The sequence below is a fragment of the Paenibacillus kobensis NBRC 15729 genome (genome assembly GCF_004000825.1).
In the GTDB taxonomy this organism is placed as follows: Bacteria; Bacillota; Bacilli; order Paenibacillales; family Paenibacillaceae; genus Paenibacillus_T; species Paenibacillus_T kobensis.
Genome location: NZ_BILZ01000013.1, coordinates 1 through 56,705, shown reverse-complemented (window position 1 = coordinate 56,705; position 56,705 = coordinate 1). Strand labels below are relative to the sequence as shown.

Annotated in this window: 54 protein-coding genes and 1 pseudogene; 33 read left to right on the top strand and 22 right to left on the bottom strand. The window is 54.4% G+C overall.

Annotation, left to right across the window (positions count from 1 at the left end; translation table 11 throughout):
* Nucleotides 1-104: 104 nt before the first annotated feature.
* Nucleotides 105-1,505, top strand: coding sequence for an MATE family efflux transporter (locus tag PKO01S_RS10415; RefSeq protein ID WP_127531279.1), 1,401 nt, complete (start codon nt 105-107; stop codon nt 1,503-1,505).
* A 62-nt stretch (nt 1,506-1,567) separates the two neighbouring features.
* Here PKO01S_RS10415 and PKO01S_RS10410 read toward each other — a convergent pair whose 3' ends face one another.
* Nucleotides 1,568-2,128, bottom strand: a complete 561-nt coding sequence (locus PKO01S_RS10410; RefSeq protein ID WP_127531278.1) for a hypothetical protein — start codon at nt 2,126-2,128, stop codon at nt 1,568-1,570.
* Between the two features lie 217 nt (nt 2,129-2,345).
* Here PKO01S_RS10410 and PKO01S_RS10405 point away from each other — a divergent pair, with 217 nt between their 5' ends.
* The 5 genes from PKO01S_RS10405 (at nt 2,346) to PKO01S_RS10385 (ending at nt 7,217) form a co-directional block, all read left to right on the top strand.
* Nucleotides 2,346-3,923, top strand: coding sequence for a spore germination protein (locus PKO01S_RS10405; protein ID WP_127531277.1), 1,578 nt, complete (start codon nt 2,346-2,348; stop codon nt 3,921-3,923).
* The gene (locus PKO01S_RS10400) at nt 3,920-5,038 is read left to right on the top strand and encodes a GerAB/ArcD/ProY family transporter (RefSeq protein ID WP_127531276.1); all 1,119 of its coding nucleotides are present in this window, start codon (nt 3,920-3,922) and stop codon (nt 5,036-5,038) included. The genes PKO01S_RS10405 and PKO01S_RS10400 overlap by 4 nt, the downstream gene beginning before the upstream one ends.
* Nucleotides 5,022-6,281, top strand: a complete 1,260-nt coding sequence (locus tag PKO01S_RS10395) for a Ger(x)C family spore germination protein (protein ID WP_127531275.1) — start codon at nt 5,022-5,024, stop codon at nt 6,279-6,281. Before PKO01S_RS10400 ends, PKO01S_RS10395 begins: the two co-directional genes overlap by 17 nt.
* Before the next feature lie 5 nt (nt 6,282-6,286).
* Nucleotides 6,287-6,514: a hypothetical protein gene (locus tag PKO01S_RS10390; RefSeq protein WP_127531274.1), complete on the top strand. Its 228-nt coding sequence runs from the start codon at nt 6,287-6,289 to the stop codon at nt 6,512-6,514.
* A gap of 280 nt (nt 6,515-6,794) precedes the next feature.
* Complete coding sequence (locus PKO01S_RS10385) at nt 6,795-7,217, top strand: Lrp/AsnC family transcriptional regulator (protein WP_127531273.1); 423 nt, start codon at nt 6,795-6,797, stop codon at nt 7,215-7,217.
* Nucleotides 7,218-7,235: 18 nt separating this feature from the next.
* Here PKO01S_RS10385 and PKO01S_RS10380 read toward each other — a convergent pair whose 3' ends face one another.
* Nucleotides 7,236-7,964 (bottom strand): Gmad2 immunoglobulin-like domain-containing protein, encoded by a 729-nt coding sequence (locus PKO01S_RS10380; protein WP_127531272.1) that lies wholly within the window; start codon nt 7,962-7,964, stop codon nt 7,236-7,238.
* A 288-nt stretch (nt 7,965-8,252) separates the two neighbouring features.
* Between PKO01S_RS10380 and PKO01S_RS10375 the strand changes: the two genes are divergently transcribed.
* Nucleotides 8,253-10,790, top strand: coding sequence for a PAS domain S-box protein (locus tag PKO01S_RS10375; RefSeq protein ID WP_127531271.1), 2,538 nt, complete (start codon nt 8,253-8,255; stop codon nt 10,788-10,790).
* Nucleotides 10,791-10,812: 22 nt separating this feature from the next.
* On the opposite strand, the gene PKO01S_RS10370 is transcribed toward PKO01S_RS10375, so the two are convergent.
* Nucleotides 10,813-11,382 (bottom strand): GNAT family N-acetyltransferase, encoded by a 570-nt coding sequence (locus PKO01S_RS10370; RefSeq protein ID WP_127531270.1) that lies wholly within the window; start codon nt 11,380-11,382, stop codon nt 10,813-10,815.
* Between the two features lie 269 nt (nt 11,383-11,651).
* Between PKO01S_RS10370 and PKO01S_RS10365 the strand changes: the two genes are divergently transcribed.
* The 3 genes from PKO01S_RS10365 to PKO01S_RS10355 all read left to right on the top strand — a co-directional run bounded on the left by PKO01S_RS10365 (nt 11,652) and on the right by PKO01S_RS10355 (nt 13,474).
* Nucleotides 11,652-11,969: a PadR family transcriptional regulator gene (locus tag PKO01S_RS10365; protein WP_127531269.1), complete on the top strand. Its 318-nt coding sequence runs from the start codon at nt 11,652-11,654 to the stop codon at nt 11,967-11,969.
* A complete protein-coding gene (locus tag PKO01S_RS10360) occupies nt 11,966-12,532 on the top strand; it encodes an HAAS signaling domain-containing protein (protein ID WP_127531268.1) in 567 nt (188 codons plus the stop codon). The genes PKO01S_RS10365 and PKO01S_RS10360 overlap by 4 nt, the downstream gene beginning before the upstream one ends.
* Before the next feature lie 114 nt (nt 12,533-12,646).
* Entirely contained in the window at nt 12,647-13,474 is an 828-nt protein-coding gene (locus PKO01S_RS10355; protein WP_127531267.1) for a DUF4097 family beta strand repeat-containing protein, read from the top strand.
* A 102-nt stretch (nt 13,475-13,576) separates the two neighbouring features.
* On the opposite strand, the gene PKO01S_RS10350 is transcribed toward PKO01S_RS10355, so the two are convergent.
* Both PKO01S_RS10350 and PKO01S_RS10345 read right to left on the bottom strand, forming a co-directional pair.
* Nucleotides 13,577-14,665: a Glu/Leu/Phe/Val dehydrogenase dimerization domain-containing protein gene (locus tag PKO01S_RS10350; RefSeq protein ID WP_127531266.1), complete on the bottom strand. Its 1,089-nt coding sequence runs from the start codon at nt 14,663-14,665 to the stop codon at nt 13,577-13,579.
* A 199-nt stretch (nt 14,666-14,864) separates the two neighbouring features.
* A complete protein-coding gene (locus PKO01S_RS10345) occupies nt 14,865-16,655 on the bottom strand; it encodes an ABC transporter ATP-binding protein (RefSeq protein WP_127531265.1) in 1,791 nt (596 codons plus the stop codon).
* Nucleotides 16,656-17,040: 385 nt separating this feature from the next.
* Here PKO01S_RS10345 and PKO01S_RS10340 point away from each other — a divergent pair, with 385 nt between their 5' ends.
* Entirely contained in the window at nt 17,041-17,277 is a 237-nt protein-coding gene (locus tag PKO01S_RS10340; protein ID WP_127531264.1) for a hypothetical protein, read from the top strand.
* Between the two features lie 177 nt (nt 17,278-17,454).
* Nucleotides 17,455-19,464, top strand: a complete 2,010-nt coding sequence (locus tag PKO01S_RS10335) for an elongation factor G (RefSeq protein ID WP_127531263.1) — start codon at nt 17,455-17,457, stop codon at nt 19,462-19,464.
* 168 nt (nt 19,465-19,632) lie between these two features.
* On the opposite strand, the gene PKO01S_RS10330 is transcribed toward PKO01S_RS10335, so the two are convergent.
* From PKO01S_RS10330 to PKO01S_RS10290, 9 genes are all read right to left on the bottom strand, one after another.
* On the bottom strand, nt 19,633-19,785 hold the full coding sequence (locus PKO01S_RS10330) for a DUF1540 domain-containing protein (protein WP_127531262.1): 153 nt from the start codon (nt 19,783-19,785) through the stop codon (nt 19,633-19,635).
* Between the two features lie 207 nt (nt 19,786-19,992).
* The gene (locus tag PKO01S_RS10325; RefSeq protein WP_127531261.1) at nt 19,993-20,685 is read right to left on the bottom strand and encodes a hypothetical protein; all 693 of its coding nucleotides are present in this window, start codon (nt 20,683-20,685) and stop codon (nt 19,993-19,995) included.
* A 254-nt stretch (nt 20,686-20,939) separates the two neighbouring features.
* Entirely contained in the window at nt 20,940-22,112 is a 1,173-nt protein-coding gene (locus PKO01S_RS10320; RefSeq protein WP_127531260.1) for a response regulator transcription factor, read from the bottom strand.
* A 28-nt stretch (nt 22,113-22,140) separates the two neighbouring features.
* The gene (locus PKO01S_RS10315) at nt 22,141-24,108 is read right to left on the bottom strand and encodes a cache domain-containing sensor histidine kinase (RefSeq protein WP_174818562.1); all 1,968 of its coding nucleotides are present in this window, start codon (nt 24,106-24,108) and stop codon (nt 22,141-22,143) included.
* A gap of 163 nt (nt 24,109-24,271) precedes the next feature.
* Entirely contained in the window at nt 24,272-25,150 is an 879-nt protein-coding gene (locus tag PKO01S_RS10310) for a carbohydrate ABC transporter permease (protein ID WP_127531259.1), read from the bottom strand.
* A 39-nt stretch (nt 25,151-25,189) separates the two neighbouring features.
* Nucleotides 25,190-26,080: a carbohydrate ABC transporter permease gene (locus PKO01S_RS10305; RefSeq protein ID WP_127531258.1), complete on the bottom strand. Its 891-nt coding sequence runs from the start codon at nt 26,078-26,080 to the stop codon at nt 25,190-25,192.
* Nucleotides 26,081-26,222: 142 nt separating this feature from the next.
* Complete coding sequence (locus PKO01S_RS10300) at nt 26,223-27,557, bottom strand: extracellular solute-binding protein (RefSeq protein ID WP_127531257.1); 1,335 nt, start codon at nt 27,555-27,557, stop codon at nt 26,223-26,225.
* A 241-nt stretch (nt 27,558-27,798) separates the two neighbouring features.
* Nucleotides 27,799-29,115, bottom strand: coding sequence for a deoxyguanosinetriphosphate triphosphohydrolase family protein (locus tag PKO01S_RS10295; protein WP_127531256.1), 1,317 nt, complete (start codon nt 29,113-29,115; stop codon nt 27,799-27,801).
* A 177-nt stretch (nt 29,116-29,292) separates the two neighbouring features.
* A complete protein-coding gene (locus PKO01S_RS10290; RefSeq protein WP_127531255.1) occupies nt 29,293-30,243 on the bottom strand; it encodes an L-lactate dehydrogenase in 951 nt (316 codons plus the stop codon).
* A 264-nt stretch (nt 30,244-30,507) separates the two neighbouring features.
* On the opposite strand from PKO01S_RS10290, the gene PKO01S_RS10285 reads away from it, so the two are divergent.
* Both PKO01S_RS10285 and PKO01S_RS10280 read left to right on the top strand, forming a co-directional pair.
* Nucleotides 30,508-31,194, top strand: a complete 687-nt coding sequence (locus tag PKO01S_RS10285; RefSeq protein ID WP_127531254.1) for a response regulator transcription factor — start codon at nt 30,508-30,510, stop codon at nt 31,192-31,194.
* Complete coding sequence (locus PKO01S_RS10280) at nt 31,191-32,954, top strand: sensor histidine kinase (protein WP_127531253.1); 1,764 nt, start codon at nt 31,191-31,193, stop codon at nt 32,952-32,954. Before PKO01S_RS10285 ends, PKO01S_RS10280 begins: the two co-directional genes overlap by 4 nt.
* Before the next feature lie 109 nt (nt 32,955-33,063).
* Here PKO01S_RS10280 and PKO01S_RS10275 read toward each other — a convergent pair whose 3' ends face one another.
* A complete protein-coding gene (locus PKO01S_RS10275; RefSeq protein ID WP_127531252.1) occupies nt 33,064-33,213 on the bottom strand; it encodes an SGNH/GDSL hydrolase family protein in 150 nt (49 codons plus the stop codon).
* A gap of 246 nt (nt 33,214-33,459) precedes the next feature.
* On the opposite strand from PKO01S_RS10275, the gene uxaC reads away from it, so the two are divergent.
* The 6 genes from uxaC (at nt 33,460) to cyoD (ending at nt 39,640) form a co-directional block, all read left to right on the top strand.
* Complete coding sequence (gene uxaC / locus PKO01S_RS10270) at nt 33,460-34,863, top strand: glucuronate isomerase (protein WP_127531251.1); 1,404 nt, start codon at nt 33,460-33,462, stop codon at nt 34,861-34,863.
* Between the two features lie 186 nt (nt 34,864-35,049).
* On the top strand, nt 35,050-35,331 hold the full coding sequence (locus PKO01S_RS10265) for a hypothetical protein (protein WP_127531250.1): 282 nt from the start codon (nt 35,050-35,052) through the stop codon (nt 35,329-35,331).
* Between the two features lie 363 nt (nt 35,332-35,694).
* Nucleotides 35,695-36,576, top strand: a complete 882-nt coding sequence (gene cyoA, locus PKO01S_RS10260; RefSeq protein ID WP_127531249.1) for a ubiquinol oxidase subunit II — start codon at nt 35,695-35,697, stop codon at nt 36,574-36,576.
* A gap of 115 nt (nt 36,577-36,691) precedes the next feature.
* Nucleotides 36,692-38,665 carry a cbb3-type cytochrome c oxidase subunit I gene (locus tag PKO01S_RS10255; RefSeq protein WP_127531248.1) on the top strand — a complete coding sequence of 658 codons (1,974 nt, stop codon included), beginning with the start codon at nt 36,692-36,694 and terminating at the stop codon, nt 38,663-38,665.
* Complete coding sequence (gene cyoC, locus PKO01S_RS10250) at nt 38,665-39,282, top strand: cytochrome o ubiquinol oxidase subunit III (protein WP_127531247.1); 618 nt, start codon at nt 38,665-38,667, stop codon at nt 39,280-39,282. The genes PKO01S_RS10255 and cyoC overlap by 1 nt, the downstream gene beginning before the upstream one ends.
* A 1-nt stretch (nt 39,283) precedes the next feature.
* Nucleotides 39,284-39,640, top strand: coding sequence for a cytochrome o ubiquinol oxidase subunit IV (gene cyoD, locus PKO01S_RS10245; RefSeq protein ID WP_127531246.1), 357 nt, complete (start codon nt 39,284-39,286; stop codon nt 39,638-39,640).
* Between the two features lie 121 nt (nt 39,641-39,761).
* Here cyoD and PKO01S_RS10240 read toward each other — a convergent pair whose 3' ends face one another.
* Nucleotides 39,762-40,028, bottom strand: coding sequence for a helix-turn-helix transcriptional regulator (locus PKO01S_RS10240; protein WP_127531245.1), 267 nt, complete (start codon nt 40,026-40,028; stop codon nt 39,762-39,764).
* 179 nt (nt 40,029-40,207) lie between these two features.
* On the opposite strand from PKO01S_RS10240, the gene PKO01S_RS10235 reads away from it, so the two are divergent.
* On the top strand, nt 40,208-40,588 hold the full coding sequence (locus PKO01S_RS10235; protein ID WP_127531244.1) for a helix-turn-helix domain-containing protein: 381 nt from the start codon (nt 40,208-40,210) through the stop codon (nt 40,586-40,588).
* A gap of 62 nt (nt 40,589-40,650) precedes the next feature.
* Here the strand turns inward: PKO01S_RS10235 and PKO01S_RS10230 are convergent, their stop codons facing one another.
* Nucleotides 40,651-41,838 (bottom strand): PdaC/SigV domain-containing protein, encoded by a 1,188-nt coding sequence (locus PKO01S_RS10230; RefSeq protein WP_127531243.1) that lies wholly within the window; start codon nt 41,836-41,838, stop codon nt 40,651-40,653.
* A 213-nt stretch (nt 41,839-42,051) separates the two neighbouring features.
* On the opposite strand from PKO01S_RS10230, the gene hmpA reads away from it, so the two are divergent.
* Nucleotides 42,052-43,263, top strand: coding sequence for an NO-inducible flavohemoprotein (gene hmpA, locus PKO01S_RS10225; protein ID WP_127531242.1), 1,212 nt, complete (start codon nt 42,052-42,054; stop codon nt 43,261-43,263).
* Between the two features lie 26 nt (nt 43,264-43,289).
* Here hmpA and PKO01S_RS10220 read toward each other — a convergent pair whose 3' ends face one another.
* On the bottom strand, nt 43,290-43,784 hold the full coding sequence (locus tag PKO01S_RS10220; protein WP_127531241.1) for a Crp/Fnr family transcriptional regulator: 495 nt from the start codon (nt 43,782-43,784) through the stop codon (nt 43,290-43,292).
* A 178-nt stretch (nt 43,785-43,962) separates the two neighbouring features.
* On the opposite strand from PKO01S_RS10220, the gene PKO01S_RS10215 reads away from it, so the two are divergent.
* From PKO01S_RS10215 to PKO01S_RS10190, 6 genes are all read left to right on the top strand, one after another.
* Entirely contained in the window at nt 43,963-44,358 is a 396-nt protein-coding gene (locus PKO01S_RS10215; protein ID WP_127531320.1) for a Fur family transcriptional regulator, read from the top strand.
* On the top strand, nt 44,334-45,149 hold the full coding sequence (locus tag PKO01S_RS10210) for a winged helix-turn-helix transcriptional regulator (protein WP_127531240.1): 816 nt from the start codon (nt 44,334-44,336) through the stop codon (nt 45,147-45,149). The genes PKO01S_RS10215 and PKO01S_RS10210 overlap by 25 nt, the downstream gene beginning before the upstream one ends.
* 179 nt (nt 45,150-45,328) lie before the next feature.
* Entirely contained in the window at nt 45,329-46,633 is a 1,305-nt protein-coding gene (locus tag PKO01S_RS10205) for a catalase (RefSeq protein ID WP_407669643.1), read from the top strand.
* Nucleotides 46,634-47,377: 744 nt separating this feature from the next.
* Entirely contained in the window at nt 47,378-47,689 is a 312-nt protein-coding gene (locus PKO01S_RS10200) for a hypothetical protein (RefSeq protein ID WP_127531238.1), read from the top strand.
* Between the two features lie 21 nt (nt 47,690-47,710).
* The gene (locus tag PKO01S_RS10195; RefSeq protein WP_164779558.1) at nt 47,711-49,258 is read left to right on the top strand and encodes an S-layer homology domain-containing protein; all 1,548 of its coding nucleotides are present in this window, start codon (nt 47,711-47,713) and stop codon (nt 49,256-49,258) included.
* Nucleotides 49,259-49,427: 169 nt separating this feature from the next.
* Nucleotides 49,428-49,925 carry a CcdC family protein gene (locus tag PKO01S_RS10190; protein ID WP_127531236.1) on the top strand — a complete coding sequence of 166 codons (498 nt, stop codon included), beginning with the start codon at nt 49,428-49,430 and terminating at the stop codon, nt 49,923-49,925.
* A gap of 76 nt (nt 49,926-50,001) precedes the next feature.
* Here the strand turns inward: PKO01S_RS10190 and PKO01S_RS10185 are convergent, their stop codons facing one another.
* Together PKO01S_RS10185 and PKO01S_RS10180 are read right to left on the bottom strand one after the other, a co-directional pair.
* On the bottom strand, nt 50,002-51,003 hold the full coding sequence (locus PKO01S_RS10185) for a FecCD family ABC transporter permease (RefSeq protein WP_127531235.1): 1,002 nt from the start codon (nt 51,001-51,003) through the stop codon (nt 50,002-50,004).
* On the bottom strand, nt 50,990-52,015 hold the full coding sequence (locus PKO01S_RS10180; protein ID WP_127531234.1) for a FecCD family ABC transporter permease: 1,026 nt from the start codon (nt 52,013-52,015) through the stop codon (nt 50,990-50,992). The genes PKO01S_RS10185 and PKO01S_RS10180 overlap by 14 nt, the downstream gene beginning before the upstream one ends.
* Nucleotides 52,016-52,262: 247 nt before the next feature.
* On the opposite strand from PKO01S_RS10180, the gene PKO01S_RS10175 reads away from it, so the two are divergent.
* From PKO01S_RS10175 to PKO01S_RS10165, 3 genes are all read left to right on the top strand, one after another.
* Nucleotides 52,263-53,234: an ABC transporter substrate-binding protein gene (locus tag PKO01S_RS10175; RefSeq protein ID WP_127531233.1), complete on the top strand. Its 972-nt coding sequence runs from the start codon at nt 52,263-52,265 to the stop codon at nt 53,232-53,234.
* A 202-nt stretch (nt 53,235-53,436) separates the two neighbouring features.
* Complete coding sequence (locus PKO01S_RS10170) at nt 53,437-53,877, top strand: MarR family winged helix-turn-helix transcriptional regulator (RefSeq protein ID WP_246070521.1); 441 nt, start codon at nt 53,437-53,439, stop codon at nt 53,875-53,877.
* 116 nt (nt 53,878-53,993) lie between these two features.
* Nucleotides 53,994-54,488: a glutathione peroxidase gene (locus PKO01S_RS10165; protein WP_127531231.1), complete on the top strand. Its 495-nt coding sequence runs from the start codon at nt 53,994-53,996 to the stop codon at nt 54,486-54,488.
* Between the two features lie 99 nt (nt 54,489-54,587).
* Here the strand turns inward: PKO01S_RS10165 and PKO01S_RS10160 are convergent, their stop codons facing one another.
* Both PKO01S_RS10160 and PKO01S_RS10155 read right to left on the bottom strand, forming a co-directional pair.
* Entirely contained in the window at nt 54,588-55,169 is a 582-nt protein-coding gene (locus PKO01S_RS10160) for a hypothetical protein (protein WP_127531230.1), read from the bottom strand.
* A gap of 54 nt (nt 55,170-55,223) precedes the next feature.
* Nucleotides 55,224-55,754: a hypothetical protein gene (locus tag PKO01S_RS10155; protein ID WP_127531229.1), complete on the bottom strand. Its 531-nt coding sequence runs from the start codon at nt 55,752-55,754 to the stop codon at nt 55,224-55,226.
* A 239-nt stretch (nt 55,755-55,993) separates the two neighbouring features.
* Here PKO01S_RS10155 and PKO01S_RS10150 point away from each other — a divergent pair, with 239 nt between their 5' ends.
* Both PKO01S_RS10150 and PKO01S_RS10145 read left to right on the top strand, forming a co-directional pair.
* Nucleotides 55,994-56,437: a DUF6385 domain-containing protein gene (locus tag PKO01S_RS10150; RefSeq protein ID WP_127531228.1), complete on the top strand. Its 444-nt coding sequence runs from the start codon at nt 55,994-55,996 to the stop codon at nt 56,435-56,437.
* Nucleotides 56,438-56,483: 46 nt separating this feature from the next.
* Nucleotides 56,484-56,705: pseudogene (locus tag PKO01S_RS10145) on the top strand (DUF6385 domain-containing protein); the annotation flags it as partial.

Here is a 56,705-nt window from a genome sequence, read left to right as displayed (position 1 = left end):
ATTTTATCGTAAATTCGGTTGCAGCGATAATGCATTCCGTACGGGGCTGTGATACGATACCGAAGAATCAAATAGAGAGAGTAACGGATAGGAGACCATACATCATGTCGAACGCAACGGCAGCAAGCCGTGATTCGTCGCGGGAGATGAGCTTATTTCATCTGACGTGGCCTATTTTTCTGGAAATCCTATTATTTATGCTCATGGGGATTGCCGATACGCTCATGCTCAGCGCCTTGTCGGACAACGCTGTATCGGGTGTCGGCACGGCCAATCAATACATCATGATCGCGATGCTCATTCTTGAGGTTATCGGCAACGGCGCTTCAATCGTCGTCGCGCAGTACATCGGAGCGAAGAGCTACGAAGGCGCAGCCCGGATCTCCGCTCTGTCCGTCACGCTCAGCTTGGGCGTAGGCATCGTCATCAGCGCATTCTTCTTCCTGCTGAACGAGCCGTTAATGAGAGGAATGAATCTTCACGGGGAGACGCTCGATTACGCGGTCAGCTACATAGCGATCGTCGGCAGCTCGCTGTTCTTGCAAGCGGTCATTAATGCGGTTGCTGCAATCGTTCGCGTGCACGGATTTACGAAGGAAGCGATGTTCGTATCGCTCGGCATGAACATCGTTCATATTATCGGAAACTATATGCTGATCTTCGGTAAATTCGGCGCACCGGAGATGGGCGTCGAAGGAGCAGCCATTTCATCGGTCATCAGCCGGGCGCTCGCGGTCGTCGTCTTCTTCTGGCTCATGTACCGAATTATGAAAGTGCGGATCATGTTCCAATACTATCTGACGCTGTCGAAGGAGTATATCGGCAAAATATTAAAAATCGGCGTGCCCGCCGCGATGGAATCGGTTATGTACCAAGGGTGCCAGATGGTGTTCCTGTACTATGCGACGTTCCTGGGCGACCATGCATTAGCGGCAAGGCAATATGTGCAAAATATTTCGTGGTTCATCTACCTGTTCGGCTACTCCTGCGGTATCGGCACGTCCATCATCGTCGGCCGATTAATCGGAGCGAACCGGCAGGACGAGGCCTATAACCGCGTATGGCGCAGCATCCGTTCCGTTGTCGTCATTACGCTGATCGGCATTGCTCTGGCTGTTGCTTTCCGGTACCCGCTTATGGGCTTATTCACGAATGACGACGATATATTGGAGCTTGGAGCCCATTTGATGCTGTATACGATTGTGCTCGAGACCGGGCGGATGTGCAATCTCGTGCTCGTTAATTCGCTTCGCGCGTCCGGCGACGCCAAGTATCCGTTCTGGATCGGCACGGTGACGATGGTGGGCATGAGCCTGCCGCTCGGTTACTTGCTCGTGTTCCAGCTCGATATGGGCTTGCCGGGTATTTGGCTGGCGGTTGCGGCTGACGAGTGGATGCGTACCTTCATTATGTGGTTCCGCTGGCGGTCGCGTAAGTGGGAGAATTACGCTCTCGTGAAGAATGGCACGGCGGCAGAAGGGCAGCCGGCAGGCGCAAGCGCTTAGTTAACCTACAAAAATAAACAAACAAGGACGCCGCAGATTGGACCTGCAGCGTCCTTGTTTGTTTATGGATTGACCGCGATAATCCCGTACCGCTGAGGAGTCGATGCGGTTGCACCGAACCACATTTGGCCGGCTCCGGCCATTACGCCCTTCGCGTTGACGAACAGCTCGCCGGGCTTCTGCTGGCGGAGAGCCTCTTTCACGGGCGGCGTAATAATTTGCTCGTACTTGGCGATGAATTGCTCTGCGTTGTTGACCTGTTCGGACTTCTCCTCCGAGTAGTTGACCCGGATCGGATACAGGGCTAGCGCAGCTACCGCTTTCCGGTCGTCAGCGGCGATAGCGGTCTGTACTTTCGCGAACATTTGGTTGAAGGCTGTCGGATCGGTAATACCTGCGGCCTCATACGGGTTGCGCAGCGGTTCGCTGGCAAGCGATGCCGTAACCGTTTCTTTGTCTGCGGCTGCGGTCGTATCTGCAGAGGCGCTAGCCGCTGAGCTGGTGCGGCTGTCGTCCGGGCTGCCGCAGCCGGCAATGACGGCAAGCATTAGTGCCAGCAGCAAGGCTGCCGCGATACTTCCGGATCTCCCGTCCAAGCGGTTGCCGCTTCGATTTATGTTCATAAAGGTCACCCTTCCTTCTGACATGCATACCCGTTAGACGCAAAATGCCGGACAGAATGTTGCAAAATGCTGCACGGGGCCTGTTGGGAACATCGCTAGGATTCTCCAGCAACGGGGGAGATATGTGGGTTGCAGAGCAAATTTTCATAAAAATTCCTCTATAGGGAAACCTTTAGTCAACAAGACGGCGGTCTGACGGAAGTAGGTGCCTATAGTTATGGAATATAAAAGTCCGGCAGAAAAGGGGCCGAATTCACAAACGGGACGCGTTCCGGCGGCTAGCCTTGCGGAGAACGTTCAATATATGAAGGACCAGCTCCAATCGCCTGAGGACCTGTTGATTAAATCGATTGTCATGGCTGCAGGACAGAAAGGGGCGGTCGCCTGCATCGACGGTCTTGTCGATAAGCAGCTTAAGGTTCAAATCTTGCAGACTCTCATGCAGGAGAGGCTAAGTATTGACTCTGCTGGCGCAAAATCGAACGAGGCAGAGCAAGGGGCGGAGGAAGGCGACGGGAGCGGAGATGGGATGCCTGTCGAGGCAGGGAAAATTCCGGTGCAGGATGCGCGGTATTCTACGGATTGGGACGACATCCTGCTATCCATCTTGACAGGCGATACAGCGCTCTTCGTAGAAGGCGCGAAGGAAGTGCTGCTGCTTGGCAGCAAGGGCTGGAAGAGCCGCGCTGTCGAGGAGCCGCAGACGGAAACGATCATACGAGGACCGCGGGATGGATTCACGGAGGATATTCGGACGAATACGGCGCTCCTCCGCCGCAGAGTTAAAGACGTGAATCTGCGGTTCGAATCGTTCCGGATCGGCAGAAGGGGAAGGAAGGATGTTATTGTCGCGTACCTGAACGGCGTCGTGAATCCGCAATTGGTGGAGGAGGTCAAGCGCAGGATAACGACGATTGATATCGACGATCCGGAAGGCTCCGGCTATATCGAGCAATGGATTACGGACCGGTACTGGTCGCCCTATCCGCAAATCCTGAATACGGAGCGGCCTGACAAAGTGGCGGGCGCGATTATGCAGGGCAAGGTCGCCTTGCTCATAGACGGGACGCCATTCCAGTTGATTATGCCCATTATGCTGTCGTCATTCATTCAATCGCCGGAGGACTATTACCAGAACTGGATTCTTTCCAGCGTGCTCCGCATTTTGCGCGTGATATCGGCATTCGTTGCTTTATTCCTTCCGGGCCTCTACATTGCGTTGCTGGAGTATCATCATGGCTTGCTGCCGTCGAAGCTTGCTTTCTCGATTGCGGGCACCAGGGAAGGGGTTCCGTTTCCCGCGGTTGTGGAGACGTTCCTGATGGAGACGACGCTGGAGCTGCTCCGGGAAGCCGGCATCCGGCTGCCGAAGCCCATCGGTCAGACGATCGGCGTCGTCGGCGGCCTTGTAATAGGCGAGGCGGCGGTAACCGCCGGCATCGTCAGTCCGGTCATGGTCGTCGTCGTGGCCGTTACGGCAATCGCCTCGTTCGCCATTCCGTCCTATGGTTTTGCCGTGTCGATCCGGCTTCTGAGATTCGGTATTATGCTTGCCGCTGCCATATTCGGGCTGTACGGTATCGTGCTGGCTCTCATTATGAACTGCATTCATCTTGCGAACCTGAAGAGCTTCGGGGTGGCGTATACGGGACCGCTTGCACCATTGCGGTTAGGGGACTGGAGGGACTTTATTATCCGCGTTCCCGTTATGAACATGGTCAAACGGCCCGCTATTCTGGAGACGATGGACGAGGTTCGGATCAATACGGACGATCAAGGGGAGAAGAACAAGTGAAAACCGCTTCTTTCGGTGAACGGCCCGTGACGCCGCTGGAGATGAGTATGACGATCGCCTCGATGCTGATTGGGGTCGGCGTGTTAACACTGCCTCGCACACTGGCATCGGCTACTAAGTCTTTCGACGGATGGATGAGCATCGCCGGAGCAGGCTTAATCGCGATGCTGCTCGGTGCGCTCGTGTCCAGGACGGCGGTTAAGGCAGGCAACCAGCCTTTCCTGGAATATGCGTCGAGCTTGATAAGCAGGCCGCTCGCCTGTTTATTGGCTTTTTTTCAAATGCTGTACTTTTTGGGTTTCTCGGCTTATGAGACGAGAGCGATTGCGAACATATCGAAGCAGTATTTGTTCGACAGAACTCCGGTTGAGTATATTGCCCTTGCGTTCTTCTTGGTGATTGTATACGGCGTATCCGGAAGCCGGTCAGGGCTGCTTCGGCTTAATGTGATGTTTCTGCCGGCGGTGCTGTCTATTGTGGTCGTCGTCGTCGTGTTCGGCTACCGCTGGTTCGAATTCGGCAATCTGGAGCCTTTCTTCGTAACCGGCATACCCGGCTTGCTCAAGGGAATGAAGGAAGTCGTATTCTCTCTGCTCGGCTTCGAGATCATATTGTATTACATCGTGTTCATGGCTAGGCCGGAGAAAGCGCCTAAAGCGGTTGTGGGAGGCATTTTGGTTGCCGTTGTGATCGACTTGATCATCTACCAGCTTGCCATCGGCATTTTCTCGAACGTCGGCGCGATGAACATCATTTATCCGACCGTGGAACTGGCGAAGGAAATTCAATTCCCGGGCAACTTCTTCGAGCGGTTTGAATCGCTGTTCTTCGTGATCTGGATAATGACCATCTATAATACGGCCGTGATGGGCTTCGATCTGGCGGGCGAATGTATGGCGTTTCTGTTCAAACGAATGACCAAGAGAGTGCGCCATCTCATCCTTGCACCCGCGGCCATGATTATCTGCATGACGCCGAATAACCTGCCCCAGTTCGACTTGCTCGGGACGATGATCAGTTATTTGGCCGTTGGCGCGGGCGTTCTCATTCCATGCGGATTGCTGTTGCTGAGCGGCCGCAAGAAGGGGACAGCTGCCCATGCGGATACGAAGTAGGCGGCGAATTGCATTTTTGTTCGTCGCGAGTTCCATTGCTTTATCCGGCTGCTGGGATCGGGTAGAGATTGATCAGCGCGGCTTTATCGTCGGCGTCGGCGTAGATGCAGTCATTCAGGAGGTCGATGAGTCCTCCGCTGAAGAGGAGTCGGGAAGCACACCGTCCGGCGAACAAACGAATTCGGCGAGCAATAAGAAGCAGAACAAGAAGGCGAAATATAAAGTGACGTATCAAGTCGTGACGCCGAGCGGGATGAAGGCAGAGAACGCGAACGCACAGCCGACGGCTGCGTATTTCCATCTGACTGTGGAAGGGACGACGTTCTCGACGATGGAGGCCAACCTCGCGCAGCGCATGAGCCGGGCGCCATTCTTCGAGCATCTGAAGGTGCTTATATTCTCGGAAGCGGTAGCGAGGAGACCGGGCGATTTCGCGGAGGCGATTGATTATTTCCTGCGGGACAGCCAGATGCGCCGATCAACGAAAGTAATGGTCACACCCAATAAAGCATCGGAAATATTAAGCACACAGCCGCCGGGCGAGCGTCTGCCTTCGGCTTACCTGGAGCTTGTCTCCAGCAACGGGGCGAACAGCTCAAGGATACTGCCGCATACGAGAATCGGCGAGGTGCAGGAGTCTTTGTTGAAGAATAAAAGCTTCGGCATTCAGACGGTATCGAACGGCAGCCGTACTTACTCGACCTTAAACGGAACGGCCGTGTTCAGCGGCCGCTCGAACCGGCTGATCGGTTTTCTCGACGGGCGGGAGACGGCAGGGCTTAATTTCTTGCGGGACTCGATTAAGGGAGGGCATATCGAATTTCCGTATGGGGACGAGGGACGCGGCGTATTCATCGTGCAGCGGATGACGCGGCGCATGCGCGTCTCGTTCGGAAAGGACGGGCTGCCAGCTTTTGATTATCATATAGAAGTGCAGGGCTCATTGAACGAGGCTTATCAAATTCCGGATACGTTAAGCGAGAAAACCTTGTACCGGATGGACGAGTACGTGGGTCAGTCGATCAAGCAGCTGATAGAGAGCGCAATCGTCAAGCTTCAGAAGCAGTACCGATGCGATGTCATTGAACTTGCGGATTACATGTCAAGGAAGCATCACCGCTGGTGGAGCAAGCATCGCGGGCAATGGGAGAGGGGAGATGATCTGTTCTCGCAGGTTCCCATACACGTTCAGGTGAAGGCGCATATTCATCGAACCGGCAATATCAACATATCGGAGGAATAACGGACATGCCATTCATGTCGACGCTGCACAAACTATTGTCGTGGTTGCCGTCAAGGAGAGTGTTCTATGCGGCGCTGCTGCTGGTCGTCATTCCGCTGGCCTTCTACAAGCTGGCTGATCTATTGCGGAGCAACGATCCGCCTTGGAAGACGGACCAGGACGAGACGACGCGCACAAGCGGTCCGGCAGCGGCGAGTCTCAAGCCGCAGGACCAGTCATCACAGGGGAGCTAGAACGAGTTGGGGCTAGTTCGGCTTAGAACGACAATTCTTTCACTACAGTACGACTCGGAATGGTCATTGCCGGCCAGAACGAGTCGTATTTGGTTTGTTCCCTTTTTGAGCGGCGGTTGCGACAACCCCTTTTCTCAAGTTTCCATCCTCTTGGACGATGCAGTTATTGTAGTCATCCTAGGTAAGCGATTATAATGCCGAATAAGGATACGCTTACATAAGCTGGATAAAAGGAATTGTATGTATCGCTTTTGCAGCTAAAGGAATAGGGGGAATGGACATGAACGCGGGGCTTGATCATATCGATCTGGAAATTATCCGTCATCTGCAAGACAATTCCCGGGTGCAGTTGAAGCAGATTGGAGAGGCCGTCCATATGACGGGAGCTGCGGTGACGAACCGGATTCGCAGAATGGAGGATTTGGGAGTTATCGAACGGTATACCGTCAAGGTGAACGAGCGTCTGCTAGGCAACGGATTGTGCGTCTTCGTCACGGTCATGATGAAAGACTATGCCCATACGAAGTTTCAGACGTTCATACAAGGACGGGAGGAAATAAAAGAAGCTCACCGCGTAAGCGGAGAGCCTTGTTTTATTCTTAAAGTCGAGGTGCCGGACCACGATGCGCTGAGCCGGCTGCTCGACGATATTTTGGCTTATGGCTACTACAAAATCAACATCTCTATCGGCCAGATCAAGTAAAGGGAAGGCCGCCCGCATCTATTCGATTTCTTCGATTGGCTTTATGGCGTCTTTGTTGAACTTGACTGCGATTTGCAGCACGTTGACCGGACTGCCGTCTTTGGCGCTCGATTCATAAATGGTCAGGATGCCGAATGGGTTAGTCGCTTCGTCGAACGTGACCGTAAATTCGAACTTGCCCCATTCCGGGGCGCCCATATCCGCTGTCACGTGGCCTTCGGCTAATACATTGTGTCCGTCTTCGAACGAGTAGCTGAATGAGGCTTCGAATACCCGTGCTTCTCCCCGCACGGTGAAGGTCGTGCCGACGACCGCGTCTTCCGCAGGCTCGAACACCCGGAAGGCCTTGTTCTCCGCAACAACAACAGGTTCCTTCGAGCCGCCGCCCCCGCCGTTGCCGCTGTCGACCGGCTTAACAGGAGTGGAGCCGCCGTTGTTGCCGTTGTCGACCGGCGTATCGGGCGAGTTGCTGCCGTCGTTGCCATTGTCGACCGGCGTATCGGGCGAGGAGCCGCCGCCGTTGCCGCTGTCGACCGGCTTAACAGGCGAGGAGCCGCCGTTGTTGCCGCTGTCGACCGGCGTATCGGGCGTCGTCGCGCCGCCGCCTGCATTTTCTGTCACAACCGGCTTCTCTTGCTGCTTGCTTCCTCCTGTACAACCGCCAATTACTCCGAGCATGAAAGCCAGCATCAGCGCCATCAGCGCGGCCGGCACCCATTTGCCTGCCGGTCTTCTTCTTGTTGTCATCCTCATCAGCCTCCCCGATCGAATCCTTAGGGCAACAATATCGTATCATTAAAGACGAAATTGGCTTGTCCGTAGTTGCGCCGCAAGCCAACAATGTGCATATGACTATCCGGTTGCGGTCCAACCGCTAACTTCTACTGCATGTATAAACTTTATGTCACACGCATATGGAAAATGAATACATTTTACCCTTTGATTATTTGTAATGGAACTGGATTTATGAAACTATCTTTACTATCCGAATCGCATAGGTAATAATGAAGGCAACGGTATTTCAGCAGATTTCATGTGAAGTCGAAAGGGTTGGTTTATCGGGTGACGACGGATACGGATGAGATGGACATAAACCGGTTGCAGTTAATAAGTGTTATGGAGCACTCGTCAGAGGGCTTTTTTATGCTAGATGAAGAAGATAAGTTTATCTACGTGAACCCGCAAGCGGGTTTTTTGTTGTTCCGGGATCCTCGGGAGCTCGTCGGAAAGTCGCTGTGGGAAGAGTTTCCGATGGCGAAGACGCCCTATTTTACAGAAAAGCATGCGGAAGCGAAGGAAAGCCAGCAGTTGGTCGTGTACGAAAGTTATTTCGCACATACGGATATTTACTACGAGTTCAAGTCGATTCCGAGCGAAAACGGTTTAGCTGTCATTTTTCGGGACGTGACGCAGCGTGCCAAGCATGCGGATATGGAACGGCGTTACCGGTCCCTGTTCGAGCGTCATCCGGATGCGGTCTACATCGTCACGCCTGACGGAATGATTGCGAACGCCAATCAAGCAGCGCTGGAGCTGCTGGGCTATAAAGCGGAGGAAGTGCTGCTGTTCTCGCCTTGGCTCTTCATCGATCCGGAAGATACGCCGGTTGTAGCGGGCTGCTACGAAGATGTGATACAGGGGCGGGCTGGCCACTGTATCATGAGGGTCATTCGTAAGGACGGCGTCAGGCTGATTACGGAAGTTACGATGCTCCCGATGACAGAGGGCGGGGAACAAGTCGGGGCTTATGCGATTGTGCGCGATATTACCGAGGTTTATCATGTGCACAAACAGCTTCAAGAAAGCGAGCACCGGTACAAAATGTTGTCGGAGAATGCCGGCGATATCATAACCTATTTGAGCCTGGATGGGACTTTTCAATATGTGTCGCCTGCGATCGAGCGGCTGCTCGGTTACCGGCCGGACGAAGTGCTTGGCACGGTGGCCTGGAGCTATTTTCACTCCGAATGCCGCGAAAAGCTGGGAGGTAACGCTCCGTATTCTGCCTTGTACGGCATTCAGACGTGCCGAATTCGGCATCGCAACGGTCGCTTCATCTGGTTCGAATTGTCTTATCAATCGGTCGTGGACGATAGGGACGGACAAGAACGGTTGGTTGGCGTATGGCGGGATATTACGGAACGGAAGAAAGCGGAGCAGCATCTGCTGCAAGCGCAGCGGCTGCGGCGGTTCGGGAGCTGGGAGTACAATATAGCAGAAGGGAATGTCCGGTGGTCGGATCATTCTTACCGGATATTCGGCTTCCATCCGGGCACCCCGCTAACAATGCCGTTCTTCTCTGCCCATATTCATCCGGAAGATGTCGGGAGCGTCATGCCGGTACTGGAATCGCTGCATACGGTGGAAGAGATCGATCTGCGTTACCGGGTTATTCGCCCGGACGGCAGCGTTCGCCATATTCATAGCTATGGCGAGCGGATGGATTTGCATGGCGAGCCGTATGCGATATTCGGCGTTCACTGCGACCTGACCGAGCATCTTCAGACGGAGGCGGAGCTGCACCGTAGCCGCGACAGCCTGCGGATGGCTCAGCAGCTTGCCGGGCTCGGGTATTTTGAGTGGGATATCGCGAATGATCAATGGATATGGTCGGATGAGATTTATGAGCTCTTGAGGCGCGAATACCATTCACCGAAACAAACGATCCAACAATTAATGGAAATCGTTCATCCGGAAGACCGCTCCCAGGTGGAAAATGCAATTGCGGGAGCGCTAAGCGGCAATAAGATGGATCTGATGTTTCGCATCGTGAAGTCCGAAGACGGCAGCATTCGAACGATGCATGCGATTTCGCAAACGGTATGCAATAGTCAGGGGCTGCCGATTCGAGTTTTCGGAACCGTTCATAACATTACGGAGCAGAAGCAGTCCGAAGAGCGGCTTCGCCAATCGGAGAAGCTGTCCGCCGCGGGCCAGCTTGCCGCTGGCATCGCTCACGAGATTCGTAATCCGCTGACCGCGCTCAAAGGGTTCGCGAAGCTGCTGCGGCATGCGCCGGAGCATAACCGTGAGCGCTACTTTGAAATTATGCAAACCGAGTTCAACCGGATTGAGCTCATATTGGGCGAGCTGTTGGTGCTTGCGAAGCCGCAAGCGCTAATGCTCAAGCCGAATGATATTGGTTCCATCTTAGCTGAGGTTGCAGAGCTGTTCGGATCGCAGGCGCTGCTTCATAACGTGCAGGTGAAGGCGCACTTGCCGTCCGGATTGCCGCTTGTCTTCTGCGAGCGGAATCAGATCAAGCAGGTATTCGTCAACATGATGAAAAATGCGATCGAAGCGATGCCCAGCGGGGGCTTGCTTGAATTGAATGCAGCCGCAGCGGACGGCGGGCTGCAGATTAGCTTCGCCGATCAAGGCGGGGGCATACCGAGCGATCGTCTGGCTAAGATTAAAGAGCCCTTCTTCACGACGAAGGAGCATGGCACAGGGCTCGGATTAATGGTCAGCTTCAACATAATCGAAGAGCATAAAGGCTCGATCCGTTACGAGAGCGTACTCGGTCAGGGAACGACCGTCTACATCACGCTGCCTGTATGGAACGGACAATAGCAGGATGGTGCGAGAGGCACCGTTAGGACAACGGAATGGGCTTCACCATATGGTAGAAAGATGAGCCGTTAATAGTAATGGTTTTGTCCGGCGTGTAGCCGGCTGAACGATAAAGGCTCGCCGCGCGGTCGTTGCCGTATTCGACGTTCAGGGCGATTCGGTCCCATCCGAGGGCCGCTGCAGCTTCCTCGGCAGCTTGAAGCAGTGCTTTCGCAATGCCCCGGCCGCGAAATTCCGGGAACACGGCAATGGAGTCGATGTAATATTCATCCTCATCGGCTTCTTGATCGATGACAGGGGACGGATTCCCGGTCCGCTGCCGCAGACGCTCTGCGATCGGCGCATCCAGCCTGTCCGCTTCGCTCCCGTGATAACACAGAATCATGCCGGCAATGCGGTTATCTTCTTCGGCCACAACAACTTGCTTGGCGCTGAAGCGGTTGCCGGGCATGCGGAACAGCTCGGCAAGCGCCGCTATCGCCTGTTCTTTCGTCGTCTCTCCGGTCAGTTGGTAAGCGATATCGTGGATCGCTTCGTAGATGAGCCGGGTAACGGGGAGCGCGTCTTCAATGGCAGCTTCACGCAGTTTCATGCTGATCTCTCCTTATGCGAAATGCAATTGTATAGTGTTGTCCTATTCTATTCTACAATATGACTGGACTTAGCCGAGCGCCATCGGGCAAGCGCTCGGTTTTTTTTGTTTTTGCTAGGAAGGTGCTTCTGTAAAGGCAGGACATATGTGGGAAAATGTATTCTTTTTTACTTACTATATTGCAATGAAGAATAGCTGGCTGTATAATGATTCCAACATCTATTATTTATTGAAGAATAGTACCTCATGTTGAATAGGTGGTGATGGGATTGAATGTTCAGTTCAAGAAAGGCGTACTCGATCTGTGCGTACTAGCGATGACTGCGCAGGAGGACCGGTACGGTTATGAGCTGGCAGTCATCATTTCAGGCAAGTTCGATATTGCGGTTGGCAGCGTATATCCGATTTTGAATAGGCTCACACAGGAAGGATACTTCACGACCTATTTGCAGGAATCGCCTGGCGGTCCGCCTCGCAAATATTATCGGTTGTCCTTGGAAGGAAGGATGAAGCTGGAGATGCTGACGGAGGAATGGCGCACGTTTACGGCAGCGGTCAATGAGTGGATTGAGGAGGGTCAGCGATGAGTACGAGCCGTCAATATTTGATGATCATGGAGCAGGAGCTGCGGGAGGTGCCGGAGCCGCTTCGCCGGGAGTGGCTGGCGGATTATGCCGAGCACTTCCGCATCGGAATCGAGAATGGGCAGCCCGAAGAGGAAATATGCAGAGAGCTCGGCGATCCGCGCGTCATAGCGAAGGAGTTGAAGCTGAACAACCGGTTCGAGCTTGTGAAGACGAACGGGAACCCCGTTCACCTTGTGAAGGCGATGCTGGTTGGTACGAGTCTTGGACTATTCAATCTATTGTTCGTGCTGGCGCCGTTTATTGCGGTATCCGCTGTGCTCATTGCCATATGGGCCGTTGTCGTCGCTTTGTTCGCGGGGGCGTTGTACGCTGCTGGGCAGGGGGCGTTCGGAGGACAATATAAGGGGTTAACAGGGTTCGCGTTCGCTTTTATTCTGGTCGGTCTTGGCATTATTGTGTTTATCGCTGCCCGGGCTCTGACCAAAGGATTCGTACGCGGCACGGCAAAGTACTTGCAAGCGAACCGGAGACTGCTGCGCGAAGGCAGCAGCCGGTCGGTTTAATACGCTGCAGCAAGCGGCGGGTCGACTTAACGGAAGGGTCTAAACGCGCGGACGGCATGAATCAGAGAGGTAGTGTTGTTTGGCTGTATAGATAAGAATTGAAGGGGTGTAACCATGCGCAAATGGATTGGAATCGGGCTTATTCTTATCGCGATCGGAGTGGCAGGCTTATTTTCTCCATGGAGTCACTGGCGGAGCGATTGGGTTTCGCGGGCCGATGTGAACGAACAGTATCGGGTTTCCGCTGATGGCGTCAAACGGTTGTCCATCGAGCTGGACAGCGAGGATGTACGAGTCGTCGAAGGGACGCAGAGCGATATTGTCATTCGGGTAGAAGGGAAGGTCAGCGCGAAGAACAGTGAACGGAAGAAGCTTGATTTCGGAGTGGCGGACGGTACGCTGCGCGTCAAAGCGCCGGATTGGGGCATGACGGTCGGCTTTAATTTTTATAGCCTTAAGGTGACGATTGAGGTGCCTTCTGCGGCATACGAATCGATCAAAGCGGAGACGGACAGCGGCAACATCGAGCTTCGCGGATTAGCTTTCGGCGAGATGAAGCTGGATTCCGACTCGGGAGACATCACGGCCTCGCAGATGAAGTCGAAGTCGATCCATATGAACTCGGACAGCGGCGATCTTGTGCTTGAAGATACGGAAGGCGACATCATCGCACGCAGTGACTCTGGCGACTTCGCATGGAAGGCTCCTCAACTGCTCTGGTCGGCTGACGTGAAGTCCGACAGCGGCGATGTGACGTTCAATGTGGAGAAGAAGCCGGATCATGCAACGGTGAAGTTCGAAGCCGACAGCGGCGACGGCGTAGTAAAGTGGAATGGTGACACAGCCGACAACGGCGATTCGATTAAGGAAGTGTACGGCAACGGTGCTCCGCTCATCACCGTCGTTACCGATTCGGGCGATTTCGTCATGTCGAACGAATAGCTTGCAGGAGCAACAAGAAGAGAGACGCCCGCATCATGCGGATGCGTCTCTCTTCTTGTTGCTCAAGGGGAGTTCATACGCCGGCGGAAAATAGGCTTCCTGCTATACTCTGCGCGTTCCTCTGCTGTCATTGGTGCCGGGCGGGTCAGCTTCCGTTCGCAGCATTCGCTCCGCGAGCCGGTCAGCGGCTTCGGCAGGCGTTACATCAGCGGCTTCGGCCTCTGCATAGGTTTCGGCGAGCGTTCCGGCAATGCGGCGGACGCGGCTTCGCGTGCGGAACGGCCCGTCGCCTTCCAGCTCGGCTGCTGTAGCGATAATTCCGCCGGCATTAATGACAAAGTCCGGTGCGTACATAATTCCCCGCTGCCAAAGCTGCTCGGCATGCTCCGGCGCAGCGAGCTGATTGTTAGCCGAGCCTGCTATGATTCGGCATTGCAGCAAGCGGATCGTAGTCTCGTTCAATATGCCGCCCATTGCACAAGGAGAGAAGATATCGCAAGACACTTCGTATATCCGGTCAGCGGCGATTGGCATAGCCCGATACTCTGCGACGGCACGTTCGACCAGACGGACGTTCAGATCGGATACGATCAGCCGCGCGCCTTCCCGGTGCAAGTAGCGGCATAATGCCCAGCCCACCTTGCCCAGTCCTTGCACAGCAATAGTACGCCCCTGCAGTCTGCTGCTGCCGAATACGAGCTTTGCGGTAGCTTTCATACCCGAAATAACGCCATACGCGGTCATGTCGGCCGTCCAGTCGCCGCTTCCGCCCATCGAACCGGTTGTATCCGTCACATAACCAGTTGACCTTAATACCGCGTCCATTTCGTACGGCGTAGTTCCAACATCGACCCCGGTCAAATAGCTTCCGTTCAGCCGTTCGATGAACCGCCCAAGCGCTTCGAAACGGCGGTCATTGCCAGCATCGCCGGGACGGCCGACGACGACTGCTTTGCCGCCCCCGTAAGGAAGACCGGCCGCAGCCGCTTTGTAGGTCATCGACCTGGCTAGCCTCATAGCGTCGCGGGCAGCATCCTCTTGGTTCGTATACGGCCATAAGCGGCAGCCGCCTAACGCAGGTCCCCGTGCCGTGCTGTGTATCGCGATAAAAGCTTGCAGGTCGCTCTCGCGGTCGCGGCACCATACGAATTGCTCGAATCCGTCCCGGTCCAATTCTGCCCACAGCGTCATGGGTGGTTCTCTCCTTGTTTCCTCCGGCAGCCGTCTTGCGGTTCTAGGACCCGCATGCGCCGTTCTTGTCCGGATTCCGAATGACTGCTATTTCACAGCATATTCAGGCCGGTTGCCGCCTGCTACGGCATAACAAAAAGCCTATCCCCAAGGACATTCGATCCTTAGGATAGGCTTCGCTTGTATCATCAGGTTAAGGTTAACCTGATTGCTGTACGGTAGCAGGAGGCAGCTGCGCTTGCAACTGCTGTTCAGCGAATTTGCGGTAAAGCGGGTGGCTGGCAATAAGCTCGGCATGCGTGCCTTGACCGGTAATTCGTCCTTTCTCGATAAAAAGCAACTGATCGGCGTCCGCAACGGTGGACAGCCGATGCGCAATGACAATCGTCGTACGTCCTGTCATCAGATTGCGCAGCGCCTGTTGAATGTAATGCTCTGATTCACTGTCGAGACTCGATGTTGCTTCATCGAGCATCAGAATGGCCGGATCGCGCAGCAGTGCCCGTGCAATGCCGATCCGCTGGCGCTGGCCGCCCGACAGCTTGACGCCCCGCTCGCCGACCTCCGTATCATAGCCTTCAGGGAATTGGTTAATAAAGTGGTCGGCGTAAGCCATCTCCGCTGCTGCTTGGATCTCGTCGTCACTAAGATCACGTTCGGTGCCGTAAGCGATGTTCTCGCGGATCGATCCGCTCATGAGCGTGCTTTCTTGCTGAACATAGCCGATCTTCGACCGCCAGGAGCGAAGGGAGAACGATTCGACCGGCGATTCTCCTAGCCGGATGGAGCCGCTGGTCGGCGTGTAGAACCGTTCGATCATCGAGAACAAGGTTGTCTTGCCGCCGCCGCTAGGTCCGACAAGCGCGGTCACTTTGCCGGGCGGAATCGTGAAGCTGACGCCGCTTAGAACGTCGTCCGCGCCATCTTCATACGCGAAATGAATGTTCTCGGCGATAATCGGCTTATCGGCATCAACCAGCTCGATTCCGGTATGCACGTCTTCTTCCGGTCCTGCCAGCGTTTCCGTAATCCGCTCGGTTGCACCGATTGCTTTCTGCATTTGGGTGAAGAACATGGCGATCTGGCTTGCCGGCATGATGATTTGGAACAAATAGAGAATGAAGGCAACCAAGTCGCCAGCCGACAGTGCGCCGGAGGATACACGGAAGCCGCCGTAGCCGATGATGATGACGAGCATCAGCATGAGGACGAGGGAGATAAGCGGTCCGATAAGCGCTTGCACTTTGCCTTCCTTCAGACCAAGGCGCAGCATCGCGCGAATGCCGTTCATTCCGCCGTCGAACTCCCGGTCCTCCGCGTTCGACGCTTTGACCAGACGAATTTCGGCCAGCGTCTGGCTGAGCACGCCGGCCAGCGCCGCCGTCTCGTCCTGCATTCGTTTCGATACTTGATGCATGGTCCGGCCGAGCGGAACCATGAACAGCAGGAGCAGCGGCACAGCGGTCAGCATGACGAGTGTCATGCGCCAGTCAAGCGCAATGAGGATTGCTACAGAGCCGATGATGCTGATTATGCCGGTTACAAAGCCCGTCATATGCTCGGTTATGAGGCCTTTGACGACGCCGGTGTCGTTCGTCATCCGGCTGACCGTTTCGCCGGTCTGGTGGTTATCGTAATAGGAGACCGGGAGCACCAGCAGCTTGCGCCACAGCCGCTCCCGCAGTCCGGCGACAATCTGTTGCCCGACGCGGGCGAGCATGTAGGTGGAGACGGCCGCGGTGGCAGCCTGCGCGATGAAAGCGGCAACGAGCAAGCCGATTTGCGGTAATCCGATAGAAGACAGCGAGAAATCGTCGACTACATTTTTGGTGAACAACGGAACAATCAATGCCGCTAGCGTCGAGGTAATACTGAGCGTCAGCGCAATGGCGATGGCGGACCGGGAAGGCTTCGTGTCGCGAATAAGACGCCAGAAAGGGCGCCAGCCGCGGAGCGGGCTTCTGCCGGCTGCAGAGGGTTGGTTTTTCATGAACGATCCTTGTCCTTCCTTGACCGTAATTGCAAATAAACGTTCCTTTCATTATGACATACCTGCCCGGCGGGACCATCGCACGTTAGTCGGAACAAAGCTCCTTCTGAGGACCGAGCTTAGGACAACCGCACCGGTATAGCGCTTGCCTAAGGAACGGTTTGCAGGAGGGGTCCCGAGAGCGGATTCTGCAGGCCGGGAGACGGAACAAGCGACTATTTCTAGGTTAGGCCATTGCCGCAAAGGGTGCTTGAGAGGCCGTTTCGCGCGGCCGTTCATTGGGACGAATGGATGAAAGGCAAACGCCGCTGGGGGGAAGTCCAATCATCGTCCTATTGCCCGCATAGATTATATTACAACTACAACATCAAGGAGGAAGACGATAATGTCTCAATACCATCATAAACATTGTCAAGGCAAGCTCGATCCGGTGATGCTGGATCCAGTGCAGGTCTATGAAGACTATTATTATCCGCAAGAGTACGAGGTCATTCACGCTGTAGAAGTCATCCGCCGCCACCATTGCGTGCCGGTGCCTAAGCATGTGCATGTTGTGTATGAGCGCGACGTCGAGTGCGGCCTGATGATGAGAAACAGCAGAGGCAGAAGCGGCCGCCGTTAAGTCTCCGCATGCTGTGCAAGCGCCTTTCGGTTCTCGAACCGGAAGGCGCTTATTTGCTTGCTGTGCTTCTTTACGCCTGACGCCTGCGGATGTACCATAGAGAAAACGGTATCATTGCGGGCATAATCGGCTGCAGCTGAGCCGCAGCCAAGGCATACAGAGAGGATGAAGCGGGGCATGGAGAGGCATACAGCAGCGCAGGGGCAGCGCCTTGCGGAAGGAATACGCAATATCGGCATATTCGCTCATGTCGATGCAGGCAAGACGACGACGACGGAGCGGCTGTTGTATCAAAGCGGCCGAATCCGGACGCTTGGGAGCGTGGACGAAGGGACGGCGCAGACCGACTCGCTCGAGGTCGAGCGTGAGCGCGGCATCAGCGTTCGTGCGGCCGTAACCCGGTTCGACTGGCAGGGCGTCCGCATCAATGTCGTGGATACGCCGGGGCACGTCGATTTCCTGTCCGAGGTCGAGCGTTCGCTTCGCGTTATGGACGGCGCGGTATTGATCGTATCGGCAGCGGAAGGTGTACAAGCCCAGACCGAGATCATCTGGCAAGCGCTGCAGGAGCTGCGGATTCCAACCTTGATCTACGTGAACAAAATGGACCGGGTAGGCGCGGACGCACAAGCTGTCCTATCCGAAATCCGCCGGTTGTTGACGCCGGATGCGGTGCCGGTCGGGGCGCCTGACGGGGCGGAGGAATCGTTCGCCGGCTCGATTAGCTTGCTGGAGCCGGACGGAGTGGAGCGGCCGGAGCCGTATTGGACAATGCTGGCCGAGACGGTAGCCGAGCGGGATGAAGAGCTACTCGCCCAGTATTTGGAGACGGGGGCGCTGAAGCCGGACGTGCTGATCCGCGCGGCCGCTCAGGCATCCCGGCAAGCGCAGCTGTATCCGGTGTTGTTCGGCGCGTCAGCAAGAGGGATCGGCATTGAGCCGCTGCTGAATGCGATGGTCGGGCTGCTGCCGGCGCCTGCCGGAGACGCGAACGGTCCGGTGTCTGGCGTCGTGTTCAAGCTGGAGCGCGACCCGGCGATGGGCCGGGTCGCCTATGTCCGGCTGTACGGCGGAACGGTCCGGAACCGCGATACGGTCACGAACGCAACGCAGAACATAGCCGAGAAGGTGACGCAGATTCGTACGGCGGACAGCAGGCGATCGGAGGATGTCGGGCTGCTGACGGCCGGTGACATTGCGGCGGTGTATGGCTGGGGAAGCGTTCGGATCGGCGATATTATCGGCACGCCGGAGCTTGTGCCAGGCGGGGCGGTGCTGGCGGTGCCGCTGTTGACCGTGCAGGCGCATTGGCCAAGCGATGCCGCATATCCGGCAGTCGTCTCCGCGCTGCAGCAGCTTGCGGACGAAGATCCGCTGCTCGATCTGCAATGGCTGCAGGAGGAGCGGGAGCTTCATCTGAAGGTGATGGGGCCGATTCAGGTCGAGGTGCTGTCGCAGCTCATTCGTTCCCGGTTCGGTCTCGACGTGACGTTCGGCGCGCCATCGGTTATTTATAAAGAAACACCATCCTCTGCCGGTGAAGGTTATGTTGCTTACTTGATGCCCAAGCCGTGCTGGGCGATTCTTCGGTTCGCAATCGAGCCGGCCGAGCGCGGGAGCGGGCTGCATTACAGTTCTATCGCACGGCGGGAGCGGCTGCTGGAAAGCTATCAGAACGAAGTGGCAAGGCGCGTGCCGGAGGCGCTGCAGCAAGGGCTTCGCGGCTGGGAAGTGACGGACTTGAAGGTGACGCTCCTGGAAGGCGAGCATCATGTGTGGCATACGCATCCGCTCGATTTTGTCATCGCTACGCCGATGGGCATTATGAACGGGCTAAGCAACGTCGGTACGCAGTTGTTGGAGCCGATCGTACGATTCCGTCTGTCCGTACCGGAGGAATTCGGCGGCAAGGTCATGAACGATCTCATCGTCATGAGAGGGGAATTCGATCCGCCAGTGCTGCACAATGGACGGATGGAGCTGGAAGGACTGCTGCCGGTCGCGACTTCGCTGGATTTTCCGGCAAGGCTTGGCGCAATGACGAAAGGGCGGGGCGCGCTGTCGACGTTCTTCCATGGGTATCAGGAGTGTCCGCCCGACGTACAGGCGCAGCGGACTCGCCGGGGCGTGAATCCGCTCGATCAGGCGAAATATATATTGGCTGTCCGCAACGCGTTAACGCAATAGCGGGCTAAATTCTACTAAAGAAGAGTGACGAGTTGTTAACGGCATGGTGATAATAATTATCATTCTTGGATATAATGATGGCGAGAACGAAGAGCGGGCAGCCTCTCGGAAAGGCTGCCCGTAATACATGCTTATGCGTGTGTCGGTTCGGGACGAGTAACGATAAGACTAAATTTTCGGTTCGAACGTTTTGCAATCCGTTTCTTCGGATTGACGGGGTTGGCTGGTACGGCTGACAACATAGATAGACGATGCGTTGCACTTGTTGCCGGATCCCCAGAATTTGCAGGAGTTCACTTCACACAGAACATCTTTAGCCATTGATTTCACCTCCCATCCGATAAGAAGGGCCTAACAACCATACGGCATACGATGAGCCGCAGGTTGGCCGTTCATTATAAAGGATGGGCTTTTTTGTCATGCTTTTATACTTGGCTGGAGCAGGAAAAGTGTCCCGTGCGGAGAGTAAACATCATCGGTTGATACTTTCCCGATGTTGCTGCCTAGCAGGGGGGCCGGAAACTTCTTTTACTTACTCTTTTTAGATTTAACTGCATTCGAAATCTGTTGTTTCAAATCTTGGTCGCTCAAGCCGGATATTTTATCAATAGATGCGATATCTACAGCTTCACTTGAGAAAATAATGGTATCGCCCGATTTCGTTTTTACTTCTTTATTTGAGATTTTCGTTGTGTATTTCAATTTACTTACGCTTGAAGGATCAATTTCAATTTGAAAAGGAACGGCTGCCGGTGTAAAGATGTTTTTGGGTTCATATTTTTTGAGGAACAATACATATTTTTGCCCAATGGAAGGCTGAGTATAGTTCGGGAGATCGATATTACTTGTATACAACTGGCCGTCGACAAGTTTGCTAAGCTGTTGATAATGTGGAATAGCGACAGAAATTGTCCCGGTTACATCACCATAATTGACTTCATCGATGACAAATTGATATACATCACTATAATAGTCCTCACCCATGTTCCAGCTTTCTTGAAACTTGTCATAATGACCTGTAACAATATAATCTGCAAAACTTACAAGGCCATTTAAATCGCCACTGACCGCATAATCATAATGGCTCGTAACATTGAACACTTGATGAGAAGAGTAGTTCCTGGTTGTAGTGGAGATGTGTCTAGATACCAGTATGGAAATGATTAGAAGAACTATAACAACAGCTATAATAATGACAGTGCGTCTTCCTTTTATAGTCATATCTCTGTAACCCCCTTATTAATATGGGTATTTAGCATTGATGCCGTTAATGTCATCTGTTTGTCAATATCAGACGTATACTGAATGGACTTTGTTTCAATTAATTTTCTATATATACAATTTATTACCATCGCTCAATCAAGATGAACAACAAAGGCAATCCTGACCGCTTTCGGAAGCAAAACGAAAACAGCCTAGGCGCGCTTCACGCGCATGCCTAGGCTGTTTTCAATTTCGTCAAAATCCCTGCTGGGTCAGTCCCCTTGTCCGATCTCCTGCGTCCGGTACTCCGTCGGCGTAATGTTGAACCGCTTGCGGAATACTTGGGTGAAGTGGCGCATGTCTTGATAACCGATTCGCTCCGCAACTTCCGCCAGCTTCAAGCTCGGATTGTGGAGCAGCCGCTTCGCCTGCTCCAGCCGCAGCTGGATGACGAAGTCTTTGTACCCTTGGCCAGTCTTCTGCTTGAACAGCTGGCTGAAGTAGACCGGGTTCAAGAAGACGACGGATGCCACTTTCTCGAGCGACAAGTCTTCGCGGAAGTGCGATTTGATATATTGGATCGCCGTCTCGATCGCGCGGTCGCTCCCCCGCTCGTCCTGCTCGTACACTTGCGAATCCGATGCTTGGCGGAGCCGCCGGATCTCGGCGGGCACCAGTTGGAACTGTTCGATTAATCCCGAGTTCATGACCTGGAACGGGACCTTCAGATATTGCCGGAGATGAGTTCGAAGCTCGCCGATTAACAGCGTAAGCGAATCGTCCGGTACGGACACAAGGCCGAGCAGGCTTTGCGAATCGTAGCTGATGACGAAGCCGCTGCCGTAACGCTCGATTAGTTCAGAAAGTACATTGTCGATAATAAAATGTTCGAGATGCACCGGCCGGTCAGCGTCCATCTTCACCATGACGAGGTGGAAGGAAGGATAAGCTTCCATCAGCGGTTGCATATCGAAGTTGCCGATGTCGAGACCGGCAGCCCAGCGTTGGAACACGGCCTCCCGCAAATACTTTAAGTTCACGTCGAGCTGCCGGGTGTCTCTCGACTGCTCGGATTCCTTATGAAGCTCGTCCCGCAGCTGGTCGATCAGCTCGATGACGCGCTCCTTGCCGATCGGCTTGACCAAATAGTCGCGCGCACCGAGACGTAGCGCCTCCTGCGCGAATGAGAATTCGGACTTCGCCGAGATGAACACCCAACGGACATGCGGGTGCTGCGGCTTGGCCGCTTTCATCAGTTCGAGCCCGGACATGCCAGGCATCATAATATCGCTCAGCACGAGGTCGATCGATTCGCTGCGCAGCCGTTTGACCGCCTCATCCGCCGAAGCGGCAAGCCAGATCCGATAGTCGGGATACCGGTTCTGAATCGTTCGTTTGATGCCGCTTCTTATAATGGTCTCGTCATCTACGATCAGAATGTTCATTGCCGTCATATTCTCCTTTCTTAAAAGGCTAGTCCGGCTGCCGTTCTATGACGGAGCGGGGCGGAAGCGGAAGCGTAACTCGAATGGTCGTACCTGCGCCTTGCTCGCTATGCACGGTTAATCCGTAGGATTCGCCGTGCATCAGAGCGAGCCGGTGATGAACGTTCGCGATGCCGATCCCTTTGCGCTTCGTGCTTGCGATGACATGCGGCGAGTTCGGATCCGTGCCATCCGGGTGCTGTCCGAGCGCCAATTGCAGCTGCGCCAGCGCATGCGGCTCGATGCCGACGCCGTTGTCGGCAATCGTAATATGGAGCCGCTGACCTTCCGCTTCTGCGTAAACACGAAGACGGCCAGGGCGGAGCGCAGGCTCAAGCCCGTGCTTGACGGCGTTCTCGATGATCGGCTGCAGCGTCATTTTCGGAATTTGAACGTCCATGAATTCGGGCTCTACTTCGATGTCGACCGTCAAACGGTCATCCAATCGTGCTTCGATAATCGTCAGATAATGTCGGATCAGCGCCAGCTCTTCTCCAAGCGTAGAATCGGAGCTCTCGTTCCAGTCGCTGCTGTAGCGGAACATATGCGATAACGATAATACGATCCGGGACAGCCGGTCGTTCTCTTGTTCGTCCAGCATCCAATAAATCATGTCGAGCGTGTTGTACAAAAAATGCGGATTGACTTGCGATTGCAGTGCCTGCAGCTGCGCCTGCTTCTCGCGCGCCGACGATTCCTTCTCGCGTGTAATGAGATCGTCCATCCGGTACACCATGTGGTTGAAGGAGGCGACCAGAATGTCGATCTCCTCATAGGACGATTTCGTATGAACCGAGCCGCGGAAGTTTCCGTTCTCGACCTGCCGCATCTCCTGAACGAGCCGCTTGAGCGGCAGCGTAATGGTACGGGCGATGAAGCTGGCAATAGCAATCGAGACGAGCAGCAGAATCGAAAGCACGAGTACGAAGTAATGTTTCGTCTGGTTGAACTCGACGTTCAAGTTGCTGTTCGGCGTCCGGCTAATGAAGGTCCAGTCGATTTTGTTCGCCATGGAAGCGACGACGAGCTCCTGCGGCCGCTGATCGAAGACGATATCGTTGTCATGCACTGTTCCATGGAGAGACAACAGCAGCTCCAGTGCATCCATGCTCGTTGGCGTGCTTGTCATACCGATATCGATGCCGGAATTGGCGGCTTCGATTGCTGCCACATGTGCAGAAGTCGTCTCGAACGTGCTCAGTTGTTCGGAGTCGTCCGCATGGAAGTTCCAAGGGACGTTGGCCGCCTCGGCCGGATCGTCGGATGCGAGCATTCTTCCGTCCTGCGACAAGATGAAGGCGTCGCTGTCCGGTCCAAGACGCATATTGACGAGCGCCGATGTGACTTGATTCGCATTCATCTGAACGAGCAGGATGCCAATCGGCTTGTGCTCGATTAGATCGTACATTAACCGGCCGTAGGCGAACACCGGCTGCTCGATGGTCTGGTCCGTCAGCGAATGCTTGAATAAGCCGAGCCAGACGATGCCGCCGTCCGACTTCTGAATCCGGTTGTACCATTCCCGGCTTGTGAAATAAGGTTCGACGGCGTTCGGATAATTGCCGTAGCTGTAAGCGGTACCGGAATTGGTGAAGACGTGAATCGAGATGATGTCGGAACGGGAATAGAACATGTTGCCGAGTATGTTCGTAATTGCTCGTTCATTAATAATGGCTAAAGCAGGGTTGTCCGTATGATTGTCGATCATGCGAAGCAATTCGGCGTTGGTAATAAGCGATTTGGACAAGCCGTTATAGCTGTCGAGCAGCAAGTCGTAGACATGCATCGTCTGCCGGACGTTCTTCTCCGCAATCTCGGTCACCTTATTGTGCAACTGATCCGTTGCTCGTTGGTAGTATAAGAAGGTGACGATCGACAACAGACCAATCATGCTGATGATCAGCAGAATAAATAACCGGTTCCGGAATGAACGAAAGCCGCGAGATATGCGAAACATGAAGGAAGCCCCCGCATGATACAAAATAATAAATACTTATTCCATCATACCACAATTATCGATAAGGAACGTTATGCCGGGAGGGAGGGAAAATACAACAAACCTCCGGGGCAGCGGGCCCTGAAGGTTTGTTAGGAGTTGTATGACGAGAAGGTGTTCGCGGTTAGCCTTTGACAGCGCCCGCAACCATGCCTTTCGTAATTTTTTCCGAGAGAACGAAGTACATGATGATGACCGGCAGTGCGCCGAGCACCAGGTAAGCGCCGATAGCGCCATAGTTGGACGAATACTGGCTGACGAAGCTGTTAACCCCGAACGGAAGCGTTTTGTACTTCGCGGAAGAGATGAACGTAGCAGCCAAGATGTACTCGTTCCAGATGTTGATGAACGTCAGAATACATACCGTCACGATCGGCGGAACCGAAATCGGGAGGATGATGCTGCGGAACGTCCGCATGATGCTTGCGCCGTCCATATGAGCCGATTCCTCGATCTCAAGCGGAATGGTGCGCATAAAGCCGCTAAGGATGAACACGGCGATTGGCGTCTGGTAAGCGATGTAAGGCAGAATGATCGACCAGCGCGTACCCATCAATCCCGGGATGTTCTTGAAGATCATCATGATCGGCAGCAACGTGGATTGGACCGGAATCATCATACCCATAAGGAAGATGAGCATGACGACAGGGCCGAGCTTCCACTTGAAACGCGTAATGGCGTAAGCCACCATGCTCGCCAGTACGATAACGCATACCATCGTGACGACGGTAACGAATACGCTGTTGTAGAGATACTGCCAATAGTGAGCTTCGATGGCTTGCTTGTAGTTGGTCCATTGAAGCGATTTAGGGAGAGCGAAGAATTTGCCTGACAATATTTCCTCATTGGATTTCAATGAGTACAGAACCAACCATAACAAAGGATACAGCTGCGTGACGAGCAGAATGCCGAGCAGCGTCAATACCGATATTCTAGCAATGGGTACTCGCTTGCGTGCCGGCTTAGCCAACGAGGCTGCTGACGAAGTAAGCGCCTGATTCATATAGACATTAACTCCTTTCGCGTTACATTCGGTTGCACGTTAGCCGATTTTTTTCTCGAGCTTATTGAATGCCGTATTGATAATGACGGTTGCGACGAGACATACGATGACCAGAATGATCGCGATCGCGCTGCCGTAACCGAATTTGGACGATGCGAACGACATGTTGTACATATGGGTAGCGATAACGTCTGTTGCGTGAGCAGGACCGCCGCCCGTCATAACCATGATCATGTCGAAGGATTGCAATGAACCGATAAAAGCAAGGATAATCGATATTTTGAAAATCGGGACGACCAGCGGGAACGTAATGTGCCAATCAGCTTTAAAGCCTTCCGCTCCATCGATCTTAGCCGCCTCGTAAATTTCCGTAGGGATGTTGGAGATACCTGTGAATTGAATAAGCAGATGGTAACCCAGGTACTGCCATAGAGCTACAAAGTAAAGAGCGTACATTGCGATATCCGGTTCCGTAAGCCATGAATGAGTCCAGCTGTGCAGCCCAAGGCTGTCAAGCGTTTGGTTGATCATACCGCCAAGCGATGCAGGGTTATAAATCGTTTTCCACAATTGACCAATAATTACAACGGACAAAATAACAGGAACGAAATACGCGGAAACAAAGAAATTCGGTTTGCGTACATAACGGTTTAAGAGCGTTGCAATAAGAAGCGCGACCGGAATCTCCAACATGGAGAATACGGCAAACAAAAGCGTGTGCTTAACAGCAGGCCAGAAAACTTTGTCATGATACAGAATGTTAACATAGTTGTCTAAACCGATATACTTCTTAACGCCGATGCCGTTCCAGTCGAACGTACTCGTGTACATACTGTAGAAGATTGGAACGAACACGAGGCAGACATACAGCAGTAGACACGGTAACACGAATAGTGCGATTGTCCGTGCAGGCACCTTTAGCGCATTCATTTAGTTCGCCTCCTTGAATCTTGAATCATTTGATACGGTTTGTTGCGATGATGAGTTTATAACATAGAGAAAGGGAGCGACAGGGCCGCTCCCTTTCGCTTGCATAGCGAACGGATCGATCAAATCTAAATGTGAAGCTAAATTATTTGTTCGAATCGTAAGCCGTTTGATGCTCTTTGCCTACCGAAGCGGAATCCACTTTTTGTACGAACAGGTTTTGGATGCTCGTCAAGTGAACTTGCGACGTTGCAGGGTTCATCGTGTTGTCGAACGAGAGGTCGCCGCCTTTAACTGCGCCTTTAATGCCTGCCACTTCCATTTGGAGCGGGGAGTAGCCAGCTGCTGCGAAGTCGCCGTCAACTTTTTGTGCAAGCGTAACTGCGTTCTTCTCGTCGAACGATACTTTAGGGAATTGCAGCATGAAGTAGTTCAGGAAGTCTTTCGTTGCTTCCACGTGCTTGCTGTTAGCCGAGATCGCGAATGCGGAGCCTGGAGCCAGCATGTACTCGTCTGTGTTGCCTTTGCCGTTAACCGTTGGGAACTTGAATACGCCTGCGTCCGGTCCGATAGTGGATTGGTCGATTGCGCCTGTTGCCCATGAACCCATGAAGTACATAGCGGATTTGCCCGTTTTGAACAGGTTCTCAGCTGCGTTGTAGTCCATCGACGTTGCACCGTCTTGGAATGCGCCAGCTTGAACGAGTTGTTGGAACGCGTCTACAGCTTCCGTGAATGCTGGATCGCTGAAGTTTTTCGAACCGTCAACTACGGATTGCAGGAAGCCTGGGCCGTTCGTGCGGAGCAAGATGTTCATGAACAGGAACGAACCCGTCCAAGTATCTTTCTCACCCATAACCATTGGCGTGATGCCTTTGTCTTTCAAAATTTTAACGTCTGCGAGCAGCTCTTCGAACGTCGTTGGAGGCGCTGCGATGCCTGCATCAGCAAACAGTTTTTTGTTGTAGAACATAACCGCCACGTTGTTGCCGTCTGGCAATGCGTATACGTTGTCGTTGAAGCTGTACCAGTTGAGGATACCCTCTTGGAACGTGTCTTTCAGACCGTTCTTGTCGAGCATGTCGTTCAGCGGAGCGAACAGGCCTGCGTCAACATAGTCTTTCATTTGCGCTGCTGGGTTAACGATCGTAATATCTGGAACTTCTTTGGAAGCTGCTTGCGTTTTCAGTTTTGCTTTTTGTTGGTCCGTGTTTAGCGAGTCGAGCTCGATTTTCACGTTTGTGTGTTCCGCTTCGTATTGCTTGACAATTTTATCAAGAATTTTCGCGGCTGGTGTCGATGGGTCTGGATAAATGTTTTGGAAGGTAATCGTTACGTTTTCAGCTTTAGGCGTTTCCGTTGTCGAACCGCCGTTCGACGTGTTCGTTTCGTTATCTTTCGAGTCGCTTCCGCATGCTGCGAGCGAAACCGTCAGCGCGCCTGCAAGGGCAACGCTCATCCATTTCGTGCTTTTACGCATTGAATTGATTCCCCCTTATTTGGTGTGACTCCATTATGCCCTGTAAGCCCTTCATACAACAATGTGCGAACTTAGGGATATAGGTTTGTATTTTCAAGGTCGTGTAGGGCGGTAGGCCCGCAATCAAGTTCCAATCCTCTGTAAATGTAGAATTTCATCGAACAACCTGTGCTATGCCTGGCATAAAAAGGGCCGGGGAGGCATGGCGCCCTCCCCGGCCCTGCGGACCGTGCAAACCTATTCAATCCATCTCGTAGATGGAGCCCGTCTTGCTGGCGTACAGCTCGTTATATACTTTGGAGGCGTACGAATCGGTCATACCCGATATATAATCAGCGATGAAACGGGGCCATTGCCAATGGGATTTATGTCGTTCGAAGCTTTCCGTCCAATCGGGAGGCAGAATGAGCCGGCCCCGTTCGGGATCGCGGAAGCTTTCCCACAGCCGCCGGATCATGATTTCGCTTCGCATTTGCAGCCGTTGAATTCGGAAATCCTTGATCAGCGTTACCCATGCGAGCTTCTTCAATATTTCCATCGTGCGGAGCAGTTCTAAGTCTTCTGCACCTTCCCGGACGAAGGTTACGCGCTTCCAGCCTTTTGCGGAATCGTCGATAATGCCGACGCGCCCGGCGAACGTGCTGACCCAGCGGGCCTTCATCTCGCGCCGGGTGCGGGAAGACTCCCGTTCGCACTGAATGTACAGCTCTTCCCATTGCTCCAGATAATCGTCCATTGCGCGGCGGCACATCGCCCTCATGTCGACCTCGTGCCAACGAAGATCACCATTGCCTTGATCGGCTGTAATCTCGTGGATCAAATTGTCAATAAGCCGATCGTCCTCGAAAAAGGTGCGGTTCATCTGGATCTTGCCGGCACGGATGCCGTCCTCGATATCATGTGTCGAATAGGCGATGTCGTCGCACAAGTCCATCAGCTGCGCTTCCAGCGTAGAGCATTCTTTGGGCATCGCCCATAAATCGCGGATATGGCTGATGCGAGCCCATTCCTCGCGGTAGACGCCTTTCAGCCGGCCTGGGTCGTCCAAGCAGAACGGATATTTATTCACACCGAGCAGGACGGAGGCGGTCAGATCGAGTCCGCTGCCGCTGCCTGCGCGTTTCTCGAGAAACATTAAGATCCGGTAATTTTGCGCGTTGCCTTCATACTTCATACCGTACTCTTCCGTGAGCAGCTGGTTCAGCACTTCTTCCCCTTTATGTCCGAACGGGGGATGGCCGAAATCGTGCGCCAGCGAGGCGCATTCGACGACAGTCGGATCGAGGAGCAGACCCGGATGCTCGCGCTTGGCGAGGAACGGATATTGCTTGCCGAGCCGCCGCGATACTTCGCGTGCAATCTGGGACACTTCGAGCGAATGCGTCAGGCGCGTTCGGTAGTAATCGCCGGACCCGGCGCCGAACACTTGCGATTTGCCTTGCAATCTGCGAAATGCCGGGGATTGGATGAGACGGGCGTAGTCCCGTTCGTATTCTTCTCTCTCTTCGCTGAACGTGCCGATTGCCGGTTCGTCCAGCCGCATTTTTCGCAAGTCCATAGAGCTTCGCCTCCTATTCCGATCCGTGCTGCGGCTTATGCATGGTCGTTTCAATCTTGATATTCATGTTGTTTACTTACTCTATGTTATTATTCATAACATTGTCAAAGGCAGGCCGAATAATAATCCGAACATTGACGAGCGGCACGGAAAGCGGTACAGCCACAAGGATGGGGGCTAAAGAGGAAGCGATGCTCCCGCCGACCGGATGACTTGGCACGAATTAGCGAACCGTGCCCGTTCAGGGGGAGTGAGATTCAGCTCGACCAGCTCGGCGATGCCCTTGCGCGTCAGTATAGCGGGCACGCCCGCACAGACGCCTCGCTCGCCATATTCGCCGTCAAGAACGGCCGAAACCGCTGTAATATTGAAATCGTCGTTCAGAATCGACCGGACGATATGCGCAATCGCGTTCGCGATGCCATAATGGGTCGAGCCCTTGTGCTGCAAAATCTCCCACCCGGCGTTGCGCGTCTTCAGCTCGATATCATCGAGATTGAGCTGGCTGAACCGCTGCGGGTGCTGGGCAAGGATGTCCATAATGGGCTTACCGCCGATCGTCACATGGGACCAGGCTGCGAACTGGGATTCGCCGTGCTCGCCAAGAACGTATCCGTGCACGCTGCGCGGATCGACCGGAAGGTATTCGGACAACAGCGTCTTAAGCCGGGAGGAGTCGATCGACGTGCCGGTGCCGATGACACGCTCGCGCGGCAGGCCGGACAGCTTCCATACCATATAAGTGACGACGTCGACGGGATTCGCGGCTGCGATGATCGTGCCGTCGAATCCGCAGGACATTAATGAAGGAATAAAAGTTTGATAGATCTCAAAGGCGCTATCGGTCATGTCGAGTCTCGAGCTGCCGGGTTTAGGGTAGGAGCCCGCGCATAGCACGACGATGTCGGCGTCGCTGCAATCGGCGCAGGAGCCGGCGAATATTTTGGTCCGGGTATAGGTGAAATCCATACAGTGCGACAGGTCCAGCGCTTGCGCGTAGGCACGATGCGGTGTCCGGCCGATCAGAATGATCTCGTCGCAGATCGATTGATTGATGAGCGAATAGGCGCAACTGGCGCCCACATGGCCGACCCCAACAATCGCAACTTTGCGTGTTTTGCTTCCCATACGCAATTCCCCGCTCTCTGGTTGCTATATGACAGTATATGAAAGGAGACGGCATTATTGTTATAGAAGTGTTATAAAAAATTACACCGGTTGGACGCAAGCGCACGGGACGAACATGCAGACGACATAAGATGGACGAACATTGGACTTCGGTGTTTAAATTGAATTTACATTCAATAAGCATAATGAAGGAAACAACGCGAAGTTCGGCAAAGAGGCAAGCGGCGGCGAGAAGGCCGGTGCCGGGGAAGGGAGAGCGGACGTATGGTGAATATATTGGTCGTGGATGACGATTCGTCGATCCGGAAGCTTGTCAGCCATTTCATGAAGGAAACGGGGTATATCGTAGAGGAGGCGGAGGATGGGGTAGATGCGCTCCGCCGGTTGGAATCGTTCAAGGCGGATCTCGTCATTCTCGACGTCATGATGCCGAATATGGACGGGTGGAAGTTATGCAGCGAGCTTCGCGAATATTATCCGGATATGCCGCTGCTGATGCTGACGGCGAAAGGGGATACGTCGCAGAAGGTGAAGGGCTTCGAGCTCGGAACGGACGACTACGTCGTGAAGCCGTTCGATGCGGAGGAATTGATCGCGAGGGTAAAAGCACTGCTTAAGCGGTATCGAATTGCAGTCTCGTCCACCGTGCAGATCGGCAACGTGACGCTGAACCGTCGCACATTCGAGACTGCTCTTGGCGAAGGTGCGATAGCGTTGCCGCCGAAGGAATTCGAGCTGCTGTTCAAGCTGGCCAGCTATCCCGGGCAGACGCTGCTTCGCGAGCAGTTGATCGAAGCGATCTGGGGCGTTGATTTCGACGGCAATGAACGGACGCTTGACGTGCATGTCAACCGGCTGCGCGAACGGTTCCCGGAGTCTGCGGCCGGATTTCGCATCGCAACGGTCAGAGGGCTTGGCTATAGGATGGAGCCCGGGACGGTGCAGGAATGAAAGGGATCGATCGGCTGACCCGATTCTACAGGCTTCGAATCGTTGGTGTATTTGTTTCGGTTATTACCATTGTGATGCTGACGTGGACGGGATTGTATTACGTCGCAGCCTACGTGACGGACGGCTTGAACCGGGATGATATGCGCGAAGAGCTGCGGTCCGACATGAGTCGCGCAGTCGAGCTGCTGGAAGCGGCAGACGTCCGGACAGACAGCAGCGGCGGCTCAGGAGCGGCATCGGGGGCGGATAATGCCAATGGCGCCGTTGACGGCGGGGAAGTGCAGTCCGGGCAGGTTGAACGGGCGTCGCGGTTGCTGCAAGCTTTTGCCGGTCAGAATGAAATTGCGCTGGCGATGCAGCAACCAGGAGGCGAGTGGATTTTATTCGGAGAGGGCAGCGACCGTCTTGCCGAATGGATGGGCGTTAGCCGAACGGCAGACTCCGGCGAACACGGTGTATGGACGGCAGCTAATGATAATGCGGATAATGCGAATGGAACGATCAGCCGTGCCGGCGGCGGTGCAACGGTTGGATCGGACGGAACGGAGAGTTCGGAGAGTGCCGGCGCTGTATCAACGGAACGATTTTCGTATCAGTGGTCGAATCCGTTCCACCCCCGCGTTACCGCACTGATTGCGGAAGTTCAGGGAGCAGAAGGTCAAGCGTATAAATTTGCTGTGGGCAAGCCGCTGGCCGCATGGAACAGTCATTATATGTATGCATTGGCTCCGCAACTGCTGTTCATGCTGTTGCTCATTGTCGTCTCTGCCGTTGCGGCACCGTGGCAGCACCAGATCATCGTTCTCCAGACGATGGTCGATGCGATGAAACGGATAGCGGCAGGCGACTTCTCGGTTGCCATCTCTCCGCACAGACGAATGGGCGAAATGACGATTATTGCCGAGGAGTTGTCCGATATGGCATCCGGGCTGAAAGAGCTCGAAGAAACGCGCCAACGGTTTATATCGGACGTATCTCACGAGCTGCAGTCACCGCTGACGTCGATTGCCGGCTTTGCCCGCGCCCTGCACAATGAGTCGCTGCCGCAGGAGACCCGGCATGATTATTTGAGCATGATCGAAGCTGAGAGCGGACGGCTCTCCAAGCTTAGTGACAGCTTGCTGAGGCTGACGATGCTCGAAGCCCGCCGGGGACTGGCGCAAGCCGAGCTCACGGTGTTTCCCTTGGATTTGCAATTGAAGCGGACGGCGCTAGCGGTGGAGCCATTATGGCTTGCGAAGCAGTTGGAGCTCGATATCGAAGTCGAGCCAGTCACTCTATCCGGAGATGAGGATGCGCTTCGGCAAGTGTGGACGAATCTGCTGCATAATGCGATCAAATTCACGCCGGAGCGGGGAACGATCCGCATCGGGCTGCGGCAGGAGCAAGAGGAAGCGGTTGTGGTCATTGCTGACACGGGCATCGGCATCGCTGCCGACGATTTGTCGCATGTATTCGAACGTTTCTATAAAGCGGATAAAGCGCGCACCAGCGCCAAAGGCGGCAGCGGACTCGGCCTGTCCATTGCTGCAACCATTGTCCGCCAGCATCAGGGCACCATCGCGGCAGACAGCAAGCCGGGAGAAGGGACGGTATTCACCGTGCGGCTCCCGCTCAAGCCGGAAGCGGCCGCACCGGCAGTTGTTCAGGAGAAGAAGCCGAAGAGGACTTTGCAGGAAGTGCATGATCAGCATAAGGAACGGAAGCTGCAGCGCTGGCTTGAGCATCTCGAGAAACGCAAGCAGCGCCGCGGGAAGTAGCTTCATGCAGCGGATCATCTGGTGGGAGTAGTGCTCTGCCAGCGTGCGCCGCGATTAATGAAGCGTAAAGTGTCAGTTACGAATCGAAAAGCACCGCTAACGCAGTTCGTTAGCGGTGCTGGTTATTTCGCGCGCTTATTTGTTGCAGTGTCTCCAGAAACGGCGCAATGCGCTGTGCAAGCAGTTGGTGGCCGACGTCATTCGGATGAAGGCCGTCCGGCATGTACCGGGCTTTCACGATCTGCAGCTTCGGCTGCATGCCGCTTAACCCACAAGCATATCGGGAGCATGCGCCGCTCAACTGCCCACGGCCACGGATTCCTTCAAAGTTACATCATTTCATTCATAATAGAACTGAATCGCTTACCCGCTGTGCATCAAGCATTGAATCTAAACGGGCGAAAGAGTAGGATAGGAAAGTGTAAGCCCATTCATCCGTCTACAAACAACGTTGTCTCACGCGCGCCGCGCGAACATTATAGTAAGAAGGGCGGTATCCTTTTTAATGAAGCCATTTATGAATGAACAATTTTTGCTCCGTACGGGGACGGCGGTTCGTCTCTATGAACAGTATGCGAAGGATCTACCGATCATTGACTATCACTGCCATCTTAGCCCGCAAGAGATCTACGAGAACAAGAAGTTCCGCAATCTGACCGACGCTTGGCTGTCGGGCGATCATTACAAATGGCGCGCCATGCGTGCTAATGGTGTAGAAGAGCATCTCATTACAGGCGGTGCGGACGATTACGACCGTTTCATGGCTTTTGCACGCACGGTGCCTATGGCCATCGGCAACCCGCTGTATCACTGGTCGCACCTGGAGCTTCAACGTTATTTCGGCGTGTATGACTTGATTAATGAACGCAATGCGCCATCGATCTGGGAGCGCGTCAACGCGCAGCTAGGCGAAGAAGGCTATGGGGCGCGCGATTTCATCCGCAAATCGAATGTTAAAGTGATCTGCACGACCGACGATCCAATCGATTCGCTGGAATGGCATATTAAATTGAAGCAAGACGAAACGTTCCGTGACGTGAAAGTGCTGCCTTCGTTCCGTCCGGACCGTGCGATCGAAGTGAACCGTGACGGCTTCGCCGATTATGTCGGTAAGCTAGCGGCAGTCAACGGCAAACCGATTGCATCCTATGACGAATTGTTGTCCGCGCTCGACGACCGGATCAACTTCTTCCACGAAGTCGGCTGCCGCGTAGCCGACCTTGCACTCGACAACATGATGTATGCAGATGTGACGAAGGAAGAAGCAGCCGGTATATTCGCAGCCGCGATGAGCGGTGAGAAAGTAAGCGCGGAAGCGGAAGCGAAATATAAGACGTTCACGCTCGTACATATCGGCAGCCGGTATGCAGAACATGGTTGGTCCAGCCAGTTCCATATCAACGCGAACCGCAACAACAACAAGCGGGCGTTCCGCGAGCTCGGACCGGATACCGGCTTCGACTCGATCAACGACAGTCCCGTTGCTTACGCTCTTACGAGGCTGCTGAGCGCGCTTGATGACAACAACAAGCTGCCGAAGACGATTCTATACTCGCTCAACCCGAACGATTACAACGCAATCGGTACGATCATGGGCAGCTTCCAAGGCGGCGGCACGCCAGGCAAAATTCAGTTCGGCTCCGCATGGTGGTTTAACGATACGAAGGACGGTATGCTGGTACAAATGAACACGCTGGCTAACTTCGGCTTGCTAAGCCGCTTCGTCGGCATGTTGACCGATTCGCGCAGCTTCCTGTCTTACACTCGCCATGAGTATTTCCGCCGTATTCTCTGCAATTTGATCGGTCAATGGGTCGAGGACGGCGAAGTTCCGAATGACGACGAGCTGCTGAGCACGGTTGTACGCGGTATTTGCTACGAGAATGCCGATCAATATTTCGGTTTCTAAGTGCGTCAATGAAGCACAGCCCCGGACATGCAAAATACGGGTTTCCAGAGCAGTAAGCGGCTGGAAAGCAGCTGGCAGCAACTTTTGTCCGAAGTTTGATCATTTTTTGAACAAAATATGAACAATTCTCTCGCGTTTGTGGTATACTATATTTGTAACCACTTACAAACGAGGAGCGTGTTCACCATGACGACGAAGACGACATCGATTACGAGCAGAATAATGACTGAACGCGGATTCCGGCCGCTCGTATGGATTATGACGATCGCCGCATGGGCCGCTTTGACAATTGGCGTTGTATTATGTCTGATGTATTTGCAGCCATTCAATGACCGTAACTGGGGTCTGATGATCGGAATCGGATTTCTGGTCGGCAGCGTACACATCTATGTCATCCGCACGGCGATTCATCTTGTCAATACAAGACGCGAGCAGTCGGATCACAACAATGACAATCACGACCAGTAACACCGGATTCGTTCAAAATTAAACAGAAATTGATGCAACCCCTCTTCGGAGGGGTTTTTTGTTGTCACAAATGCAGATAATAGGACGTGTCCATCGGATGAAGATTACGCCAAAATTCGTCCCATTGGGGCAGTAAACCGGCCAAAAGCCGTCCTCCCTGCACTTGAAAGGAAAGCTTAGCCTTCTCCGTGTCGATATGGTGAACTTTGTTTTACAGATTAGAGAATAATAATTGACGTATTTGCAAACAGGGGCGTAATCGGGTAATTGATCTGTTATCGTATGGATAGCAATTCGTGAATGACTCGGATGGAACCTCCGAACGGGGGGCGTTCGGGTGGGATGAAGGAGATGAAGACAAACATGCGATCGAAACTAACCAAGTATGGAATCGGGCTGCTGATGCTCATCATGACGGTTATGCTGTCTGGTTGCAGCTCGTCAATGATGGTTCTGGATCCGAAAGGGCCGATCGGTGCGGATCAGCGGGATTTGATTGTCATTTCAACGATTCTGTGTGCGGTCGTACTTGTGCCGGTCATCATACTGACGGCATGGATTGTATGGCGCTATCGGGATAAACCGGACAATAAGGCGGCATATAAGCCGACTTGGTCGCACAACACGAAAGCCGAGATTACATGGTGGGCTATTCCGATTATCGTAATCGGCGTGTTGGGTGTTATTACGGTCAAGTATACGTATGCGCTGGAGCCGTCCAAGCCGCTGGAATCGGATAAGAAGCCGCTCGTCATTCAAGCGACGTCGCTTGACTGGAAATGGCTGTTTACGTATCCGGAAGAAGGCATTGCTACGGTCAACTACATTAAAATCCCGGAAGATCGGCCGATTAAATTCCAATTGACGTCCGATGCGCCGATGAACTCGTTCTGGATTCCGCAGCTTGGGGGCCAGATGTATACGATGTCCGGCATGAACATGACGTTGTTCCTGCAAGCGGATGAGCCGGGCAGCTACTATGGATCAGGCGCGAACTTCAGTGGTCCGAACTTCGCGGACATGCGCTTCCAAGTGGATGCGACTAGTGATGATGACTTCAGCAAATGGGTATCGGAAGTCAAATCGGGTCCAACTGCATTGACGCTGGATGGTTATGAGAAGCTGGCGGAACCAAGTTCCTCGGCTGTGCAGACGTTCAACTCGTTCCCGGATGGGTTGTACGATAAGATCGTTAACAAGTATGTCGTCGGCGAAGGTCATCACCACGGCAGCGAAGAAAAATAACAGGCACTGTGTTGCAGCGCGCATCGCTACATTTCGAAGCGTGTCTCACGAATGCCTGCTCAGCAGTAACTAACAAACTATTAACCTATAGGGATAATGAAAGGAGGCGGCGACTATGTGGGGGAACTTAGAAAGTTTCTCGGATTTCTTCGTAACCGGTGACCCGCTCATTCTGGGCGCACAGGTTAGCATAGCGCTTGCCATGGTGGCGATCGTACTCGTCCTCACGATCTTCAAGAAGTGGGGATGGCTCTGGCGTGAATGGTTGACAACAGTTGACCATAAACGCGTCGGCATCATGTATATCATTGCTTCGATTATGATGTTGTTCCGCGGCGGCGTCGACGCGCTGCTCATGCGGGTACAGCTGGCCATGCCGGATACCAACTTCCTGCATGCCGAGCACTATAACGCCATCTTTACGACGCACGGCGTCATCATGATTCTGTTCATGGCGATGCCGCTTATGTTCGGTCTGTTCAATATCGCCGTACCGCTGCAGATCGGTGCGCGCGACGTCGCGTACCCGTTCTTAAACTCACTCAGCTTCTGGCTATTCTTCTTCGGCGCGATGCTATTCAACGTATCGTTCGTCATCGGCGGCTCGCCGGATGCCGGATGGGTCGCATATCCACCGCTGTCAGAGCTGTCGCACAGCCCGGGCGTCGGACAAAACTTCTACATCTGGGGCATTCAGATTTCCGGTATCGGCTCGCTCGCGACGGGTATCAACTTCGTCGTGACGATTCTGAAAATGCGCGCTCCTGGCATGAAGCTGATGAAGATGCCGATGTTCACTTGGTCGGTATTGTCCAGCTGCTTGATGATTCTGTTCGCCTTCCCGATCCTGACGGTGACGATGGCCCTCCTGTTCCTGGACCGGTTCATGGGTGCGCACTTCTTCACGCTTGATGCGGGCGGCAACCCGATGATGTACATCAACATGATTTGGATGTGGGGACATCCGGAAGTCTATATTGTCGTCGTACCGGCCTTCGGTATTTTCTCCGAGGTTGTGGCGACATTCTCCCGTAAAAAATTGTTCGGCTACACGTCCATGGTATTCGCCATGATCGGTATTGCCGTTATGTCCTTCTTCACTTGGGCCCACCACTTCTTCACAATGGGCTCAGGCGCGGACGTCAATGCGTTCTTCGCCGTTTCAACAATGATTATCGCCATACCGACCGGTGTCAAAATATTCAACTGGCTGTTCACGATGTTCCGCGGCCGTATCCGGTTCACAACGCCGATGATGTGGACGATCGCGTTCATTCCGTGCTTTGTCGTCGGCGGTATGACGGGCGTGCTGTTGTCGGTTGCACCGGCGGACTTCCAGTTCCATAACAGCTACTTCCTGATTGCGCACTTCCACCAAGTGCTTATCGGCGGTGTCGCATTCGGTTATTTCGCAGGTCTGTATTATTGGTGGCCAAAAATGTTCGGCTTCGCGCTCAACGAGCACCTCGGCAAATGGGCGTTCTGGCTGTGGAACATCGGCTTCTACGTCTGCTTCATGCCGCAGTACTTCCTGGGTCTCGATGGCATGACGCGCCGTCTGTACACGTATGACTTCGACATGGGTTGGGGACCGCTCAACATGATCTCGACGGTCGGCGGTTTCTTGATGGGAGCGGGCTTCCTGTTCCAAGTATGGCAAATCGCGCACAGCATTCGGTTCTTCAAACGGGCGAAGGGCGACCATTGGGACGGCCGTACGCTCGAGTGGTCGATTCCGTCGCCTGCGCCGCTGTATAACTTTGCAACTGAGCCAGTCGTTAACGATGTCGACGATTGGTGGGAGACGAAGCAGAAGCTGGCCAAAGGCGAGAAGTTGGCTCCGAAACCAGCGCTGCAGCCGATCCATATGCCGAAAAACTCGTCCATTCCGTTCATCATGTCGGTGTTCTGGTTCGGGGCAGGCTTCGGTTTCGTATGGGATTGGTTGTGGATGGCGATTCCGTCGATGGTCGGCGTAGCCGTCTGTATGATTGCCCGCTCGTTCACGTACGATGACGATTACTACATCCCAGTGGATGAAATCGAACGTACGGAGAAAGCAGCAGCATTGAAGGAGGCGTCGATCTAATGGCAAAACCAGCCTCGCAACATGCGGGCGGCCATCATGATCATGAGCATGGGCATCATGATTTGGAGTCGCTCAAAACATTAGGTTTCTGGATATTCCTGATGACGGACGTCATCATCTTCGGTTGTCTGTTCGCTGTCTACGTCGTCCTGCGCAACAATACGGCAGGCGGCCCGACGGCGGAAGAATTGTTCAAAATGCCGGGCGTCATCGCCGAAACGTTCATCCTGCTGACGAGCTCGTTCACGAGCGGGCTCGCGGTATTGATGATGCATGCCGGCAAGAAGAAGGCGCTTATCGGCTGGCTCGCCGTTACAGCTATTCTCGGTGCTGCGTTCATCACGCTCGAGGTAACGGAGTTTATCGATATGGTGCATGAAGGCGCGACGATCTCGACGAGCGGCTTCCTGTCTGGCTTCTTCACGCTCGTCGGCACGCACGGATTGCACGTTTCGATCGGTCTCGTCTGGATGGTCGGTCTTATGATTCAGCTTAGCAAACGCGGCATTACGCCGGTTACGAAGCGTAAAGTCGAAGTGCTCAGCCTGTACTGGCACTTCCTCGACGTCGTATGGATTTTCGTTCTGACGGTCGTTTACTTGATGGGGGTGATGTAAGATGGCGCAATCGACGCATTCGCACGGCTCTCACGGGCACGGACATGGTCATGATGGCCATGAAGGCGGGCACGGCTCGCTGAAATCTTACGTAATCGGGTTTCTCCTGTCGATCGTCTTGACGATCATTCCGCTCGTCGTCGTTATGAACGATATGATGAGCAAGAACGGCACGATTGTGCTGATTCTCATCCTTGCCGTCCTGCAATTCGCCGTACAGCTCTGGTTCTTCATGCATCTGAAGGAAGGCGAGAACGCGAAGTGGAACATTGCCGCGCTGTTATTCGCGGTGCTGATTCTGGTCGTCGTCGTTGCCGGCTCGATCTGGATTATGGCTTATAATACGGTTGCGCATTAAGTTAAGCGCAGCGGCACGAGAAGAAGCCGTCCCGGCTGCCTCTATAGGAGGCGGTCGGGGCGGCTTCTTCTTGTTGTCGCTCACCGGCAGGTGCATCATGCTGAAGAGGACTTGGGCTTGTCTACTTGTTCACGACGGGAACGAGTACGGTGCCGAGCCGATCGCGGTCGGACGGAAGCGTAGGGTTAAAGAACAGATCGCCGATCGGCAACTGGAAGTAGTCGGAGAGCTTGCGAATCGTCTCCGCTCGCGGGGAATAACGTCCCGTCTCGATCTGTGACAGAGAAGCCCGGTCGATGCCGAGCGCATCGGCCAATTGCTGCTGGGTAATTCCGCGCAGCTTGCGAACTCGGGAAATACGATTCCCGATTACTGCAGGGGGAGCCATTCAAATCACCGCCAACAAAAGTAGTAATCGACATAAGTTACAAAATTGTCCATGAAAATAATATACAGTAAATTGTGTTGAATGACAACACATTTGTTTCGGTTAGGTTCACATGTTTTGGGCAAAAGATTGTGTTTCGCGAGACGAAACAAGTAAGATGGTGTTGGGTGATTGTGGGAATGGATAGCGAATGGACGGATAAGAAAGAGTTCGGACTTACCATTCGGCGGCTCCGCTTAACGAATAATTTGTCGCTGCGGGATTTGGCGGACCGATCCGGCATCAGCTATTCGTTCATCAGCTCCATCGAGAAGGGGCGGTTCTCTCCATCCCGGGAAACGGTCGTCGCGCTCGGTCAGGCACTGAACGGTGTCGACTTGAATGAGTTGTTGATGCAGGCCGGGTATGCTCCCGTCTCTGGGCTTGTGAAGGAAGAAAGCGTGTTGTATGAGCCGGAAGTGCAGTTCATTCTGCGCGCGAAGCGTGAGATGACGCCGAAGGCGTTCAAGACGTTCATGCGGATCGTCGAGCAGACGAAGAAAGCATTGGAAGATGAATAAGGGTCGTTCCTCTTTGGCATCATGACTATCGCCAAGGAGAAACGGCCCTTATTTTGTCCTAATTAGCCGCTGATCGTAATGGAGCCGGAGTCGTTCGCAATGACGCGTAGCTTCAGAATGCTGTCGAAGAAGTGAACGGGCACGTATACAGTGCCTTTGATGACAGTCGGTGCAGCGCTAAGCTTTACTGGAGCCATCTTATTCGCGAAATAGCTGTTCTTGCCGACCGTAACGGAAGTCCACTGCGCACCGCGGGACAGCTCGACGCTCTGCGTGCGGTTGTTCCAGACAATCTTGTAGCCGAGCGCTTCTGCTGCTTGGCGGAGCGGTACGAGCCGTGCGTTCGCCGGGCCTGCCGGTGTCAGCGTAACCGTTCCGATTGCGCCGGCTTTGTCGGTTACGGCGACGTAGTTGACGCCGCTTGCGTAAGGAGCGATTTCATACTGCTGGAAGACAAGATTGACGGTTCCGTTCTCCATGAAGAAAGGCATCTCGGCTGAAATCCCTTTGAAAATATCGAATACATCCGTGTAGTAGTTGTCCCGATTTTTAAGAATTTGCTGGTATACGGCGTTGTTGGCCTTCTTAAGGCCGCCCTCGCCCAGCGCTTGCTTCAACGTCAGCGTGGATGCTTCGGCATTCGTCTGCGCATTATAGGAATCGACGCGCGTCATGCCGTGCGCTCCGCCGGTGTACATATAGGTATTGACGAGAATCGACAACACATTGCCGCTGTCGGCATTGCCGTCTGACTTCACTTCATAGGACACATAGAGCTCGTGCTGACGGAATGGATAATCGTATTGCTCAGCAGATGCCTTGTCTTCTGCGGCTGGTTTCTTCATCGATTCCAAGTCCGCCAGGGCAGTCTTCTCAATCGCCTTGTTCAACTTCTCTTGGTAGCTGGCATCCGTCATGCCGCTAATTACCGGGAGCTCAATCGTAACCTTGATAACATCGGCAGGGAAGTCTACCTCAAGCTGCTTCTTCGTCACAGTAACCGTTTGGGCGTTCGGGATCTCAGCCGAGATGGGAACAGCCGTGACCGGGCCATTGCTCGGATCCAGTTGTGCGGAGATCGGAACAGCCGTCACCGGCTCGCTGCCAGGGTCAAGCTGGGCAGAGATCGGAACGATAGCGACAGGTTCCGGACTAGCGGCATCTTGAGCCGATGCGAGCGGTACGGAGAGGGTGAGCAGACAAGCGCCTGCTGTTGCGAGAGTGAGCATTTTGAATGGCGATTTCTTCATGATGGGCCTCCTGGCGATTACATAAGGTGTGTGGTGTGTAAGACATAACGATAGACGAGAGGAGGTTTACGAATGTTACAGCTTTCGTGAAGTTGTTCAAAAGAAATTCAAGCTTGATGTGATTCGAATCACACAGCGGGAAGAAGGCAGAGAAGTATAATCGAAGAGGAAGAAGAGAAACGATATTTGAACCTTGAAGGGGAGCGAATGATTATGTTGAGCGAAGCAACAATTGCAACAATCAAGTCGACCGTTCCGGTATTGGCGGAGCACGGAAGAACGATAACGGAGCATTTCTATAAAAGAATGTTCAGCCGTCATCCAGAGCTGCTGAATATCTTCAATCACGCGCACCAGAAGCAGGGAAAGCAGCCGCAGGCGCTTGCCAATGCGGTCTACGCCGCTGCTGCGCATATCGATAATTTGCCGGCGATATTGCCTGCCGTCCGCGTCATCGCGCACAAGCACCGGAGCCTTGGCATCACAGCCGACCAGTATCCGATCGTCGGCGAGAATCTGCTTGCCGCGATCCAAGAAGTGCTGGGTGAAGCGGCGACGCCGGAAATATTGGCGGCGTGGGGAGAAGCATACGGCGTCATCGCCGATGTGTTTATCAGCATAGAAGCGGAGATGTACAAAGAAGCGGAGCAAGCCGTTGGCGGCTGGGCGGATTTCCGGCCTTTCGTCGTGGACCGCAAGGTGGCAGAGAGCGAAGTGATTACGTCGTTCTATCTCGTTCCGCAAGATGGAGCGGCGATCGCTTCATTCGAACCGGGTCAGTATATAACGGTGAAGGTGAACGTTCCGGGGAGTCCGAATACGGCGAACCGCCAGTACAGCTTGTCCTGCGAGCCTGGCAAGCCGTATTACCGTCTGTCGGTGAAGCGTGAGGAAGGCGGTCTCGTGTCCAACTATCTGCATCAGCAGGTTAACGCGGGCGACGTGCTGGATCTGTCGGCTCCTGCAGGCGAATTCCTGCTCGACCGGCAAGACAGCCGTCCGGTCGTCCTGCTTAGCGGCGGCGTTGGATTGACGCCGATGACGAGCATGCTGCATACGCTGGCCGCCGATGCCGCGAAGGGCATACAGCCGGGCAGGGCGGTCCTGTACATGCATTCAGCGCTAAGCGGCAGCGTGCATGCACTGCGCGATGAAGTGCTGGCGGCAGCCGGCCGGATCGGCGAATCCGCGAAGGTTCGGTTCGTATACGAGCAGCCGACCGAAGCGGACCGCGCAGCCGGGCTGTTCGACCGTGAAGGCCGGATCGATGCCGCGTATCTTGCGGCGGAATCTCCAGCGGATGCCGTGTATTACATTTGCGGACCGGTTCCATTCATGCGGGCGATGGTCGAAGCGCTGCAATCGCTGGGCGTCGAGAACGACCGCATCCGGTACGAGTTTTTCGGCCCGGCTTCACAGCTGTAAGCTAATATCGTATCGCCAAGCCGCGCTTAGCCGCGCAGCAGCCGGTTGACTGTCTCCCGGCGAATGGCTAGGAACTGACCGATCTCCTCCTGAGTGAGCAGATCGGTCAGTTTTGTTTCCGGAGGAACATAGGTTTCGATCCAGCGGCGGAACGACTCCAGCTTGTCCGCCGGACTGCTGAGCGCCAGTTGGTCGATCCTCTCTTGCATCATGCGAAGCTTGCCTTGAAGCAGTTGGGCAGCCTCCAGCGCTGCGGGAGCGTCGACGGCAAGCCTCGCGTACCATTCAGCGGCTGGAATGGTTTCGACCTCGCTGGTGACGAGCGCGATTGCGGTGCCATGAAACGCTTTAGGCGATATAAGCGAATGATGGGGAATGACTTCCCCAGGAATGATGAAATTAAGCAGCAGCACCGTTCCGTCCTCGCGGACGCGAACGATCTTGAGCAGACCGGAATGAAGCCGGAACAGCGACCCCGATTCCCCCTGCCGAAACAGTACCTCGCCGCGATGCAGCAGCATTGGGCAGCACCTCCTTCCGTAAGCATAACATATGCCAGGTTGTGGCATGCTCTATTTTAGCAATGGTCATTGACTTGAACTAATTCTAAATTTATAATAATTATAAAATAAGAACAATAAGTAATAACGTGTGCAGCAACCGCCGCACTAACGATATTATTCAGGATAAAGGATGACCATTATGAAATTAAATTTGACGACTCAGCGCAAGGCAGTGCTGGAGATCCTTCAGCAGGCACACGATCACCCGACGGCGGCTGATGTGATGGACCGGCTTCGTGCACAAGGCCATCTGTTCGCTTATGGAACGGTATACAATTCGCTGCGTTATCTGACGGAGGCCGGGCTGGTCAAGGAGCTGAAGCTGGGCGAAACGGCTTCGCGCTATGATGCCAGAACGGAAGATCACCATCATATCGTGTGCGTACGCTGCGGACGCGTCGATGAGGTGACGATGGAGCTGCCTGCGGAATGGCTGGCAAGAGCTGCACAGGAAACCCATTATCAAGTGCATCACGCGTCCGTGGTGCTCGAAGGAGTGTGTGAAGAATGTTCGGTTCAGAACGACAAGTAAACGGTAATCCATCCGCTAGACGCCGCATCATGATCGTCAGCGGCAAGCCCGTACCGATGCAAGAGGCAGTCAGTCTGCTTATTGACGACGGCTTTGACGTGTTCCTGACCCATCAGCTCCCGGAGCCGGGCTTCATTGCCCAGCTTGCGCCGGATATGCTGATTTGCGACATGACGGGAGAAGCGCAGGCTGTTCCGGCGTCTCCGTCTGCTGCTGTCCGAATGTTCGAGCCGCTCGGGATCGCTGCATCCCGCGTGCTGTTCCTCGTCACAGAGACAACGCTCGCGAAGCGTCTGTCTGAAGGAGGCGTGGACGAGATGCTGCTATGGCCAGGCAGCGCCGCGGAGGTGCTGCTTCATGCAAGACGCATCGTCCGGACAGCTGGCGCCGGCCAATGGCAGTTGCAAGGTGCAGGTTCTGGCGCAGGCGGGGGTTCGCGGCCGTTCAAAGATTTGTTGATCGATACCGGACGGATGGCTGTGTACCGGGACAGCCGCGAGCTGCGGCTTACGAGAACAGAATATGAGCTGCTGCTCGTTCTGCTGAATGCCGGAGGAAGCGTGCTGACACGGGAGACGATTACCGAGCGGATCTGGGGCTGCTCCTTATTCGGCAACAGCAACACGGTGGACGTTCATGTGAAGACGCTGCGCAAGAAGCTCGGCGATAACGCTGTTTTCCCGAAATATGTCGCCACCGTACGCGGTGCAGGTTACCGGCTCGCGGATGAACGGCCTTCGCATCGTGCAGGCTATTCCTCGGCATTAACGACGAGTGCTTATTCCGGCTGACACCAGTAGATCATATAGGAGATGCGAGTTCATCGAAACCTCTTCTAACGCTTAACGTCGGCTCATGCGAGGCCTTGGTTGTCCATGTGTCATTGGATTAGATTAAGTCTAAATTCAATAAATTCACATGAATAAGCGGCGTACTAGCCGCATAACCGTTAGCGAGATGAGAGGAGAAGATCGAGATGAACGAGCATAGGACAGCGAACCAAGGCGTGCCGGTTGGAGAAGGTCCGAGCATTCGAACGGATGGGCAGCACGAGGCGTTTCGGATGGGGGACGGTCGTTGGACGGGGAAACCGCAGCAGTTGGACCGGGAGCGCATTGCGGAGCGTGGCGCCCAAGCGAGAGGGGCAGGCGCACGCGGCGTATTCGTCACCGAGCATTCGATGGCGGCGTATACAAAAGCACATTTTATCCAAAAGGAAGGCCAAGAAACCGCTGTGTTCGCCAGGTTCTCGAGCGTTATGCACGGACAGGGCTCTCCCGAGACAGCACGCGATCCGCGCGGTTTCGCAGTGAAATTCTATACGCAGGATGGTATCTACGATATCGTCGGCAGCCATCTGCCGGTGTCATTCGCCCGCGATGCGGCTAAGTTATCTGATATGTTGCATGCGATAAAGCTGTCACCGGACATGAGCGAGCAGATGTTGGCTCAATACTGGGACTATATGACGCGTATGCCCGAGACGACGCATATGCTTACGTGGCTGTTCTCCAATGACGGCACGCCGGCTAACTATCGGCAGATGAACGGCTACGGCGTCCATCCTTTCCAATGGACTAATGCTGAAGGCAAGCGGACTTATATTAAATATCATTGGCGGTCGAAGCAAGGGACCGCCAACTTTACGCCCCCTGAAGCAGCCGAGATGCAGGCGAACGATTTCAGCCATGCCACCCGTGATTTGTATGCGGCGATCGAGCTTGGCGGCTTCCCGCAATGGGAGCTGCATGTGCAGCTGTTGAAGCCTGAAGAGAAAGTGGCGCTGCCGTTCGATCCGCTTGACCCGACGAAGATATGGCCGGAGGACCAGTTCCCGCTCGTGAAGGTGGGAACGATGACGCTCAATCAGAACCCGGTCAGCTATTTCACCGAGGTTGAACGGTCCGTATTCGCGCCAAGCGCACTTGTGCCGGGTATTGATGCTTCAGAACCTTCAGAGCCGGACTGCGGCCAGCCAAGGATGCAGCAGGCACAGGCATTTGATGACGACAGCGAGGACTCGCTGCAAAGTCCCGCGAGAGGCGGGTACGCCGCGGGGGCAGACGATTTCACGCAGGCCGGCCAACGGTACCGTACGCTGCCGGAGGAGGAGTGCGAATGGCTCATTCAGAACCTGAGCGGCGAGCTGCGGCAGGTGCCTCAGCAGACGCAGCTTCTCGCCGTATGCAACTTCTTCCGCGCCGATATCCAATTCGGCAGCCGTCTTGCTGCCGGGCTCGGCATCGATCTCGGCAAGCATGTTCCGCGCAGCTAATAAGCGCGCCTTTCCTAAGCCCTTGTCTCTGCGGACGTTACCGCGGAGGCGGGGGCTTTATGCTGTTGCGGCCCACGGCGTGTATAGGCCCCCCCCTGCTCCATGAGTTCATTGTAATTTGTGCAATGAAACTCCCCTTTGATCGCCCCTATCCCTATCTTCGTTGTATTACGTACAATCACTTACCGCCGACAATGACTCCAAAAGGACCCTTTTGCCATTCGAGTGACTTTTTCGATTGTATAAAGTGCAATTAAATCAGTTATGGAGGGAAGTTATTCGTTTCTCGTTGTATGAAGTGCAATGAGATGGAATGAGATGTAATTTTCAAATGATGAAATGACTGGCAGGCTGCGTTGTGCTGAAGGATCGGCTTTGTTATGTTGAAGGATTGGTTGTGTTGTTCTGTGCTGAAGGATTGTCCATGTTTTGTTGAAGGATTGGTTGTGTTGTTCTGTGCTGAAGGATCGGCCGTGTTGAAAAGTCATTCTCCGTTCAGCGAATGAAGCCGGGAGTATTGTACAGCCCGGTTTCCTTATTCCGGCAGGTGGTTAATGGATGGAGGGTGCGGTCAAAGCGCGGTCAAAGTGTTGGCAAGCTGCTATTGATTCGAAGATATTCGCGGGTCATGGAGGAATTTGTAAAATAATAGCGAATAGAAATAGGAATTGTTTGGAAGACAGCATGATGGCTAACCATACAAGCTTTCCTGCAACAATGTCATGAAAGGATGTTTACAGCAAGATGAACGGGTTATTGTGCAAGCCATGCGGGTTTCTGGTGGCGGCCGCTCTGGTGCTGTCCATTGGCTGGACGGCGGAGTCACCGAAATCGCAAGCAGCAGCAGCGGACGCTTTGCAACTGACAGCGAACCGGACGAAGCAGGATATCGTGGACAAGTGGTTGCAGTACCGTCCGATGGAGACCGGGAGCAATTATATGGCGGCAGACCGCATCTACGAGATCGCGCCGCGCGTTACGCCTCCTTATTCGGCAGGAAAAATCAAACAAGCATACATAGAAGACGGCTTGAATGCCGCCAATTTCGTCCGGTAGTTGGCCGGTCTGCCTGACGATTTGACCGCCGATTGGCCGCTGGAGCAGCAGGAGCAGACGGCTGCGCTGGTCAATGCAGTCAATAACGAGCTCACCCATTATCCGTCGAAGCCGGCAGATATGGACGGGGAGCAGTTTAACCTCGGCCATGCCGGCACAAGTACAAGCAATTTGTTCATGGGCAGCCGAACGTTCTACGATAACGTACTCGGCTATATGTCGGACAGCGATTCGTCGAATATCGACCGGCTCGGACACCGGCGCTGGATTCTGAACCCGGAGATGCAGAAGACGATGTTCGGGATGGTGTATGCCGCGCAGAAGGACGGTTACTCGGCGCCATACGCCTCGATGTATGCGTTCAATCGGGACCGCAGCAGCGAGGTCAGCTACGACTATGTGGCATGGCCTTCGGCGGGTCATTTTCCGCAAGAGTTGTTCGCGGCAGGCGATGCATGGTCGGTATCCTTGAATCCGAAGCGTTACGATAAGAGCCGGATTTCCGATATCAAAGCGGAGCTGAAGCGGGAGCGGGACGGCCGCACATGGACGTTCGATTCCGGCGATACCAACAAATCGGGCCGCTATTTCAATGTCGAAACGAGCGGATACGGCATCCCGTTCGCCGTTATTTTACGGCCGGACGGCGTCGAGAAGTACGGTGATGATGATACCTATCAAGTGCGGATTACCGGTTTGTATGACAATAGCGGCGGGCAGAGGGAGGTTTCTTTCAAGACGACCTTCTTCCGATTGCTGACGAGCCCGGTAGCGCGTTACCCGATTCAACTGGACAAAGGGGAGACGGTTCAGCTCGGCCTCCGGAACGGAGCGCAGAAGATCGGGAATACGTTCCGAAGCAGCGATAAGACGGTTGCAACGGTGGACGCGAACGGCGTGGTGAAAGGCATCCGCGCTGGCAGCGCCAGCGTGTCGGTCGACGACTATCTGGGAACGAGCCGCGAGGTTTACATTCAAGTCCGGGATAAAGGCGAGAAAGTCAGCAAGTGGGCGGTACTGGACTATGCGGCTGCAAAAGGGAACGGCCTTGTCGATGCAAGCTACGATCATTCGTACCAGAAGCCGATTTCGAGATACGAGTTCACGGGCCTTGCGGTTCAAATGATGGAGACGGCCGTTGGCCGCAATCTGTACAATGACGATGTCGCCTACGGTAATTCTCCGTTCCGGGATGTCGACGATTGGCGCGTGACGCTGGCGAACAAGCTCGGCATTATCCAAGGAACGTCGGGGAGCAAATTCACTCCGTACGATACGATTACGCGCGAGCAGGCGGCAACGCTGCTGCTTAACTTGTACAACGCGGCTTTCCAGCTGTCGAGCGGCACATCGGCGTTCGCACCGGCGGGGGCAGAGCTGACCGGCAAGGTCAAATTCGGGGACGACGGCACCATTGCAGCCTGGGCGAAGGACAATGTCTATAAGGCAACGGCGTTGTCGCTCATGAAGGGGACGGGCGGGGGCCTGTTCACGCCGAAGGGCAAGCTGACGTATGAACAGACTTTCGTCATTCTGCAAAATGTGTTCAAAGTCATAGAAGCGAAGTAGTTCTCTTTTACTGCACTATACGGCGCGCGTGCCCATGAAGGTGCGCGCGTCTTTGAGTCTCTTTAGCCTATTACGGCCGTTTACTTGCGGGATGGAAGTTTTTCAAGTACGATGAAATTATTCATAACGTTCGGATTCGGACAAGTACGCGGCAAGAGGAGGACAAGCGATGCAGGCATCGGCCCAGCTCGTTCAATATGGTTCATTGTTTATGTCGATTGTCGCCGGGGCGACCGTAATAGCGGTCAGAATGAAAGCCTCTAACAAGCCGACGTCTCTGCGCAAAATTATTATGCCGCCGGTCGGCATGTCGACCGGTTTTCTTATGTTCGTCTCACCGCTGACGCATGTCTCCCTGCTCTGGGCGCTGGCCGCCTTGGCGGCAGGCATTCTCCTGTTCGCGCCGCCGCTGATCGCGACGTCGAATTTTGAACGGGTAGGCGAGGAAGTTTTTCTGCGGCGTTCGCGTATGTTTATTTACATCATTATCGGACTGTTCATCGCCCGTATTGCGCTGCATGATATTGTCGAGCGGTATGTGACCGTTCCACAGACGGGGGCTCTGTTCTTCCTGCTCGCATTCGGCATGCTTGTGCCTTGGCGGCTGGCGATGCTGATTCGTTACCGGAGACTGATGGCGTTCGGAACAGGCAACCCATCACAATAGCCCTATTGCTCGAGAATCAAAAGGCATCCTGCTGCGCTTTGGCGCGTGACAGGATGCCTTTGTTCGTTGATATAAGCTAGCTGCGGGAGCCTTTGCGCTTAGCAAGCAGCAAGTACAGGAAGAACGGCGCGCCGATCGCGGCGGTGAATACACCAGCCGGTATGTCGCTCGGCAGCAGCAGCGTGCGTCCGGCAAGGTCGGCGGCCAGCAATAGGAGGGCGCCGATCAAGGCGGACGTCGGCAGCAACCGCCCGTATTTCGGCCCGACGAGACGGCGCGCAATATGCGGTGCCATCAGGCCGATGAAGCCGATGCCGCCGGCCATGCCGACGGCTGCACCGGTCAAGCCGACGCTGAGCGCGAGCATGAGCAGCCGTGTGCGCTGCACTGGCGTGCCGATGCCGACCGCAAGCTCGTCGCCGAGCTCGAGCACGTTCAAGTAGCGCGACATATAGATCGCGGCGAACAACAGAACGGCTGCCCACGGAAGCAGCGTCCATACGTGCATCCAGGCCGTTCCGTACAACGTGCCGGTCATCCAGCCGAGCGCTTGCGAAGCCATATACGGCGGGCCGATCTTTAAGGCGAACGTCGTAAGCGCCCCCATCGCGGTAGCAAGCGATATGCCGATCAGGACGAAACGCAGCGGCGATATTCCTTTGCGCCAAGCGGCTGCATAGTTGATGGCTGCCGTAATGAACGCGCCAACAATCGCGAACAGCGGCACCCACTGGATGCTTAGTTCGCCGCCGGAGAAGGTCAGGAACAGAATCGACGCCACCGTCGCACCGCCGGATATGCCGACAAGGTCGGGCGAAGCGAGCGGATTGCGCACGAGCCCTTGCAGGATCGCACCCGCAGCGGCGAGCGACGCTCCGACCAGCACGGCCATAAGAACGCGCGGCAGCCGAAGTTTCACGATAATGAGCGAAGAGCTTGCATCGCCTAGCCCGATAAATGTTTTGGCGACACGGAATGCCGGAATATAGGTGCTTCCGACCGCGACGCAGACGACGACGGCAACGGCCGTAACGACAGCCAACAGAATGAGGACGGATGTAAATTTAAGATTGCGCATAGCTTCTCCTTCTGGCGACATAGATGAAGAACGGGACGCCGATCAGTGCAGTCGCGACGCCGACAGGCAGCTCCTCCGGCTGCAGGATGAACCGGCTGACCGTATCAGCCGCCATCAGAAGCGCCGCTCCGAGCACGACCGAGTACGGAATGATCCAGCGGTAGTCGTGTCCGATTAGAAACCGGCTGATATGAGGAATGATGACGCCGACGAATGCAATTGGGCCGGCAACGGCCACAGACGAACCGGCAAGCAGAACGACCAGCAGCGCCATAACCGTGCGGACGAGCCCGATGCGAAGACCGAGGCTGCGCGCCGTCTCTTCGCCCATGCTGAGCACATTGACCGACTTGGCCATAAGCAGCGCACCGGCAAGTCCGGCAATCGTGTAAGGAAGCACCGCGCTCAGATGGTGAAGGTCCCGACCGGAGACGGAGCCGACGAGCCAGAGCAGAATATCGTCGAGCATCTTGTTCTGCTTGAGCAGAATGCCCATCGTCCAAGCTGAAGCGAATGCCGCGACAGCCGAGCCTGCGAGCGTAACCCGGATCGGCGTCTCGCCTTGGCTCTTGCCTGCTGCTCCGAGAGAGAAGACGGCGAGCGCCGTTACGGCTGCGCCCGCGAAGGCGATTAGAATGAGTTGCGAGCTGGAGAACGCGCCGCTGCCTGCAATGGACAGCGCGATGACGACGGCAAGCGCCGCCCCGGAGTTAATGCCCATAACCGACGGCGAAGCGAGCGGGTTGCGGGTCATCGCTTGCATGAAGGCGCCCGCGACAGCCAGGCTTGCTCCGACGATCGCCGCAATCGTCATACGCGGAATTTGGACGTTGCGGATGATAAGATCCGTATTCGAGCCGTCGAAATGGTTGTAGGCATCGAAGACCTGCGCCGGCGTAAACGTATGGCTGCCATTGAACAGCAGACTGGCTGCTGCTGCGATAAGCATAATGACGAAGCCGATGGCCAGAAAGCCTGCCTTCTGGCCGGTGCTTTTAAGTAAAGGGTTCATTATAGCGTTAGCTCCTGCTAGTGGATTTGTCGAATCCTGACGATGTTGTTCGCTGCTTCAATTTTAGGCAAAGATGAACCGAGCGTCAATGATGGTGAGAATCATTTTCAAAGAATCGTTGACACAGGCTGATGCGGTGTACTATGATACGGTAAGTGTCGAAGATGATAATCGTTATCATCCGAACGTTTTTTTGATAAGTCGGATTACATACAACCTAGATTAGGGAAAAGGAAGGTCGAAACAGATGAAAAGAATGAAGAAGACATGGCTCGGTCTATTCGCACTGATGCTCGTATTCGCGGTTGTCGCGACGGGCTGCGGAAGCAAAGAAGAGAAATCGGAGGGCGGTACGGAGAGCGGCAGCGCTCAGACGGAATCGGTCCGTGAAATTAAACATGCAATGGGCACGACGAAGCTGACGGGAACACCGCAGCGCGTCGTTGTCCTGACGAATGAAGGCACGGAGGCGCTGCTGGCGCTTGGCGTTAAGCCGATCGGCGCGGTACAGTCGTTCGAAGGGGACCCGTGGTACCCGCACATTAAGGATCAAATGGAAGGCGTCGAAGTGCTCGGCGGCGAGTCGCAGCCGAACATTGAACTGATCGCAAGCTTGAAGCCGGATCTCATCATCGGCAACAAAATGCGCCAAGAGAAAGTGTACGACCAACTGAGTGCAATCGCTCCGACGGTCATGTCCGAGACGCTGCGCGGCGAATGGCAGAACAACTTCAAGCTGTATGCGGAAGCGCTGAACAAGAAAGAAGATGGCGATAAGCTGCTGGCTGATTTCGCTAAGAAGATCGAGGATGCGAAGACGACGCTTGGCGACAATCTGCAGAAGAAAGTATCGATCGTTCGCTTCATGCCGGACAAAACGCGTATCTACTACAATGAAACGTTCTCGGGCATGATTCTCGACCAGATCGGCATGGCACGTCCGGAAGCACAGTCGAAGGACGGTTTCGCAGATGACGTGAACAAAGACCGTATCCCGGACATGGACGGCGACATTCTGTTCTACTTCATGTACAATCCGGACGGCTCGGACACGACTCAGAAAGTGGCTGACGAGTGGATGAACGATCCGCTGTGGAAAAACTTGTCCGTAGCGAAAAACAACAATGTGCATCAAGTGGACGACGCGATCTGGAACACGTCGGGCGGCATCATCTCCGCGAACAAAATGGTGGATGAGCTTCTGACGTATTTCAAATAAGACAAATGGAAAGACTGCTTGGCGGCAAGGAATTGCCGCTGGAGCAGTCTTTTTTTGTTCTGTTCGACGAACACACGGGTTGGTTGCGTCCATTCAATGGGTTTGACAGGGCGAAGGCGGGTATGGTATTTTGAATGTATAAAGATTGTATGCAATTCAATTGCAGACATTATAAATGCGAGAGGAAGGAGGGAGACAGAACGTGACGGATTATCCGGTTCAATTAAAGCTGGAACATCAGCTTTGTTTTGCTTTATATGCTTGTTCGCGCGAGATGACGAAGCTGTACCGGCCGTTTCTGGACGAACTCGGCCTCACGTATACGCAATACGTGACGCTGCTTGTACTATGGGAGCAGGATAACGTGAGCGTGAAGCAGCTTGGCGAGGAGCTTCTGCTTGATTCGGGGACGCTGACGCCGCTGCTGAAGAAGCTCGAGGCGACGGGACTCATTACGCGCGCAAGAGATGCGAAGGATGAGCGGAGCGTTCTCGTGCAATTGACGGAGCAAGGCAGGGCGCTTCAGGTCCGCGCAACGGATATTCCGGAGAAAGTATTTTGCCAGACGGGATTGTCGCTCGAGGAAGGGAGCCGGCTGCGCGAGAAGCTGCAGCAGCTTGTCCGGGAGATGCAGGAGACTTAAGACTCAAGGCGAGGCGGACGGACAGGATTATAATGTCAGTAGACGAATGAAGGAGCAAGGCGGGCTACTCGTTCGGCGAGCGCCCGTCATCATTCAATAAATTGGAGGAATCGAACATGAGCGTATACGAATATACAGTTAACAATGCGAAGGGCGAACCGGTCAGCCTGTCGGCTTATAAGGGCAAGGTACTGGTGATCGTCAATACGGCGAGCCAATGCGGATTGACGCCGCAGTATGAAGGACTTCAAGCGCTGTATGAACAATTCGCGCCGCAAGGACTTGAGATTCTCGGCTTCCCGTGCAACCAGTTCGCAGAGCAGGAGCCGGGTACGAACGAGGACATTCAATCGTTCTGCAAGCTGAACTACGGCGTGACGTTCCCGATCTTCGCCAAAGTCGACGTACGCGGCGAGACGGCGATTCCGCTGTTCCGCTACCTGTCGGACTCTGCGCCGGTCGAAGCGCCGGAAGGCGAAGCGCAAGACAATGATCCGAAGTGGAACTTCACGAAGTTCGTCATCGACCGGGAAGGCCAAGTGGCAGCCCGGTTCGAGCCAAGAGAAACGCCGGCTGCCATGGAAGCGGCTTTGGCTGAGTTGCTGAAGTAAGCAAGGGCAGGTCTATGCGGTTGTAAGAAATGGGAGAAGGCTGTCGAGTTCAACACTCGGCAGCCTTTTTATTGTGCGGGGGGAAAGAAGTAGCATCGATTATGCCTCCCACCACATCACGGTTGCCGTTGTGGAGAGTACGCCGGCGACGGACAGTGAGGCACTAACGTTCATCGTGAAGATCTGGTTAGGCGGGATGACGAGACTCCCTTGGAACGGAAATTCGAACAGGCCGGGATTGATCGCGTAAGACATGAAGGAAGTGGCGCCTGATGGAGCGGATGTTGAAGAACGGGCGGTCATGCTGCTCGCCGCAGCGCTTCCGAACTTGGCGTTGAATGGAGTGAGCGTGGATGGCGACGACAAGGTGCCGCCCTGATAGAGCGTGACGCTAGCGCTGAAGCTGGAGAGAAGGCTGAGCGATACGTTGACGCCTCCGACGATGCCGGCTATGTACATCGTGCGTCCGCTTCCTAACGGGTTGCTGATCTGCAATGAGATGGTTACGGTTCCGCCGAGAATGCCGAGGCTGGAGGAGTTCGTTGCACTTGAGATGAAAGATCTGTCGTTTGCGGCCGCATTCGACTCCGGGGGCGCAACGATGCCTGGCTCAATATAGCTGTTCTTCAGCCGTCCGTAGAACGAGCTGTTGGATTGGTCGAATATAAAATGGTTGGGCATGCGCATCCTCCCTCTTCCTTGTCCGAAACAGCGGCGTAACGCCGTCTAAGCGGGTTATACTTCCCACCACAGCAGATTGAGCGAGGCTGTTAAGGAGCCCGTGCCGGCTGAAACCGTCAGCGTCTGGTTGGCAGGCACAATGATCGAGCCGTTCAAGTCGATGACATATAAATCCGCGGCCATGGCGGTGAAGAACGAAGTCGGGCTGCCGCCGAGCGCGCCTGTATTTTGTCTGGTCGTGACGACGCTTGTAGTCGAGCTGCCGAAGAAGGCGTTGAACGGCGCCGGCGTTGTGCCGCCTGTGATCGTTCCTCCCGAGTAGACGGTCAGCGTTATGGTGTTGGATGCGCCCCCTGCGATTCGAGATACGTACACCGTCCGTCCGCTCGCATTCGGATTCGTTATTTGCAGATGCAGACTAGCACCGGAACCCACGCTTACGTTGCCCGTCGTCAGGCAGAACAGGCGCTGATTGGCTGCGGCATCATATTCCGAGGGAGAGAAGATGCCAGGGGAGGCGTAGCCGTTATTCGCAAGCATATATACGGGGCTGTTCTCGTTGTTAAATACGGAATGGTTCGTCATGATCGGATGCGCTCCTTTCCCGCACGCAGCGTGAAGCGCCGGGCTTTTGCGGCAGAAGGCCTGCATTGAATACGTGCAGGCAAGTCCGCCAATTTATACTATGCGGAAGGAAGCGGCCGGTTGAGGGCGCTCGTCCTCCACTGCTCGGATTCGGCAGCGGGGAAGGAGGACAAACGCCGTTGCGGCAGGAGTAAGCGGTTCATACATTATCGGAGTATGGACGTCGAGGGGAAGATGATATGACGAGTGCACCTAGCCGCGGCCGCAAAGGGGGATCGTCCTATCCTTCCTCTGGATGCAAGCATAAGAGAGGCAGGCGGCCCAGGAAGCGGAGCTGTGATACGAAGCGGCGCCACGCTCGCAGCTTGTTCGTTGAACAGGTTTTTGCTGATGTGCGGACGACGGATGAATTCGCACCGCTGCCGAAACAGAGTACGGCCCATTTGACGGTATATTCCTATGCTGTCATTAACGAAGGCGGAGCTCCTGCAGTTGCGCAAGTTCAGGTTGGACCGGATGGAGATCATTTCGCCGCCGACGTGGAGGAGACGATTATGCCGGGGCAGACCCGCGTTATGGCGGTCGCCAGGTTTCAGCGTTTCACGAGGTTGACTGTCCGGTCTAAGCACGAGGACCAGCCAACGACGCTGACCGTTTATTTTCAGGCGCAGGCGCTGTGCTGAGGCTTCCCGGACGATCCGTCGGATTTTATGGTAAAGGTGATGAGGAATGCCGAACTTTTCTTCGTTTAACCCGAACCCGGACAATTTGCGTACGCTAATTTTCGGCCGGGATGCTACGTTGGAGCCGCAGGCGCTGGCTACGGATACGAACGGGTATTTGCTAAGCGTCATTATGGACGGTACGATCAGCAACATTTCGATCGACAGCGCAACGATTACGACCGGAACGATCGAGAGCGTAATGGGCGCAACGATCACAGCGGGAACG

Excerpts from the sequence above, each read along its gene's own strand:
- PKO01S_RS10390 (WP_127531274.1), top strand. The coding sequence starts at position 6,287 with ATGCCATTCATGTCGACGCTGCACAAACTATTGTCGTGGTTGCCGTCA.
- PKO01S_RS10355 (WP_127531267.1), top strand. The coding sequence starts at position 12,647 with ATGCGCAAATGGATTGGAATCGGGCTTATTCTTATCGCGATCGGAGTG.
- PKO01S_RS10280 (WP_127531253.1), top strand. The coding sequence starts at position 31,191 with ATGAAAGGGATCGATCGGCTGACCCGATTCTACAGGCTTCGAATCGTT.
- PKO01S_RS10350 (WP_127531266.1), bottom strand. The coding sequence starts at position 14,665 with ATGACGCTGTGGGCAGAATTGGACCGGGACGGATTCGAGCAATTCGTA.
- PKO01S_RS10220 (WP_127531241.1), bottom strand. The coding sequence starts at position 43,784 with ATGCTGCTGCATCGCGGCGAGGTACTGTTTCGGCAGGGGGAATCGGGG.
- PKO01S_RS10315 (WP_174818562.1), bottom strand. The coding sequence starts at position 24,108 with ATGTTTCGCATATCTCGCGGCTTTCGTTCATTCCGGAACCGGTTATTT.
- cyoA (WP_127531249.1), top strand. The coding sequence starts at position 35,695 with ATGCGATCGAAACTAACCAAGTATGGAATCGGGCTGCTGATGCTCATC.
- PKO01S_RS10190 (WP_127531236.1), top strand. The coding sequence starts at position 49,428 with ATGCAGGCATCGGCCCAGCTCGTTCAATATGGTTCATTGTTTATGTCG.
- hmpA (WP_127531242.1), top strand. The coding sequence starts at position 42,052 with ATGTTGAGCGAAGCAACAATTGCAACAATCAAGTCGACCGTTCCGGTA.
- PKO01S_RS10180 (WP_127531234.1), bottom strand. The coding sequence starts at position 52,015 with ATGAACCCTTTACTTAAAAGCACCGGCCAGAAGGCAGGCTTTCTGGCC.
- PKO01S_RS10210 (WP_127531240.1), top strand. The coding sequence starts at position 44,334 with ATGTTCGGTTCAGAACGACAAGTAAACGGTAATCCATCCGCTAGACGC.
- PKO01S_RS10200 (WP_127531238.1), top strand. The coding sequence starts at position 47,378 with ATGAACGGGTTATTGTGCAAGCCATGCGGGTTTCTGGTGGCGGCCGCT.
- PKO01S_RS10150 (WP_127531228.1), top strand. The coding sequence starts at position 55,994 with ATGACGAGTGCACCTAGCCGCGGCCGCAAAGGGGGATCGTCCTATCCT.
- PKO01S_RS10290 (WP_127531255.1), bottom strand. The coding sequence starts at position 30,243 with ATGGGAAGCAAAACACGCAAAGTTGCGATTGTTGGGGTCGGCCATGTG.
- PKO01S_RS10235 (WP_127531244.1), top strand. The coding sequence starts at position 40,208 with ATGGATAGCGAATGGACGGATAAGAAAGAGTTCGGACTTACCATTCGG.
- PKO01S_RS10415 (WP_127531279.1), top strand. The coding sequence starts at position 105 with ATGTCGAACGCAACGGCAGCAAGCCGTGATTCGTCGCGGGAGATGAGC.
- PKO01S_RS10335 (WP_127531263.1), top strand. The coding sequence starts at position 17,455 with ATGGAGAGGCATACAGCAGCGCAGGGGCAGCGCCTTGCGGAAGGAATA.
- PKO01S_RS10265 (WP_127531250.1), top strand. The coding sequence starts at position 35,050 with ATGACGACGAAGACGACATCGATTACGAGCAGAATAATGACTGAACGC.
- PKO01S_RS10360 (WP_127531268.1), top strand. The coding sequence starts at position 11,966 with ATGAGTACGAGCCGTCAATATTTGATGATCATGGAGCAGGAGCTGCGG.
- uxaC (WP_127531251.1), top strand. The coding sequence starts at position 33,460 with ATGAAGCCATTTATGAATGAACAATTTTTGCTCCGTACGGGGACGGCG.
- PKO01S_RS10275 (WP_127531252.1), bottom strand. The coding sequence starts at position 33,213 with ATGCAGCCGAAGCTGCAGATCGTGAAAGCCCGGTACATGCCGGACGGC.
- cyoD (WP_127531246.1), top strand. The coding sequence starts at position 39,284 with ATGGCGCAATCGACGCATTCGCACGGCTCTCACGGGCACGGACATGGT.
- PKO01S_RS10330 (WP_127531262.1), bottom strand. The coding sequence starts at position 19,785 with ATGGCTAAAGATGTTCTGTGTGAAGTGAACTCCTGCAAATTCTGGGGA.
- PKO01S_RS10160 (WP_127531230.1), bottom strand. The coding sequence starts at position 55,169 with ATGCCCAACCATTTTATATTCGACCAATCCAACAGCTCGTTCTACGGA.
- PKO01S_RS10240 (WP_127531245.1), bottom strand. The coding sequence starts at position 40,028 with ATGGCTCCCCCTGCAGTAATCGGGAATCGTATTTCCCGAGTTCGCAAG.
- PKO01S_RS10380 (WP_127531272.1), bottom strand. The coding sequence starts at position 7,964 with ATGACAACAAGAAGAAGACCGGCAGGCAAATGGGTGCCGGCCGCGCTG.
- PKO01S_RS10230 (WP_127531243.1), bottom strand. The coding sequence starts at position 41,838 with ATGAAGAAATCGCCATTCAAAATGCTCACTCTCGCAACAGCAGGCGCT.
- PKO01S_RS10345 (WP_127531265.1), bottom strand. The coding sequence starts at position 16,655 with ATGAAAAACCAACCCTCTGCAGCCGGCAGAAGCCCGCTCCGCGGCTGG.
- PKO01S_RS10310 (WP_127531259.1), bottom strand. The coding sequence starts at position 25,150 with ATGAATCAGGCGCTTACTTCGTCAGCAGCCTCGTTGGCTAAGCCGGCA.
- PKO01S_RS10295 (WP_127531256.1), bottom strand. The coding sequence starts at position 29,115 with ATGGACTTGCGAAAAATGCGGCTGGACGAACCGGCAATCGGCACGTTC.
- cyoC (WP_127531247.1), top strand. The coding sequence starts at position 38,665 with ATGGCAAAACCAGCCTCGCAACATGCGGGCGGCCATCATGATCATGAG.
- PKO01S_RS10405 (WP_127531277.1), top strand. The coding sequence starts at position 2,346 with ATGGAATATAAAAGTCCGGCAGAAAAGGGGCCGAATTCACAAACGGGA.
- PKO01S_RS10285 (WP_127531254.1), top strand. The coding sequence starts at position 30,508 with ATGGTGAATATATTGGTCGTGGATGACGATTCGTCGATCCGGAAGCTT.
- PKO01S_RS10255 (WP_127531248.1), top strand. The coding sequence starts at position 36,692 with ATGTGGGGGAACTTAGAAAGTTTCTCGGATTTCTTCGTAACCGGTGAC.
- PKO01S_RS10395 (WP_127531275.1), top strand. The coding sequence starts at position 5,022 with ATGCGGATACGAAGTAGGCGGCGAATTGCATTTTTGTTCGTCGCGAGT.
- PKO01S_RS10165 (WP_127531231.1), top strand. The coding sequence starts at position 53,994 with ATGAGCGTATACGAATATACAGTTAACAATGCGAAGGGCGAACCGGTC.
- PKO01S_RS10155 (WP_127531229.1), bottom strand. The coding sequence starts at position 55,754 with ATGACGAACCATTCCGTATTTAACAACGAGAACAGCCCCGTATATATG.
- PKO01S_RS10320 (WP_127531260.1), bottom strand. The coding sequence starts at position 22,112 with ATGAACATTCTGATCGTAGATGACGAGACCATTATAAGAAGCGGCATC.
- PKO01S_RS10410 (WP_127531278.1), bottom strand. The coding sequence starts at position 2,128 with ATGAACATAAATCGAAGCGGCAACCGCTTGGACGGGAGATCCGGAAGT.
- PKO01S_RS10185 (WP_127531235.1), bottom strand. The coding sequence starts at position 51,003 with ATGCGCAATCTTAAATTTACATCCGTCCTCATTCTGTTGGCTGTCGTT.
- PKO01S_RS10340 (WP_127531264.1), top strand. The coding sequence starts at position 17,041 with ATGTCTCAATACCATCATAAACATTGTCAAGGCAAGCTCGATCCGGTG.
- PKO01S_RS10370 (WP_127531270.1), bottom strand. The coding sequence starts at position 11,382 with ATGAAACTGCGTGAAGCTGCCATTGAAGACGCGCTCCCCGTTACCCGG.
- PKO01S_RS10300 (WP_127531257.1), bottom strand. The coding sequence starts at position 27,557 with ATGCGTAAAAGCACGAAATGGATGAGCGTTGCCCTTGCAGGCGCGCTG.
- PKO01S_RS10305 (WP_127531258.1), bottom strand. The coding sequence starts at position 26,080 with ATGAATGCGCTAAAGGTGCCTGCACGGACAATCGCACTATTCGTGTTA.
- PKO01S_RS10175 (WP_127531233.1), top strand. The coding sequence starts at position 52,263 with ATGAAAAGAATGAAGAAGACATGGCTCGGTCTATTCGCACTGATGCTC.
- PKO01S_RS10385 (WP_127531273.1), top strand. The coding sequence starts at position 6,795 with ATGAACGCGGGGCTTGATCATATCGATCTGGAAATTATCCGTCATCTG.
- PKO01S_RS10325 (WP_127531261.1), bottom strand. The coding sequence starts at position 20,685 with ATGACTATAAAAGGAAGACGCACTGTCATTATTATAGCTGTTGTTATA.